The sequence below is a fragment of the Nocardia sp. bgisy134 genome, from assembly GCF_965341865.1.
GTDB lineage: Bacteria > Actinomycetota > Actinomycetes > Mycobacteriales > Mycobacteriaceae > Nocardia.
On the sequence record NZ_CBDQZP010000023.1, the window covers coordinates 56,054 to 113,724 of the forward strand.

General features: G+C 69.1%; 37 protein-coding genes (2 of these 37 running past the window's edge). 14 read left to right on the forward strand and 23 right to left on the reverse strand.

The features are described from left to right. The 7 genes in view from ACRWNM_RS31475 to ACRWNM_RS31505 are tightly spaced (at most 5 nt apart) and all read left to right on the forward strand, a layout consistent with a single transcriptional unit that may run on beyond the window. On the forward strand, nucleotides 1–990 hold the 3' portion of the coding sequence (locus tag ACRWNM_RS31475; RefSeq protein ID WP_431971773.1) for an acyl-CoA dehydrogenase family protein. Its footprint begins 141 nt before the window's first position; 990 of the gene's 1,131 nt are visible here — the last part of the coding sequence; the start codon falls outside the window, past its left edge; it ends in the stop codon at nucleotides 988–990. A gap of 5 nt (nucleotides 991–995) precedes the next feature. After that, nucleotides 996–2,012 carry a 3-oxoacyl-ACP synthase gene (locus tag ACRWNM_RS31480; RefSeq protein ID WP_431971774.1) on the forward strand — a complete coding sequence of 339 codons (1,017 nt, stop codon included), beginning with the start codon at nucleotides 996–998 and terminating at the stop codon, nucleotides 2,010–2,012. Further along, a complete protein-coding gene (locus ACRWNM_RS31485) occupies nucleotides 2,000–4,870 on the forward strand; it encodes an HAD-IIIC family phosphatase (RefSeq protein WP_431971775.1) in 2,871 nt (956 codons plus the stop codon). The genes ACRWNM_RS31480 and ACRWNM_RS31485 overlap by 13 nt, the downstream gene beginning before the upstream one ends. Further along, nucleotides 4,867–9,231, forward strand: a complete 4,365-nt coding sequence (locus tag ACRWNM_RS31490; RefSeq protein WP_431971776.1) for a condensation domain-containing protein — start codon at nucleotides 4,867–4,869, stop codon at nucleotides 9,229–9,231. The genes ACRWNM_RS31485 and ACRWNM_RS31490 overlap by 4 nt, the downstream gene beginning before the upstream one ends. Continuing rightward, entirely contained in the window at nucleotides 9,228–10,082 is an 855-nt protein-coding gene (locus tag ACRWNM_RS31495; RefSeq protein WP_431971777.1) for a 3-hydroxyacyl-CoA dehydrogenase family protein, read from the forward strand. Before ACRWNM_RS31490 ends, ACRWNM_RS31495 begins: the two co-directional genes overlap by 4 nt. Further along, entirely contained in the window at nucleotides 10,069–15,054 is a 4,986-nt protein-coding gene (locus tag ACRWNM_RS31500) for an amino acid adenylation domain-containing protein (RefSeq protein ID WP_431971778.1), read from the forward strand. The genes ACRWNM_RS31495 and ACRWNM_RS31500 overlap by 14 nt, the downstream gene beginning before the upstream one ends. Beyond that, entirely contained in the window at nucleotides 15,051–19,505 is a 4,455-nt protein-coding gene (locus ACRWNM_RS31505) for a non-ribosomal peptide synthetase (protein WP_431971779.1), read from the forward strand. The genes ACRWNM_RS31500 and ACRWNM_RS31505 overlap by 4 nt, the downstream gene beginning before the upstream one ends. On the opposite strand, the gene ACRWNM_RS31510 is transcribed toward ACRWNM_RS31505, so the two are convergent. Then, on the reverse strand, nucleotides 19,459–19,905 hold the full coding sequence (locus tag ACRWNM_RS31510) for an SRPBCC family protein (protein ID WP_431971780.1): 447 nt from the start codon (nucleotides 19,903–19,905) through the stop codon (nucleotides 19,459–19,461). The genes ACRWNM_RS31505 and ACRWNM_RS31510 overlap by 47 nt on opposite strands. A gap of 252 nt (nucleotides 19,906–20,157) precedes the next feature. Between ACRWNM_RS31510 and ACRWNM_RS31515 the strand changes: the two genes are divergently transcribed. From ACRWNM_RS31515 to ACRWNM_RS31525, 3 genes are all read left to right on the forward strand, one after another. Further along, entirely contained in the window at nucleotides 20,158–21,102 is a 945-nt protein-coding gene (locus ACRWNM_RS31515; protein WP_431971781.1) for an RNA polymerase sigma-70 factor, read from the forward strand. 81 nt (nucleotides 21,103–21,183) lie between these two features. After that, complete coding sequence (locus tag ACRWNM_RS31520) at nucleotides 21,184–22,374, forward strand: NAD(P)/FAD-dependent oxidoreductase (RefSeq protein WP_431971782.1); 1,191 nt, start codon at nucleotides 21,184–21,186, stop codon at nucleotides 22,372–22,374. 447 nt (nucleotides 22,375–22,821) lie between these two features. After that, nucleotides 22,822–23,022: an ATP-grasp domain-containing protein gene (locus tag ACRWNM_RS31525; RefSeq protein WP_431971783.1), complete on the forward strand. Its 201-nt coding sequence runs from the start codon at nucleotides 22,822–22,824 to the stop codon at nucleotides 23,020–23,022. A 51-nt stretch (nucleotides 23,023–23,073) separates the two neighbouring features. On the opposite strand, the gene ACRWNM_RS31530 is transcribed toward ACRWNM_RS31525, so the two are convergent. From ACRWNM_RS31530 to ACRWNM_RS31615, 18 genes are all read right to left on the reverse strand, one after another. Next, nucleotides 23,074–24,681 carry an AMP-binding protein gene (locus ACRWNM_RS31530; RefSeq protein WP_431971784.1) on the reverse strand — a complete coding sequence of 536 codons (1,608 nt, stop codon included), beginning with the start codon at nucleotides 24,679–24,681 and terminating at the stop codon, nucleotides 23,074–23,076. Nucleotides 24,682–24,896: 215 nt separating this feature from the next. After that, on the reverse strand, nucleotides 24,897–27,248 hold the full coding sequence (locus ACRWNM_RS31535) for an arylsulfatase (RefSeq protein ID WP_431971785.1): 2,352 nt from the start codon (nucleotides 27,246–27,248) through the stop codon (nucleotides 24,897–24,899). 222 nt (nucleotides 27,249–27,470) lie between these two features. Continuing rightward, entirely contained in the window at nucleotides 27,471–29,888 is a 2,418-nt protein-coding gene (locus ACRWNM_RS31540) for an ATP-binding cassette domain-containing protein (RefSeq protein ID WP_431971786.1), read from the reverse strand. Between the two features lie 226 nt (nucleotides 29,889–30,114). Then, a complete protein-coding gene (locus ACRWNM_RS31545; RefSeq protein ID WP_431971787.1) occupies nucleotides 30,115–30,525 on the reverse strand; it encodes a VOC family protein in 411 nt (136 codons plus the stop codon). 5 nt (nucleotides 30,526–30,530) lie between these two features. Then, entirely contained in the window at nucleotides 30,531–30,974 is a 444-nt protein-coding gene (locus ACRWNM_RS31550) for a helix-turn-helix transcriptional regulator (RefSeq protein ID WP_431971788.1), read from the reverse strand. Nucleotides 30,975–31,062: 88 nt separating this feature from the next. Beyond that, the gene (locus tag ACRWNM_RS31555; protein WP_431971789.1) at nucleotides 31,063–31,842 is read right to left on the reverse strand and encodes an SDR family NAD(P)-dependent oxidoreductase; all 780 of its coding nucleotides are present in this window, start codon (nucleotides 31,840–31,842) and stop codon (nucleotides 31,063–31,065) included. Continuing rightward, a complete protein-coding gene (locus ACRWNM_RS31560; protein ID WP_431971790.1) occupies nucleotides 31,839–32,792 on the reverse strand; it encodes a diacylglycerol/lipid kinase family protein in 954 nt (317 codons plus the stop codon). Before ACRWNM_RS31560 ends, ACRWNM_RS31555 begins: the two co-directional genes overlap by 4 nt. Then, nucleotides 32,777–33,514, reverse strand: a complete 738-nt coding sequence (locus tag ACRWNM_RS31565) for an HAD family hydrolase (RefSeq protein WP_431971791.1) — start codon at nucleotides 33,512–33,514, stop codon at nucleotides 32,777–32,779. The genes ACRWNM_RS31560 and ACRWNM_RS31565 overlap by 16 nt, the downstream gene beginning before the upstream one ends. Next, entirely contained in the window at nucleotides 33,511–34,911 is a 1,401-nt protein-coding gene (locus tag ACRWNM_RS31570) for a nucleotidyltransferase domain-containing protein (protein ID WP_431971792.1), read from the reverse strand. Before ACRWNM_RS31570 ends, ACRWNM_RS31565 begins: the two co-directional genes overlap by 4 nt. Continuing rightward, on the reverse strand, nucleotides 34,908–36,200 hold the full coding sequence (locus ACRWNM_RS31575) for an aminotransferase class I/II-fold pyridoxal phosphate-dependent enzyme (protein ID WP_431971793.1): 1,293 nt from the start codon (nucleotides 36,198–36,200) through the stop codon (nucleotides 34,908–34,910). The genes ACRWNM_RS31570 and ACRWNM_RS31575 overlap by 4 nt, the downstream gene beginning before the upstream one ends. Nucleotides 36,201–36,304: 104 nt before the next feature. Next, nucleotides 36,305–39,046 (reverse strand): PEP/pyruvate-binding domain-containing protein, encoded by a 2,742-nt coding sequence (locus ACRWNM_RS31580; RefSeq protein WP_431971794.1) that lies wholly within the window; start codon nucleotides 39,044–39,046, stop codon nucleotides 36,305–36,307. A gap of 61 nt (nucleotides 39,047–39,107) precedes the next feature. Then, complete coding sequence (locus ACRWNM_RS31585; protein WP_431971795.1) at nucleotides 39,108–40,493, reverse strand: cytochrome P450; 1,386 nt, start codon at nucleotides 40,491–40,493, stop codon at nucleotides 39,108–39,110. Continuing rightward, nucleotides 40,490–42,211 carry a fatty acyl-AMP ligase gene (locus tag ACRWNM_RS31590; protein ID WP_431971796.1) on the reverse strand — a complete coding sequence of 574 codons (1,722 nt, stop codon included), beginning with the start codon at nucleotides 42,209–42,211 and terminating at the stop codon, nucleotides 40,490–40,492. The genes ACRWNM_RS31585 and ACRWNM_RS31590 overlap by 4 nt, the downstream gene beginning before the upstream one ends. Next, nucleotides 42,208–42,459 carry an acyl carrier protein gene (locus tag ACRWNM_RS31595; RefSeq protein WP_431971797.1) on the reverse strand — a complete coding sequence of 84 codons (252 nt, stop codon included), beginning with the start codon at nucleotides 42,457–42,459 and terminating at the stop codon, nucleotides 42,208–42,210. The genes ACRWNM_RS31590 and ACRWNM_RS31595 overlap by 4 nt, the downstream gene beginning before the upstream one ends. Then, complete coding sequence (locus tag ACRWNM_RS31600; RefSeq protein WP_431971798.1) at nucleotides 42,456–43,301, reverse strand: hypothetical protein; 846 nt, start codon at nucleotides 43,299–43,301, stop codon at nucleotides 42,456–42,458. Before ACRWNM_RS31600 ends, ACRWNM_RS31595 begins: the two co-directional genes overlap by 4 nt. Further along, on the reverse strand, nucleotides 43,298–49,294 hold the full coding sequence (locus tag ACRWNM_RS31605; protein WP_431971799.1) for an aminotransferase class III-fold pyridoxal phosphate-dependent enzyme: 5,997 nt from the start codon (nucleotides 49,292–49,294) through the stop codon (nucleotides 43,298–43,300). Before ACRWNM_RS31605 ends, ACRWNM_RS31600 begins: the two co-directional genes overlap by 4 nt. Nucleotides 49,295–49,298: 4 nt before the next feature. Continuing rightward, entirely contained in the window at nucleotides 49,299–49,556 is a 258-nt protein-coding gene (locus ACRWNM_RS31610) for an acyl carrier protein (RefSeq protein ID WP_431971800.1), read from the reverse strand. Between the two features lie 968 nt (nucleotides 49,557–50,524). After that, nucleotides 50,525–51,082, reverse strand: coding sequence for a hypothetical protein (locus tag ACRWNM_RS31615; RefSeq protein WP_431971801.1), 558 nt, complete (start codon nucleotides 51,080–51,082; stop codon nucleotides 50,525–50,527). A gap of 100 nt (nucleotides 51,083–51,182) precedes the next feature. Here ACRWNM_RS31615 and ACRWNM_RS31620 point away from each other — a divergent pair, with 100 nt between their 5' ends. Beyond that, a complete protein-coding gene (locus ACRWNM_RS31620; RefSeq protein WP_431971802.1) occupies nucleotides 51,183–52,004 on the forward strand; it encodes a helix-turn-helix transcriptional regulator in 822 nt (273 codons plus the stop codon). Between the two features lie 108 nt (nucleotides 52,005–52,112). Here the strand turns inward: ACRWNM_RS31620 and ACRWNM_RS31625 are convergent, their stop codons facing one another. Further along, nucleotides 52,113–53,261 carry an NAD(P)/FAD-dependent oxidoreductase gene (locus tag ACRWNM_RS31625; protein WP_431971803.1) on the reverse strand — a complete coding sequence of 383 codons (1,149 nt, stop codon included), beginning with the start codon at nucleotides 53,259–53,261 and terminating at the stop codon, nucleotides 52,113–52,115. 212 nt (nucleotides 53,262–53,473) lie between these two features. Further along, nucleotides 53,474–54,079, reverse strand: a complete 606-nt coding sequence (locus tag ACRWNM_RS31630; protein ID WP_431971804.1) for a TetR/AcrR family transcriptional regulator — start codon at nucleotides 54,077–54,079, stop codon at nucleotides 53,474–53,476. Between the two features lie 176 nt (nucleotides 54,080–54,255). On the opposite strand from ACRWNM_RS31630, the gene ACRWNM_RS31635 reads away from it, so the two are divergent. Further along, nucleotides 54,256–54,927 carry a hypothetical protein gene (locus ACRWNM_RS31635; RefSeq protein ID WP_431971805.1) on the forward strand — a complete coding sequence of 224 codons (672 nt, stop codon included), beginning with the start codon at nucleotides 54,256–54,258 and terminating at the stop codon, nucleotides 54,925–54,927. Nucleotides 54,928–55,153: 226 nt separating this feature from the next. On the opposite strand, the gene ACRWNM_RS31640 is transcribed toward ACRWNM_RS31635, so the two are convergent. After that, nucleotides 55,154–55,783: an HAD family acid phosphatase gene (locus ACRWNM_RS31640; RefSeq protein WP_431971806.1), complete on the reverse strand. Its 630-nt coding sequence runs from the start codon at nucleotides 55,781–55,783 to the stop codon at nucleotides 55,154–55,156. A gap of 82 nt (nucleotides 55,784–55,865) precedes the next feature. Here ACRWNM_RS31640 and ACRWNM_RS31645 point away from each other — a divergent pair, with 82 nt between their 5' ends. Further along, a complete protein-coding gene (locus tag ACRWNM_RS31645) occupies nucleotides 55,866–56,726 on the forward strand; it encodes a hypothetical protein (protein WP_431971807.1) in 861 nt (286 codons plus the stop codon). Between the two features lie 14 nt (nucleotides 56,727–56,740). Continuing rightward, nucleotides 56,741–56,947: a hypothetical protein gene (locus tag ACRWNM_RS31650; RefSeq protein ID WP_431971808.1), complete on the forward strand. Its 207-nt coding sequence runs from the start codon at nucleotides 56,741–56,743 to the stop codon at nucleotides 56,945–56,947. A gap of 53 nt (nucleotides 56,948–57,000) precedes the next feature. On the opposite strand, the gene ACRWNM_RS31655 is transcribed toward ACRWNM_RS31650, so the two are convergent. Then, nucleotides 57,001–57,671, reverse strand: partial view of a helix-turn-helix domain-containing protein gene (locus ACRWNM_RS31655; RefSeq protein WP_431971809.1) — the 3' portion only. The gene runs 52 nt beyond the window's last position; the window shows 671 of its 723 coding nt (coding positions 53–723); its start codon lies beyond the right edge, outside the window; the stop codon is at nucleotides 57,001–57,003.

The window sequence follows — 57,671 nt, forward strand, 5'->3', positions numbered from 1 at the left end:
CGCGGCGCGGATGCGCTGGCAATCGGCCGGGCGGCCGCCGCGTTGGGCGCGGTGTGCACGTCGCTGCGCTCGCTGTTCACGGTGCAGGGCATGGTCGCCGCGACGGTCGATCGCTGGGGCGCCGCCGAGCAGCGCACGCGCTGGCTGCCCGCGTTGACGGGTGGTGAGTTGGTCGCTGGACTCGCGGCAACGGAAGCTGTTGCAGGCAGCAATCTTTCGGGAATTGCAACTCGGTTCACCGGTGCGGGGCCCGAGCGCTGCGTGTCGGGCCGCAAGATGTGGGTCACCTTCGGGGCGCTGGCGGATGTGGTGCTGGTGGCGGGACGATCCGACGACGGCCCGGTCGCCGCGCTAGTGGAGACGGACCAGCCCGGCGTGCACGTCGAACCGGTCACCGATCAGCTGGGCATGCGAGGCGCGCGCATCGCGCATCTGACCTTCGACGCGGCGCGGGTGCCCGCCGAGAACGTCCTCGCCCGACCGGGTTTCGGCCTGTCTCACGTGCTGGGAACCGCACTCGACCACGGCAGGTACACGATCGCGTGGGGCTGCACGGGAATGGCGCGGGCATGCCTCACCGATGCCGCGGCGCACGCGCGCGACCGGATCCAGAGCGATGTCCGGCTTGCCGACCACCAGTCGGTGCGCGCCATGCTCGGGCGCAGCTGGGTGGACGTGGAGGGCGCGGAGGCGCTGTGCACCCGTGCGGCGCGCGACCGTGACGACCGCGAGCCGACCGCGCAGCTCGCCACCATCGCCGCGAAATACGCCGCAGCGGCGGCAGCGGCGGCGGCGAGTGACCGCGCGGTGCAGATACTGGGCGCCGCGGGCTGTGCCCCCGGCAGCCGGGCGGGGCGCTTCTATCGCGACGCCAAGATCATGCAGATCATCGAAGGCGCCCGCGAGGTCGCCGAACAGGATCTGGGTGAGTTCGTGCTGCGGTCCGTCGGGGAATCCCGCGCCGCGTCGGCTGTAGTGGCCGGGAGGTGACGGTGATGCCCGCGATCACAATCGGTCCGGTGTCGACCGCTTTTCCCGAATCCACCGTCGCGGTAGCCGATCTCGGCGAGCTGTCGGAACTGCCGCCCGCTCGGCGCGCGCACGCGCTGTCCCTCGGCATCGACACCGTGCGCTGCGCCGAGGGCGACGCGGAACACGACCTCGCCGCCGAGGCGGCCCGCGACGCCCTCGAACGCGCGGGAGTGACGGCAAGCGAACTCGACGCATTGCTGGTCGTCGGCGGCCGCGCACCGCGCTACCTGCTCGCCTCCGAGGCCACGCGTCTGCAACATCGGCTGGGCGCGGATCGCGCCTTCGTCACCGGGGTCGGCGAGCTCGGATGCGTGTCGATCTCGGCCGCCTTCACCCTTGCCGCGGCGCTGCTCCGTGGTGACGAACGCTGCCGCACGGTACTCGTCGTGGCCGCCGCGACCGCGCCGACACGATTCCGCTACCGCGCGCCGATGACGATCCTCGGCGACGGAGCCGCGGCCGTGGTGCTCGGCACCGGGCGCGGCGGCCGTTATCAGCTGGTCGACCACGAGGTGCGCAGCGACGGCCGCTACGCGGACCTGTTCCGCATCGACTACCGCGATGTGCGTTGGCAACAGTGGCGCGAGACCTGTACCGACGAGACCGCCTACAGCTTCCGGCTCGCTGTCGAGAGCCGCAAACGTCTCACGGCGATGAATGCCGACGTGCTGTCCCGCAATGGATTACGGCTCGCCGATATGGGTTCGGTGGTGATGCAGAATCTGTCGGCAGGCGCGTTCGCCTTCTGGGAGGAGGCGCTCGGCATCGGCATCGATCCGGCCTGTCGGCGCAATCTCGCCGGATTCGGCCACCTCGGCTCGATGGACATGCTCGTCAACCTCGACCTCGCGGCGCGGACGCGCGCACCGGGGGACCACGTGCTGCTGCTGAACAGCAGTCCGGTCGCCGCCTGGAGCACCAGCCTGCTGCGCCGTCTGCCCGACCACGATCTCGAAGGGGCGTCGTCGTGCACGCGATAGTGAAATGCCTGGTCTGGGATCTGGACGACACGCTGTGGGACGGTGTGGTGCTGGAGGGCGACGCCCACGCGCCGCGTCCGGAAGCCCGCAGGGCTCTTCGACTGCTCGACGAACGCGGCATCGTGCACGCGATCGCGAGCCGCGGCGAGCCCGCTCCGGCTTTGGCGCATCTCTCGGCGCACGGGCTGGAGGAGATGTTCTGCGCGACGCAGATCGGCTGGGACGCCAAATCCGAAGCGGTGCGCCGGATCTCCGAGACGCTCAACATCGGGCTGGACGCCATCGCCTTCGTCGACAACGATCCGGTCGAACGCGCCGAGGTGGCGTCCGCGCTGCCGCAGGTCCGCTGCTACGCCGCCGAGGATCTGTCGATGCTGCCCGGGCTCGCGGAGTTCCGCCCGGCGGTCGTCACCCGGGACGCGCGCGAACGCAGGCAGCGCTACCGCGCCGAAGCGCGTCGACGCACCAGCGAGCAGTCCTTCGCCGGTTCGAATGCCGAATTCCTGCTCGGCCTCGGGCTGGTGATGACCGTGCGCCGGGCCCGCGAGGCGGATCTCGAACGCGCACACGAACTCACGGTGCGCACCCACCAGCTGAACACGACCGGCCGTACTTTCGACATCGAGCAGCTGCGCGAGCTGAGCGCCTCCGCCACGCACGAAGTGCTGATCGCGACGTTGCGAGATCGGTTCGGCGAGTACGGCGCGATCGGGCTCGTCGTCACCGAATTCCGTGGCCAGGACTCGGTGCTGGTGCTGATGCTCATGTCCTGCCGGGTGATGTCGCGCGGGGTCGGCGGCGCGCTGCTGGCGCACCTGATCGACCGGGCGAGCGCACGCGGACAGCGTTGCGTCGCGGAATTCGTGCCGACCAAGGTCAATCGGGTCATGCTCGTGACGCTGCGCTTCGCTGGATTCGTTGTGCTGGAACAAGACCCGGAACGCGTGCTGCTCGGCCACGACCGACGAACCGCGGTGCCGAACACCGCCCACGTGCTCGTGCGCTCGGCGGATGCGCCGACGCCGCCGGGCGATCTGATCAGCGGTCTGCTGCGCCGGGTCGCCGAGTTCCCGGATCGGATCGCGCTGATCTCCGGCGGCGAGACCCTCACCTATCGCGAACTCGACCGCCGCACAGCCGATCTCGCCGGACGCCTGGTCGGGGCGGGGGTACGTCCCGGCGACGTGGTGCTGTGTCTGCTGCGGCAGGACGCGTGGACGGTGGTGGCGATGCTGGCCGCGCTGCGCGCCGGAGCGGCCTGGTGTCTCGTCGAGCCGGGGCGGGCGAGCGCACAACTGTGCGCGCTTGTCGACGACTTGCGTTGCAACACGGTAATTTTCGACGAACGCGCGCCACACACCTCGTGCGACGAGGTGGAGGCGTTGCTCGCGCCCGCGTCGAACCGGCCCGTTCTGGTTCCGCTGGGCGCGACCTCGCCGACCGGCCCGCTGCCCGCACCCCCGCCCGCGACGGCGCCCGCCTACGTCATCACCACCTCGGGATCGACCGGCGCTCCCAAGGCCGTCGTGGTCAGCCGCGGCAACCTCGCCGCGATGATCTCCGGACGCGACTATCCATGCACCGAAGGCGAATTGGTCACCCTGTCGACCTGTCCGCTCACCGCGGACGCCGCCTTGCTGTTCGGTCCGTGGGCGCTCACCCGGGGTGGCACCGTGGTGGTGCCGACCCACCGGGAACTGCTGGACGCCGCAGCGATCGGTGCGCTCGCGGCCCGGTATCGGGTCAGCCATCTCGTCGCGACGCCGTCCTACTACCGGCTGCTGCTGCCCCGGCTGGCCGAAGCGCCCGCCGCGCCGACGGTGGTCGCCCTCGCGGGGGAGACGCTGTCCCCGTCGCTGGCCGCCCGGCATCGCGAACTGCTTCCCTGCACCGTGCTGATGAACGAGTACGGCCCCACCGAGGCGACCGTGACCTGCGTGTGGCACGTCGTCACTGATGCCGCGACCGTGCCCATCGGAAAACCGCTGCCCGGCAATACCGCGCGGGTGCTCGGACCGGAGCTGACGGCCCTGACCGACGGCGACGTCGGCGAACTGTATGTCGGCGGTGATCAGATCACCCTCGGCTACGCCGCGCGTCCCGGGCTGACCGCCACCCGTTTCGTCGCCGACCCATACGCCGCCGAGCCCGGCGCGAGGATGTATCGCACCGGCGATCTCGGGCGGCTCACCGCCGTCGGGAACATCGACTACCTCGGCCGCGCCGACGGTCAGGTGCAGATCCGCGGCGCGCGGGTGGAGCGCCATGCGGTGGAGGCGGTGCTGGAGACCCACCCTGGGGTCGCGCACGCGGTGACGGTGGTCCGCACCGGCCGCGACGAGATCGCCGAACTCGTCGCGTTCGTCGTGCCCGGCGCCGACACCACACCGCCTGGTCGCCGAGAGCTGGCTCGGCACTGCGCCGAACGGCTGTCGCCGTTGGAGGTGCCGAGCCGTTTCGTACCAATCGACACGATTCCGATCGCCGTGGCGGGCAAGCTCGACGAAGCCGCCCTGCTGGCTCGGGCCGACGATCCGCCGCTGCCTGGGCCGTCGCGCCACGACTGGACGCCAGGGCAACGCGAGGTGGCCGAATTGTGGTCCACCGCCCTCGAACACGGCGACTTCGATCTCGACGACTCGTTCTTCGAGGTCGGCGGCAACTCGCACCGGGTGGTCATGCTGCATCTGCTGCTGGAGCAGCACCGTCCGGGTCTGGTCCGGGTCGGGCAGCTGTTCGATCTGCGCACGATCCGCGACCAGGCCGACGCGCTCGCGGCGAGCGTCACCGTGGCCGCCGCACTCGCGGAGTCCGCCGCATCTTCCGTACCCGTCTCCACTCGAGCCTTCGAGCTGTGACCCCTCAGGAGCACGCCTTGCCGGACCCCGGCACCCATGACATCGCCTTCGCGCGTGACACCGACATCGCGATCGTCGGCATCGGCGCGCGTTTCCCGGACGCCGCCGACCTCGCGGAATTCCGGGCCAACCTGGCCGCGGGCCGCGATTCGGTGGGGCCGATGTCGCCCGAACGGATCGCCGCCACCGGCCTGGACGACACTGTCACGTACCTGCCGATGGGGCACCTCGCCGAGATCGACGGCTTCGACTATCGCTTCTTCGGTCTCTCACGCCGGGAGGCGTGCGTCACCGATCCGCAGCAGCGGCTCGCCCTGGTGCTGGCCCAGCGCGCGATCGAGGACGCCGGATACACCACGGACCGCCTGTCCCGGGCGGTCACCGCCGTCGCGCTCAGCGCCGCGCAGTCGAGCTATCACTCCGCCGCGGTCGATCCGGGTCCGTTGAGCCTGCTTGGCAACGCCACCTTCGCGGGCCCGGCGCGGATCGCGCACCGGTTCGGATTCACCGGCGCCTGCTTCGGCGTCGACAGCGGCTGCAACAGCGCGCTCGTCGCGGTGCACCAGGCCTGCCGCGAATTGCGCTGCGGTGACGCGGATTACGCACTGGCGGGCGGTGTCACCGTGCGGGTGCACGGCTCCCCGTCCTGGGGTGGGGTGACCTTCTCCGAGATCATGTCGCCCAGCGGCGTCTGCCGCGCTTTCGATGCCGACGCCGACGGCACCGTGAACGGCGAGGGCGGCGCGATACTACTGCTCACCACGGTGGGCAGGGCCCTGGCCGACCGCGCCCCGATCCACGCCGTGATCCGCGGCAGCGCGACCCGGCACAACGGAGCGGCCGCCGCCACCATCAGCACCCCGAGCGCCACCGCCCAGAGCGCCGTGATCGCCAAGGCGTGGGAGGCCGCCGGACTCGACCCGCGCGACGCCGGCTACCTCGAAACCCACGGCTCGGGCACGCGGCTCGGTGACGCGGTGGAGCTGGAATCGATCGGCACCGTCTTCGGCGGCGGTCCCGGCCTGCCCATCGGCTCGGTGAAGACGAACATCGGTCATCTCGATCACGCCTCGGGCATCGCTGGTCTGGTCAAGGCGGTGCTGAGCGTGTCGGAGGCGCAGCTGTTCCCTTCGCTGCACTTCACCCGTCCGACCGGCGGATTCGACCTGGCGGCCGCGGGCATCGAAGTGCTGACCGAGAGCCGTCCGTGGACCGGTGACGCGGTGCGCGCCGCCGGAGTCAGCTCGTTCAGCCTGGGTGGCAGCATCGCGCACTGCGTGGTGTCTCAGGCTCCGCCCGCTCCCACCGAGCCCCCGTCGCGCCGCGCCCGGCTGATCGGCGTCTCCGCGCGCACACCCGAGGCGCTGAGCGAGCTGTGCGTCCGGCTCGCCGAGGCGGTGCGCATCACCGACGCCTCGCTGCACCAAGTGGCCGCGACACTCACACTCGGTCGCGACCATTACGAGCACCGAGTCGCCGTGATCGCCTCGGACACAGCGCAACTCGCCGAGGCGCTGGACAAGGCCGCGGTGCGCGTGCACCGCGCGCCGACCGCGCCGCGTGTGGTGCTGTTGCTGTCTCCCGACGCCGTCCCGGTCGCACCGGCACAGGCCGATACCGCCGCGGGGCAGCCCACCGGTTTGCCCGCCGAGTTGCCCGCCACGGGCGCGACCGCGACGGTGCTCGCCGGGCAGCTCGCGGTGCACGAGCGGCTCAGCGCCTGCGGAATCCCGCTGGCGGCACTGCTGAGCGCGGGATCGTCACGATTCGCCGCCCGGTATCTGCTCGGCTCCCGCGAACGGATCGACCCGGCCGAACTCGCCGCCGCGCCGCCCACCATCGACGGCGATCGGCTGCTCGGCGCGGTACGGACCCTCATGGCCGAGGGGCCGGTGGTGTTCGTGGAACCGAGCCCGGACGGCAAGCTGGCCGCGCTCATCGCCGATGCCGTGCCGGAAGCCGAGATCGTCTCCGCCGCAACCGATACCGCCGATCTGGACGAACTGCTCGGCCGGTTGTACGAATACGGTGTCGATCTCGACTGGTCGGCCGTCGCGCCCGTCCGTGCCCGGCGGGTGCGGTTGCCGGGGCATCCGATGCGCGAATCCCGCTGCTGGGTCGATCTGCCCCGTACCCAGGCACCCGCCCCCGCGCTTGCCGCGCCCACCACGTCGCACGACCACTCCGATCCGGTGCGCTGGTTGCGCCGAACCCTCGCCGAACTGCTGTACACCGATGACGAGATCGACGAGGACGCCGACTATTTCGCCCTCGGCGGCAATTCGCTGATCGCGGTACAGCTGGTGGACCGGATCGAGGAGACCTACGGTTTCCGGCCGAAACTGCTCGACGTCTACGAGCGCCCGCGGCTGGCCGACTTCGCCGAACTCCTCACCACCGGGCGCGCGGGCGACGGCGAGCGCGCGCCGATTCCGGCGCTGGTCGCCCACGACGAACCCGTCATGTCCTCGGGGCAGGAACGGATGTGGTTCCACCACCAGTTCGATCCGCGCACGACCCTGTACAACTACCCGGTCGTCCAGCTGCTGCGCGGACCGATCGACCTGGACGCGCTGCACGGCACCTTCGACGACCTGGTCGAGCGCCACGAGACCCTGCGGTACAACTTCGCCGAAGTGGACGGCGCCGCGGTGCTGCGCATCCGCGATCGGCTGGACGACTACTTCCGGCGCGTCGACGTCTCCGCCGAACCCGATCCGCTCGCCGCTGCCCGCGCCCTCGTGCACGCCGCCGCCACCGAACCGTTCGACCTCGCCGAAGACGCCCTGCTGCGGGTAGTGCTCATCACCGTGGGGCCGGATACCCATGTGCTGCAACTGACCTGCCATCACGCCGTCACCGACGGTGCGACGCCGACGATCCTCGGCCGCGAACTGCCGGAGCTGTACGCCGCACGGCGCGAGGGCCGTCCGCACCGCCTGCCTCCGCTGCCCATCCGCTACCGCGACTACGCGGCCTGGCATCGCGCGCTGCTGGCGAGTTCGGCGCTCGACCACGAACTCGACTACTGGCGCAGCACACTCGCCGACGCGCCAGTGCTGCGGCTGCCCACAGATTTCCCACGACCTGCCCGCAAAACCTATGTCGGCGACCTGTATCCGTTCACCATTCCGGCAGCGCTGCTCACCGATCTGCGTGCGCTGGCGGGCCGCGAATCGGTGTCGCTGTTCGTCGTCCTGCTCAGCGCGTTCTATCTGACCCTCGCGCGGTACAGCGGGCAACGCGACATCGTCGTCGGCACACCGACCACCGGACGCGGCCGACGCGAATTCCAGGATCTGATCGGCTATTTCAACAGCACGGTCGCCTTGCGCGCCGACTTCACCGCCGATGCGGCGCTACCGGATCTGCTGACCCGGGTGCGCTCGGTGGTCTTCGGTGCGCTCGAACACCAGGAGATCCCCTTCGACCGCGTGGTGAACGCCTTGGCGCCGCAGCGTGACCTGTCGCGGACCCCGCTGTTCGATGTGCTCTACATCCACCAGGTGACGCCACGGATGGAGCGGATCGACGAGGCGGGCGCGGAACTGTTCGATCTCGATCACGCCGCGGGCAACGAATTCGGCGGATTGCCCACCGGCACGGCGAAATTCGACCTCACGCTGGTGACTTTCGAATACACCGACGACGTCCCGCGCGATATCGGCGCGTGCCTCGAATTCAGCACCGAGCTGTTCACCACACAGACGGCGGCCGCGCTCGGCGACGCCTTCCTGGAGATCCTGACGGCGATGACGGCGAACACCGCCGCGCCGCCGATCGAGGCGCTGGTCACCGGACCGCAGCGGGACTCGGACGCGACGACGTCGATTCCCACCGATCGTCCACGCACTGAGGACGCCGCATACCACCACGAAACCATTACGTGCGCAATCGATCTAGCGAGGGATGAGGCGGAGCGCTACGACGCCGCGCTGTTCGACGCCTACGCCGTGCTGCTCGGCTGGTACAGCGGTGGTGACCGGCTGCGCATCGGCCTGCCTGATGCACCAGAGGGTTCGCGGGACGTCGTCGTGACCGTCCGCCCGGACACCACATGGCGAAACCTGCGTGACAATCCGCCAGCATCGGTCACCGGCACAGCGCCACTGCGGTACCTCGGCAGCGCGCCGGTCACCCTGGGAGACAACGGGATCGAACTCGCTGTCTCGTGGACGCGCCACCCCGCCGAGCTGCATCTACACTACGCGGCCGAGCTGTTCGACCGGTCCTCGGCCGAGGCCATCGCCGACGACCTCGTCGCGCTCGCGAGGGCGGCGCTCGACAGACCGGACGAGCCGGTGCACGACACCGTGCTCGGCATCGAAGCATTCATGGACGAACAGGAGATCCACCCGTGACCGCACAGCATCGGGTCGGCGTGGTCGGCGCGGGCACAATGGGCGCGGGCATCGCTCAGTGCGTGGCCGAGGCGGGTATGCCCGTCACCGTGGTCGATCCCGACCCCGCGGCCGCCGAACGCGCGCGACGCAGTATCCGCGCGGCGCTGCGTTCGAGCGTGCTGCTCGGCCGGGGTCCGCGCCCGGGCGAGATCTCCGAGATCATCGACCGTATCCGGTGGTCGCAGCGCGTCGAGGATCTGCGCGATGCCACTTTGGTCATCGAATCCGTCACGGAGCGAGTCGAACTCAAGTACCGAGTGTTCGCCGAACTGGACCGGACGTGCCCACCCTCGGCCGTGTTCGCCTCGGGCACCTCGGCCATCTCGATCGCGGACCTGGCCGCCCGCACCGGCCGGCCGGAGCGGATGCTCGGACTGCATTTCATGAATCCCGCGCCGCTGACCGAGGCGGTGGAGGTGATCACCACCGCGCGCACCGCGCCCGGCACCCTGGCCACCGCGCTCGACTTCCTCGGCGCACTCGGCAAGCGCGGCATCGTGGTGGGCGACGGTCCCGGATTCGTCATCAACCGGGTGCTCATGCTCGCCATCGCCGAGGCCGCCGCGATCACCGAATCCGGTACCGACGCCGCCACGGTCGACGCCTTGTTCGAAGGCTGCCTCGGGCATCGAATGGGACCCTTGCGCACCGCGGATCTGATCGGCCTCGACAACGTGGCCGACACCCTCGCCGTGCTGCGAGATGCCACCGGCGACGGTCGCTATCGCGTGCCGGACGCGCTGGCCGGGCTCGTCAGAGACGGACATCTGGGCCGCAAGTCGGGAAGGGGATTCCATGCCTACCCGTGAGATGAGCGCACTCGACTACCCGCTGGAGCAGCCGCCGGGACTCGGTCCGCTCGCTCGGCGCAGCGGGGGCGGAACAGCGGCGGTCGTGCTGGCCGCGCTGGCGGTGTACACCCATCGCCGCACGGGCGCGGCCGAGGTGACCGTCGGTTACCGGTCCGGTACGACCGCGGTCGAGATCCGCGTGACGGTGATGGCGCGGCACGACTTCCGCGCCATCACCGCACAGGTCGGTGCGCTGCTGCGGCAGCGTATGTCCGGCGCAGCCGAAAGGGATTGTCCGACCGCCGTTCACGACGACGACGGCTGGCGGATCGGTATGCCCGACGCCGAGTTGCCGGTGTTCACACGGCTTTTCGCCCGACTCGGCGCCGCACCCGCGACCCCGATCGCCCGCGTCGATCTCACCACCGACGAGGAACGCGCGCGCATCATGCGCCGCGGCGGCCCGGCACGCGTCGGGGACCCGCACGCCACCACATTGACCGGTTTCGAGTCGGTCGCACGCCGGTCGCCCGATGCGATCGCGCTGGTGTGCGGCGCGGAATCGGTCACCTACGGTGAGCTGGACGCGCGCTCGAATCGTCTGGCGCGCAGCCTGATCCGGCAGGGAGTCGCCCCCGACACCGTGGTGGGTGTGGCGATGGCGCGGTCGGTCGAGGCGATCGTCGCGGTGTACGCGGTGCTGAAAGCAGGGGGCGTCTATCTGCCGCTGGAACCGGATCATCCGGCCGAGCGGCTGGACCGCATCCTGACGGTGGCCCGGCCGGTGCTGGTGCTGAGCACACGGCACGACGGATTCATCACCGACGCCGCGCCAGTCCACTACCTCGGCGAACCGGATGACACGGCCGACGACGGCACACCACTGCGTTACACCGAGCGACACGCTCCACTGCGCCCAGGCAATCTCGCGTATCTGATGTTCACTTCCGGCTCGACCGGTGTGCCCAAGGGCGTCGCGGTGCCACACTCCGCGGTGGTGGATCACCTGCGGTGGATGAGCGAGCACATCGGCCTCGACGAGACCGACACAGTGCTACAGAAGACACCGGTCACCTTCGACGTCTCGATCTGGGAGCTGTTCTGGCCCTTGGGTATCGGAGCGACGCTGGCCATCGCGCCGCCGTCGGCGCACACCGACCCGGCCGAACTGACCCGGGTGATCGCCGCGCACACGGTGACCACCCTCCAGTTCGTGCCCTCCACACTGAGCAATCACCTCAACGTGGTGTCCGGCTTCCCTGCCTGCGTTCGCCGCGTGCTGACCATCGGGGAAACCCTCACACTTGCCCTGGCGCAGCGCTTCGGCGCGGCCACCCCCGCGCGCCTGCACAACCTTTACGGGCCGACCGAGGCCACCGGCGCGGTCACGGGATATCCGGTGAGCGTGCGGGATTCGGTGTCGATCTCGATCGGATCGGTCGCGTCGAACACGCGGGCGTATGTGCTCGACGCCCGGCTACGCCTCGTCCCCGACGGGCTGCCCGGCGAACTGTATCTGGCGGGCACGCAACTGGCGCGGTGCTATCACGGCGATCCCGCCCGCACGGCAGACCGCTTCGTCGCCGATCCCTTCGCGCCCGGCGCGCGGCTGTACCGCACCGGCGACATCGTGCGCTGGAACGCGGCGACCGAACTGCTGGAATATCAGGGACGAGCCGATTTCCAGGTCAAACGCCACGGCGTGCGCATCGAACTCGGCGAGGTGGAGGCCGCGCTCTCGGCGTGCGCCACGGTCGCCCAGGCGGTGGCGACGCTGCGTTCCGACGGCAGGCTGCTCGGTTACGTCGTCCCGGTGGCCGGTGCCGTCTGCGCCGCGGACACACTGCGCACGGAGCTGTCCCGCACCCTGCCCGCGGCCATGATCCCCGACGACATCGTCGTGCTCGACGCGTTCCCCGCCACGGCGGCGGGCAAGGTGGACCGGGCGGCGCTGCCCGAACCGGCGCCGTGGCACACGCCGTACCGTGCGCCGTCGACACCGGTGGAGCGGACCGTGACCGAGGTGTTCGCGCAGGTGCTCGGCCGGGAGCGGGTGGGCGTCGACGAATCGTTCTTCGCCATGGGTGGCGACAGCGTCATGTCCATTCTCCTTGTCTCCCGGGCGAAGTCGCGGGGCGTGTACTTCACCCCCGCACAAGTCTTCGAACAGCGCACGGTCGCCGGACTGGCCGCGGTCGCCACCACCGGTGCGCCCGAGCGGCGTGTGCTCGCCGAACTTCCAGGTGGCGGTGTGGGGGAGATGCCGCCGACTCCGGCCGTGCTCGCGCTGATCGAGCGCGCCGAATCCGGCGGTGTGTCGTTCGATCGGTACGCCCAGCACATGGTGCTGGATCTGCCCGCGGGCATCACCGCGACCACGCTGCGGCGCGTGCTCAGAGCAGTGGTCGACCAGCACGACATGCTCCGCGCGCGGCTGTACCGCGACGCAGGCGGCGAGTGGCGGCTGTTCGCCGACGCCCCCGAATCCTTCGAACCGGCTACGGTACTGAGCCGCGTCGACATCTCGGACGCCGACGACGCCGAAGTGGCGGCGACCTTCACCCGCGAGACAGAAACCGCGATCGACCGCCTCGATCCGGCGAACGGAGCCGTGCTGCACTGTGTCTGGCTCGATCGCGGTGCGGGAGAACACGGTGGTCTCCTCGTTGTGGTGATCCACCACATCGCGGTGGACGGCGTCTCCTGGCGCATCCTGATCCCGGACTTCGTCGCGGCGTGGGCGCAAGTGGAGTCGGGCCGGTCGCCGCGCCTGCCCGCTCGGGGCACCTCCGTGCGACGGTGGGCGCACGCGCTGCGCGAAAAGGCCGACGACGCACAGCATCTCGCCGAGGTCGATCAGTGGCGAGCGTTGCTGCGCGGGCCCGATCCGCTGTTCACCGATCGTCCACTCGACCCGCGTATCGATGTGTCGTCCACGATGCGTCGCATTGTCCTCGAATTCGACGAGGCGACGACCTCCGCCGTCGTGACGGCATTGCCGCCGCGCTACGGCACGGACACCAACACCATCCTGCTGACCGCGGTGACCGTCGCGATGGTCGCGTGGCGCGGCGATCACTGCCCGGTGGTCCCCATCCGGATGGAATCCCACGGCAGGCATACCGATTTCGTACCCGGCGCCGATCTCTCACGCACGGTCGGCTGGTTCACCGCCGCCTACCCGTGCCGCTTCGATCTGGAAGGAATCGACACCGCAGACGCGATCGAGGGCGGATCCGCCCTCGCCGATGCGGTGAAAACCGTGAAGGAACAGATGCTTTCGGTGCCCGGAGGCGGCATCGGCTATGGACCGCTGCGCTACTTCGGCACGGGCGCCGACCTGCCCGCCGAGACCACGCAACTGTCCTTCACCTATCTGGGCGCGGTCTCCGCGGCGAACGGCCCGTGGCTGCCCGCCGCGCTCACGAACGCGCCGCATCCGGTCGACTCCGGACTGCCTGCCGACGCGTCCCTCGCGATCGACACCGCCGTGCTCGGCGATCGGCTCACGGCGGGCTTCTCCTTCCCCGACAGCCTGATCGGACCCGACCGCGTTCGCGCCTTCGCCGACCTGTTCGGGACGGTAATGCGCACCCTCGCGCGGCACGCGGCCGATCCCGCCGCGGGCGGGTGGACACCCTCGGATTTCGCGCCCGCCGGTCTGCGTCAGTCCGAGATCGACCGCTGGGAGCGCCGCTACGGCCGGTTGTCCGATATCCGAGCCCTCACACCGATCCAGGAGAAATTCGCCGCACTCGCACCCTCGGACCCCGCCGCGCCGGAGATCCACACTCTCCAGGTGGTGCTGACCTGCACGGGAATCCCCGATCTCGCACGGTTGCGCGCCGCAGCCCAGCACGTCGTCGACCGGCACTCGTCGCTGCGGGCCGCTTTCGTCCGCGACGGTGGCGGCCGGTGGCGTCAGCTCGTCACCGCGGCAGCGCCGATCGAGGTCAGGGAAGTCGACCTACGCGAGCACGGTACAGACCCGGACGACATCCTGGCCGAGGAACAGGTGCGCCCGTTCGACCTGGAGACGCCGCCGCTCATCCGGTTCCTGCTGATCCGGACAGCAGAGCGACGATGGGTGCTGTCGGTGACCAACCATCGGCTCCTGCTCGACGGCTGGTCCGCGCCGATCCTGATGCGAAACCTGTTGAGCGCCTTCGCGCTCGACGCGGACGCGCCCGGCGACGTGGACGACGGATTCGCCACGTTCCTGCGCTGGCGGGCCGCGCAAGACCGCGAACCCGCCGCCGCGGCGTGGCGGGCTGCCCTGGACGATCTCGCCGCGCCGACCCTCGTCGCCGCGCCGGGCGCCGCACCGCGCGATCCGGCGCGGTCCCACGCCGAACACGTCGTGGCGCTGACGGCCGAGCGGACCGCCGCGCTGTCCCGCTTCGCCGCCGCCTGCGGCGTCACGCTGAACACCGTCCTGCAGTACGCGTGGGCGTCGGTGCTGGGGGATCTCACCGGCAACGACGACGTCGTGTTCGGCACGGTGGTCTCCGGGCGGCCCGCGAGCATCCCCGGCATCGACGCCATGGTCGGCTCGTTCATCAACACCGTCCCGGTGCGGGTGCGCCGCCGCCACGACCAGCCGATCGGCGCGCGATTGCGCGCGGTGCAAGCCGAACAGGCGGCGCTGCTCGACCATCACCATCTCGGCCTGGCCGAGATCGAAGACGCGGCAGGCGTTCCCGTGCGCGGCTGGTTCGACACCCTGCTGGTCTTCGAGTCGTATCCGGTCGATATCGCGCCGACCCCCATCACGGTGGGTGACCTGGTGCTGACCGACCTGCGGTCGCGGGAGATCACCCTGTTCCCGCTCACCGCGACCGTGTGGCCGCGCGAACAGCTGACGGTGGCACTGAACTGGCACCGCGATCTGCTCGCCGACGATATGCCGCGCCGGGTGATCACCCGGCTGGAAGCCGAACTCGAACGGCTCGCGACCCTGCCCGCCGACGGCGCGAACGGAGTGAAATGACACAGACGCCGGATCGCCGGACCGACTACCCACTGACCGTCGCGCAGCAGGAGATCTGGGCCTACACCACCCTGTACGGAGCCGATCATCGCTATCTCGTCGACGGTTACGTCCACCTGCGCGGCCGCATCGATCCCAGCCTGTTCGAGCGCGCGCTGCGGAGTGTGGTGGCCGCCGCCGAGACCATGCGCGTCCGGCTCGACACCGAGGGCCCGGAACCACGGCAAGTGGTCGAGGAGTGTGCCGAATGGCCTTTGCGCCGAGGCGATTTCGGTGACGAATCCGATCCCGTCGCGGCGGCGCTCGGGTACCTGCGCGCCGCGCCGCCCTCCTTCGACCTGAACGTCGCACCGCTCTTCGAACACCATTTGCTGGATCTCGGTGCGGCGGGCCAGCTCTGGGGCATCCGCGCCCACCACATCGTCTTCGACGGCGGCGCGTCGCTGGCTTTCATCCGGGCGGTGGCCCGCGCGTACACCGCGTTGCTCGCCGGCGAACCCGCGCCGAACGTCGCGGATACCGTCGCCGCGTACGTCGAGCAGGATCAGCGGTATCGCGCCTCGCGCCGATTCGCCGACGACCGCGCGTTCTGGTCCGGACGGCTGGCCGGGTTGCCCGACGCTCCGATGTTCGCCCACCCGCCCGTCGCCACCGGTGCGCCCGGCCCCCTCCGGCATTCCGGTTGTCCAGCCGACGACGAGTGGCGGGAATTCATCGGCGCCGCAGAACGATTCGGCGTCGAATGGCCCGCGCTGCTGGCCGCCACCACCGCGCTTCTGCTGCACGCCGACTCGGGTGCGCGGACCGTGGTCCTCGGCCTGCCGGTACCGGCCAAACGATCCTGGCGCGCGCTCGGCATGACCTCGAACGTCGTCGGGCTACGACTCGAGGTCGACCCCGGCGCGTCCATCGGCGCGCTCGCCAGGGCGGCGCAGACGGAGCTGCGAACGGTGCTGCGCCACCAGCACTATCGGCGATTCGACCTGCTCGCCGACGGTGCCTCACCGGGCGGCGACCATCGGATCACCGGCCCTACGCTCAACATCCTGCCGATTCCCCCGGACATCCACTTCGGTGACGTGCTCGCCACTCTGATCCCGGTATCCACCGGATCCACCGAGGCATTCGGCATCGGCGTCTACCTCGGCGAGGGTCCGCCGCGCATCGATATGGACACCACCGCTGATCGGTGCGATGCGGCGGCACTGGCGAGCCTGCACAGCCGCTTCCTGACCGCCATGAAGGAGGTCGCCGCAGCCGCGGCGGACACACCCGCCGGGCGGCTCACAAGGACACCTCCCGTTGTCTCGCGCAGCCCGCACGAGGATCCGATGGGCGCCACCGAGCGCGGTATCGCGGAGGTCTTCCATTCGGTCGCGCGCAGGTTCCCCGAACGCAACGCACTCTGGTACGAGGGGAAGCACATCACCTACCGCGAATTGGCGCTTCACGCGGAACGATTCGCCTACCATCTCGCGTCTCGGCACGGCGTCCGCCTCGGCACGCCGGTCGGTGTGCGACTGCCGCGCACTCCGGAGATGGTCGTCGCGACGCTGGCGCTCATGCGGCTCGGCGCGATCTGCGTCCCGCTGCACGAGCAGGATCCGCCCGACCGTGTCGCGTGGACGCTGGCACACACCGGCGCCGAACTCGTCCTCGACGACAATGCGCTGGTGCGCGCCGTGGCGCGGTCCGACGGGCCGGTCCTGACCACACCGGTCGACTCGGTGCCCGCCGACGCGGCGGCCTGGCTGATGTTCACCTCGGGGTCGACCGGCGCGCCGAAAGGCGTGCTCGCCACGCACCGCGCGATGGTGACGCGCGCGATCGACCGAATCGCCGCAGGCCCGGAATACGCACGGATGCTGATGCATTCGCCGTACGCCTGGGACATGGTCGTCTGGGAACTCTGGATGCCGCTGTTGCAGGGGCACACCGCGGTCATCGCGACACCGGACCGGCTCGGGGCCGAGGACTTCCGTCACGTCCTGCGGGCGGGGGAGGTGACCGCGATGCTGTTGGCGGCCGGGCTTTTTCAGGTACTGGTCGACGACATCCCGGAAAGCCTCGCGCGGCTGCGCACGTTGTCGAGCGCCGGTGACATCCTGGCTCTCGATACCGTGCGGGCGATGCGCGCGGCGGCTCCCGGCATCTCCATCGTCAACATCTTCGGGCCGGTGGAGGCGACCGCGTACGCCACCGCCTATTCGATTCCGAGCGGACCGCTGCCCGACGAGGCGATTCCGGTGGGCCGAGCGGTGGACCACACCGAGGTACTCGTTCTCGACGCGTTGCTGCGGCCGGTGCCGCCGGGCATGGTCGGTGAGATCTATTTGACCGGCGCGGGCCTGGCGCGGGGATATCACCGGATGCCCGGCCGCACCGCGAAGGCTTTCACCGCCAATCCTTTCGGCGCACCGGGATCACGGATGTATCGCACCGGCGATCAGGGCAGCTGGGGCGCCGACGGCGCGGTGCGGTTCCTCGGCCGGGGTGACCGGCAGGTCAAGGTCAACGGCATCCGCGTGGAGCCAGGCGAGATCGAACACGCGATCCGCGCCGTGCCCGGGGTCACCGCGGCGGTTGTCACGGCGCATCGGATGGCGGCGGGCAAGACCTTGGTCGCCCACGTCGTCGCCGCCGAGCCGATCGACACCGCAGTCCTGCGGACCCGGCTCGCACGAGTCCTGCCGGCCTACCTGCTGCCCGCCGTGATCGTGCAGATTCCCGCGCTGCCGCTCACCGTCAACGGCAAGATCGACCGCCAAGCGCTGACCATGCCCGCCTCGGCGGCCGCGGATCCGCCGCGGACACCCCGCCAGCAGATCCTGGCCGGGCTCTTCGCCGATGCCATCGGACAGCAGCGGATCGGCGTGACAGACGACTTCTTCCGTATCGGCGGAAACTCGTTGGCGGCGATCCGGCTCGCTGCGTCGGCGAGCCGGGCCTTCGGCGTCGTCGTGAGCCTGCGCGATCTGCTCGAGGCACCCACCGTCGCCGCGCTGGAACGGCGCATCGCCGAGCGCGACGGTGATCCCACCGCCATCGACCGAGAACCGGCGGGCATCGCGTATCGGGAGAGCGACGGTAGCGCCTCCGCGCCGGACGCCGCGCTTCCGCTCGCGCCGAGCCAGCAGCGGCTGTGGACGGTCAACTATCTCAGCGAGGGCGCGGCCGACTATTTGATGCCCGCCGCCGTGGATCTCATCGGGCAACTAGACCACGCGGCCGTGCGGGCGGCCGTCGGCGATGTGGTGCGCAGGCACGAGATACTGCGGACCACACTGCCTTTCACCGCTGCCGGGCCGGTCCAGCGGGTCGCGGCCTTCGACCCGGACCACGTCGACTACCGCGAGGTCACCGACGTCGAGGACCTGAACCGGTCGCTGGAACGGGAGATCGCCCGCGGTTTCACGCTGCTCACCGAGGCGCCGATCCGGGTGCGGCTGTACCGGCTGACGCCCGGCCATCACGTCCTGCTCGTGGTGCTGCATCACTGCGCGGGCGACGCCGAGTCGCTGGCGCTGCTGCTGCGCGAACTCGAATTCGCCTACCTCGCACGCGCCGAGGGTGCGGCGCCCGGCTGGCCGACGCCCCCGGTCCAGTTCGCCGATTACGCCCGGTGGCTGCGCGACCACGCTGGCGATCCCGCCGACGACCGGTCCGCCCAAGCTCGGTACTGGCGTGACACGCTCGCCGGATTGGAATACAGCCCGCCGTTGGCCGTCGACCACCCGAGGACGACCGCCGAGGGATATCCGGCCGCGGCACTGCCGTTCACCCTCGACGCGTCCGCCCACGCCGGTGTGCTGGACACCGCCCGCCGCTGCGGTGCGACCACCTACGCCGTCCTGCACGCCGCCCTGGTGTACGCGCTCACCGACCTGGGCGCCGGGCCCGATCTGGTCATCGGCACGGCGCTGAGCGGACGCGATCGCCCCGAACTCGACACGATGCTCGGCTGCGCCGCCGACATCGTGCTGATCCGCGCCGACCGCACCACCGCACCCACCGCAAGGCAACTGATCGACCAGATCCGCGATCGAGTCCTGGACGCCCACGAGAACAAGCGATACCCGTTCGAGCGATCCGTCGCCGCACACACCGGCCCCGACCGGCCGCTGCCCCAGATCGTCACCACCTTCTTCCGCGACATCCCGGTGGCGGGCCGCGCCGGGGACATCGAGGTCCAACTGCGCGAATTACCGCCCCAGCGAGCCGAATTCGAGATCCTGATCCAACTCAGAGAGACCGTCGGCGCCCGCGGTGAACCGGACGGCATCCACGGCGAGATCCGCTACGCCGCACCACTGTGGAATCCCGCGACCATCACCGCGCTCGCCCACGGCCTGCACTCCGCGCTCACCGCACTGTGCACCGACCTCGACAACGACCCCGGCGACCCTATGCTCCGACCTGGTCGAGCACCTCGTGGAGTTGTGACAGGGTGATCGTCCAGCCCCGCTCCATGACGTTGCGGGCCATCTGCTGTCGGCGGTCGGAGATATCGAAGCCTGTCTGCGTCAGCAGAAGTCGCGTGCCACGGCCCTGCGGCCGGATCACCCAGTCGACCACCCACCGCGCGGGATACCGAGCCCGCAGATCGACCCAGCTGAGGGTCAGTTGCTCACTCTGCCGTACCGCCAGGACCTCGCATGCGATCTTGCCGGTCGGTTGCGTAGGTACCACGAAAATGAAATGCGTTCCGACCGAGGCGCCGAACCCGATCGAACGCATCAACCATCGCTCGAGCAGATCCGGCTCGGTCAGTGCCCGCCACACGGCGCCCGGCGGCTGCGGGAAGAAGCGCCCGATCTCGACCGCGGCGGGATTCAACTCCGAATCGGACATCACCGGCGCGCTGTCTCGGCGAGGTTCCCGTGCGGGGCGAAAAGGTCGTACATGGTTGCTCCCGTCACTGGGCATCTTCGGCGAACTTCGCCTTCGGCTCCGCTGCGAGCCGCAGTTCCGGCTTCTCACGATTCACGATCCCAGGCCTGAGTAACGTTTGCCTCACCGATCGAGGACGCTGCAGCACGATTGCGCGCCGGGCGATCGGGGGCAGGGTGGACGGGGGCTGGGCGCATGGCCGAGTATGGAGCGATGCCGCTCAGTACGCGGGAAGCCGATCTGTTCGAGGGCTGCCGGGGTCGCCTGGAGGCGATCGCCTACCGGTTGCTGGGGTCGGCCGGCGATGCCGAGGACGCGGTGCAGGACACGTATCTGCGGTGGCATGCGGCCGACCGGGAACGGATCGAGACGCCCGAGGCGTGGCTGACGAAGGTGCTCACCAATGTGTGCCTCAATCAGCTCACCTCGGCGCGTGCCAAGCGAGAAACCTATGTGGGGCAATGGCTTCCGGAGCCGGTCCTGACCGGCGACTCGATGCTCGGTCCGGCCGACACCGTCGAGCAGCGCGAGTCGGTCTCGCTCGCGATGCTCACCCTCATGGAGCGGCTGTCGCCCAACGAGCGCGTGGTGTACGTGCTGCGTGAGGCGTTCGGTCACTCGCATCGTGAGATCGCGGAGATCCTCGATCTGACCGAGTCGAACTGTCAGCAGGTCTACCGGCGTGCCAAGCAGCATGTCACCACCGGCCGGTCCCGCACCGAGGTCGACGCGGCCGCCGCGCGGAAGCTCGTCGAGGAATTCCTCGCCGCGGCGCTCAGCGGCGACACCGAGCCGCTGATCCGGATGCTCACCGACGACGCGGTCGGCATCGCCGACGGCGGTGGCCGGGTCGCGGCCCGCAAGACCCCGGTCATCGGTGCGCTCGGTGTCGCGCGATACCTGCGCGGCCTGTTCCGGCCGACCGAGGCCAAGCGAGCCATCGTCGGCGGCCGCCCAGTCGCCTACGCCGCCGTCGTCAACGGCGGTCCCGCCGTGTTGTTCGAGGTCGATGGTCGGGTCGTCGGCGTCGTCTGCCTCGATGCGACCGCCGACGGTGTCGAGGCGATCCACCTCCAGGTCAACCCCGACAAACTGGGACGCATCACCCGCCAGTGGGCGGCGGAGGCTTCGCGCCGCCCCCTCGCGCAGGTCTGGTGACTCACATCACACCCTTTCCCTGTCAGGGATCGCGCGGCTGTCCGGTTCAGGAGGTGAGCGCAACCCAGATAGGAGCAAGCCATGAAGCACCGCATTGTCGTCCTCGGAGCCGGATACGGCGGCGGGACCGCCGCCGGTCGCCTCGCCAGGCGATTGCACCGCGACGACGTCGAGATCACCCTCGTCAACGGCGACGCCGAATTCGTCGAACGGGTGCGTATGCACCAGCTCGCGAGCGGGCAGGATCTGCCGCGTCGCTCGCTGCGTGACGTCTACGCGGGCACCGGCGTGCAGGTCAAGACGGCGTGGGTCGCCGCGGTCGACGTGGACCGCAAGACCGTCGATCTCACCGGCGAGAGCGGCGCCGAGACCCTCGGCTACGACACCCTCGTGTACGCCCTCGGGAGCACCGTCGCCGACCACGGCGTCCCCGGTGTGGCCGAGTACGCCCACAACGTCGCGGGGAAGCAGGCCGCGCTGCGACTGCGGGCGCGCCTGACCGAGCTGGCGCCGGGCGGGACCGTGCTGGTCGTCGGCGGCGGCCTGACCGGTATCGAAGCGGCCACCGAGATCGCCGAGGCCCATCCCGACCTCGAGGTGGCGATCGCGGCCCGCGGCGGGGTCGGCGACTGGCTCAGCGAGAAGGCCCAGCGCCACCTGCGCGGCACCTTCGACCGACTGGGGATCACGGTCCACGAGCATGCCGACATCACGCGGGTGGAAGCGAACAGTGTGGTCACCGCGGCAGCGGGGGAGATCCCGGCGCAGGTGACCGTGTGGACCGCGGGTTTCACCGTGCACCCGATTGCGGCAGCCACCACCCTGGAGGTGTCCGATACCGGGCGGATCGTCGTCGACGGCACCATGCGCTCGATCTCGCATCCGGATGTGTATGCCGTCGGCGACGCCGCATTCGCCGAAGGAGTGGGCGGTAAGCCACTGCGGATGGCCTGCGCCACCGCCAGCCCTATGGCGTGGCAGGCCGCCGACGCTCTCGCCGCGCGCTTGACCGGTCGCAAGATTCCCGAGACCCCGATCGGCTATACCCTGCAGTGCGTCAGCCTCGGACGCCGCGACGGCATCGTGCAGCGCGTGACCCCCGATGATCAGGTCACACCCACCGTCATCACGGGCCGGATCGCCGCTCGCATCAAGGAATTCATCTGCGCGGGCGCGGCTTGGAGCGTCTCCCACCCGACCGTGCTGATGCCGAGCCGCCGTCGACACCTCGCGGCAACCGGCGCGGCGGAGACTCGGTTCGTCACGGCGTGACGCGGACCGATGGCCTGGTGCGCCGAACTCCCTGCATTCGGCGCACCGGGCAAGACGAAGCGTCGCCGACGACGTCGCGGAAATCCGCAGGGCGCGCGATCGTCTCGTGACAACGACGGCGAATTGTGGCTTTGTGGACCATATCTCGCCTGCTTGCGTTACTTTTCGGTGATGACACGCACCCGGGTGCGTTCGGAGCGATGACCGATGACGCGCGCCCCGAATTTCCCAGCCCCCACCGCAATCACGCCACGTATCGGCTCATGGGCGCTGGGGCCAGCACCGTGCTTCTCGTTCTCGCGGTCCTCGCCGACGCGCTTGATGATGGTGCATGATCGAGGAGGTGATGATCACCACCGCGTTCTTGCAGCACGCCGGATCGGGTCCGATGCGGCACGAGGAGCCGCTGCTGGCCGAAGGTCTGGGGCGGCGCGGTATTCCCGTCCAGTGTCCGCAATCACCGCATACCACGGTTCCGGAAATGCGCCGAGGGCGTACGGCATCGACTTCGGCGTGCTGGCTACTGGCGAAACGGCACTGATCGAGGCCAATGACGGCTACGCACTCGGCGCGTACGACATAGCCGCCGACCTGTACACCGAGTTGGTGGTGCAGCGGTGGAGTGAGTTGCTGAGCCACGCAGGCTGATGAGATGCGACCACCGGTGCTGTCTCGAGCGGCACGCGGCTGCGGATCGTCCTATCCGGCCGCGACCTCAGCTGCCCACCGATAGTCGGCCTTGCCTGCGGGGGTGCGTTCGACCTCGTCCACCACGACGATCGAGCGCGGTATTTTGTATCCGGCCAGCGACTTTCGGCAGTGCTGCTGAACTTCGTCCAGTTCCAGCGGGGGCGCGTCCGGGTAGGTCGCGATGACGGCGGCGACCTTCTGGCCCATGCGCTCGTCGGGCACGGGGACCACGAGGGCGTCGGCGATCGACGGGTGGGCGTGCAGGGCGGCCTCGACCTCTTCGGCGAAGACCTTCTCGCCGCCGGTGTTGATGCACTGCGAACCGCGTCCGAGAAACACGATGGTGCCGTCGGCCTCGACGCGACCCATATCGCCGAGTACGGACATGCGCGTGCCGTCGGCGCGGGTGCGGAAGGTGCGGGCGGACTTCTCCTCGTCCTTGTAGTAGCCGAGCGGGACGTTGCCGACGCGGGCGATGTAGCCGATCTGGTCGCTGCCCGGCGGGATGTCGGCGAGGTCCTCGTCGACGAGCAGCATTGTCGGCGAGGGCGGCATGCGCAGATTGCCTTGTTCGTCGACGGTGAAGGCGCCGTCGTTGCCGGATTCCGAGGCCCCGAAGTTGTCCCGCAGCAGCAGATCCGGCTTGACCGCGAGCATGCGTTCGCGCACCCCGACCGACCAGATCGCGCCGCCCGAGGTGATCGAGAACAGCGAGCCGAAGTCGATCTCGCCCTTGCGGCGCTCCATCTCGTCGACCAGCGGCAGCCCCATGCCGTCGCCGACGATGAGGATAACCTGGAGTTTCTCCTGCTCGATCGCTTCGACGACGCGCCGCGAATCGAAGTCGCGCATCAGGACGACACGGGCGCCGAGGGTGAAGAAGGTGAACAGCGAGTACAGCGCGGCACCGTGCATCAGCGGCGCGGCGATCAGGAAGGACAGCTCCGGGAATTCTTTTGCAGCGCTGGCGATCTCGGCGAGGTCCTGGCGGGGACTGGCACCGTAGGGGTTGCCGCCGGAGAGGGGCTTGCGGAAGAAGTCGTCGTGCCGCCACATCACGCCCTTCGGATAGCCGGTGGTGCCACCCGTGTAGAGCACGTACAGCTCGTCTCCGGTGCGAGGCGCGAACTCCGCTGCGGGGGATAAGGTTTCGGCATCGGCGAACGGCACCACGGCGATCGAGCGCTCGGCCGCGGCGGAGCGCAATTCGCCGTCGATCTCGCCGACCACGATCACGGTCCGCAGCAACGGGCACGCCGCGAGGAGCCCTGCCAGCGTCCGCTGGTGCTCGGGCAGTTCGACGATCACGGCGACGGAGTCCGAATTGGTGAAGATGTACTCGAGCTCGGCGGGTGTGTACCGGTAGTTGACGTTGATCGGCACGGCGCGAATCTCGAGCAGGCCGAGCAGGGAGGTGACGTGCTCGACGCTGTTCTTCAGGAACAGCGACACGTGGTCCCCCGCGCCGATGCCCGCCCGCGACAGCAGCGCAGCCACCTTGTCGGCTTCGGTGCCGAGCTGAGCGTAGGTGATGTGCTCGCCCTCGTAGGTCAGCGCGATCCGGTCGGGGACGGCGGCCGCGACCGTCTCGAAGACATCGGCCAGATTGAACTGCAAATCCACTCCTCGTAGACCGTCGGCATGGCCCACGCGCACCCTATGAACGCGTTCTACTCCCACGTCGGCTGTGTCCTCGACCAGGCATGATCAACCGAGCTTCGGCGACACGAGTCGACGTGGGCAACTGTAGAACATGTTCTAAAAGTTGGGAAGCTTTCGAGCCGCTCGACAGGACGGCCGCCCCCGGGGCCGGGGGCGGCCGGGAACGCGGGTCAGTCTCTGGAGAACGCCGCCGCGAGCTCCCGCTCGACATCGATGTACGGGGTGCCCGAGGTATCGACGACGACCTTGGCGACGGCGCCGCCGGTGAACGGGTACGGCGCCGTGTACGCGCTCGATACCGACTGCCCGCCGTTGCGCCCCACGGCGATTCCGCCGCCCGCCAGTCCGAAGGTGCCCGGGTGGGTGCGCATTTCGGGCCGGGACGCGACGACGGCGTCATCGATGAACAGCGAGAGCTCCCCGAGCGGCGTGTGGCTGCCGTCGACGGTGCCGTTGCGCTCGTAACGGACGCCGAAGACGTGGCTGCCCAGCGGCACCGGATCAGGCGCGGACACCCGCTGCTCGTCTTCGCCCATGAAGTTGTAGATGTAGTGCAACCGGCCGTCCTGGACGAACAGGACGTGACCGCCGTGGCCCGCACCCTGCTTGAACAGCACGCCCTCGGCCGAAGGGGAGTGGATGGCGACTTCGGCCAGCACCGAATAGGACTGGCCGCGCATCTCGACACCCGCCCCGATGCCGACCTCGGCGGTGTCCGGGTAGTACGTGAAATTCGTCCGGTCCACCACCAGGTAGGGACGCCATCGCCCCAACATCTCCATGATGTTGAGATCGGCCAGCGGCAGCCCGTTGTACTTCGCGGCCTCGGAGAACCAGAGCGCCTTCAGTTCTTCCAGCTTCTCCGGGTTCTCTGCGGCCAGATCGCGGTTCTGGCTGCGGTCCCGCTCGATGTGGTAGAGCTCCCAGCGGTCCTGGTCGAAGTGGCTCCAGCCGGACGGGGTCGCGGCGTGCACGGTGTTGGCGAACCAGCCCTGATGCCAGATGCCCCTGGTGCCGAGCATTGTGTAGAACTGCGTGTCCTTGCCCGTCTCGGCCTTCGGATCGGTCAGTGCCGCCGCAAAACTCATGCCTTCCAGCGGCTGCTGTGGGATGCCCTTGACGGTGTCGGGCGGGGTAATGCCGAGCAGTTCGTAGACGGTCGGTGTCACGTCGCAGACGTTGATGTAGGTGTCGCACACCGTGCCATGGGCGCGAATTCCCTTGGGCCAGGAGACGATCGCGGGATCGGCGATGCCGCCCTCGTGCGAGGCGTAACGCTTGTAGAGCTTGTAGGGCGTGTTGAACGCCATCGCCCAGCCGATCGGATAGTGGTTGTAGGTCTGCGGGCCGCCGAGCTGGTCGTAGAACCGCATGCTCTCTTCGACGGTGTCGATGTAGCCGTTGAAGAACTTCACCTCGTTGACCGAGCCGTTGGGTCCGCCTTCGCCGCTCGCGCCGTTGTCGGAGATCACCACGACGATGGTGTTGTCCAACTGTCCCGACTCTTCGAGATAGTCGAGGATCCGTCCGATCTGATCGTCGGTGTAGCTCTGGAAACCGGCGAACACCTCGGCCATTCGGGCGAACAGCCGCCTCTCCTCCGTGTTCAGCGAGTCCCACGGGCGCACGGTGTCCAGCAGCGGCCACGGTTCGCCGCTGGGGCCTTTGGCGCTGAGATACGGGTTCACCGGAGACATTTCGGTGTCGGCCGGGACGATGCCCATCCGCTTCTGGTTCTCCAGCACGATGTCGCGGTACGCCTCGTAGCCCATGTCGAAGCGACCGGCGTAGCGGTCGGCCCACTCCGCGAACACGTGATGGGGTGCGTGGCCCGCTCCCGGGCAGACGTAGGAGAACCACGGCTTGTCGGGTGCGATGACCTTGGCGTCGCGGATGAACTCGATGGTCTTGTCCGCGATGTCCTTCGACAGGTGGTAGCCGTCCTCGGGGGTCGCGGGCGGCGCGGTGCTGTGGTTGTCGTAGACCAGCTCCGGGTACCACTGGTCGGTCTCGCCGCCCATGAATCCGTAGAAGCGTTCGAAGCCCCGGCTCAGCGGCCAATGTCGTTTGGTGGACGCCAGATTCGACTCCTCGAGCGGCGTCAGGTGCCACTTGCCGACGCAGTAGGTGTTCCAGCCCCGTTCGGCCAGCACCTCCGAGAGCAGTGCGGTCTCGAACGGAATCCGGCCGCTGCAATTCGGGAAGCCGTCGGTGAATTCCTCGATCGTCGCCATGCCGACGGAGGTGGCGTTGCGTCCGGTGAGCAATGACGCGCGCGTCGGCGAACAGAGCGCGGTCGTGTGGAACTGCGACAGCCGCACGCCGCGCTCGGCGATCCGCGTCATGTTCGGCATGTCGACCAGGCCGCCGAAGCAGTCCCAGGTGGCGATGCCGACGTCGTCCCAGACGATGTAGAGCACATTGGGCGCCCCCTCCGGCGCGGTCGGTGCCGCGAACGGGCCCCAATCCGGGGTGGAGTCGCGAATGTCCAGCTCGATCTTGCCCTTGAAATCGGTCGCCATCGCGCACCCCGATCGTGGTTGGGAGATTGCTGTCGACATGCTGGGTTGGAGAATAACTCGCGTGGCGCCGCGCCAGAGGCGGAAAAGCACCGACTCGATGAGGTATCGGCAACTATTCAGTTACGGACCTGTCGGCGGGGCGGCGCTCATTCGATCGGCGGCTGTGCCGCCCAGTCCTGACCCGGGTGCGCACGGTGCCTCCACCGCGCGCACCCGCGAGGGTCAGGCGCCGACGTAGTCCGCGAGGTGTTCGCCGGTGAGGGTGGAGCGGGTGGCGACGAGGTCGGCGGGCGTGCCCTCGAAGACGATCTTGCCGCCGTCGTGGCCTGCGCCGGGGCCGAGGTCGATGATCCAGTCGGCGTGCGCCATGACCGCCTGGTGGTGCTCGATGACGATGACCGACTTGCCGGAGTCGACGAGACGGTCGAGCAGGCCGAGCAGGTTCTCGACGTCGGCGAGATGCAGGCCGGTGGTCGGCTCGTCGAGAACGTAGACGCCGCCCTTGTCGGCCATGTGGGTGGCCAGCTTCAGCCGCTGCCGTTCGCCGCCCGAGAGGGTGGTGAGCGGCTGACCCAGGCTGAGGTAGCCGAGCCCGACGTCGGCGAGCCGGTCGAGGATGGCGTGTGCGGCCGGGATCCGCGCCTCGCCCGAGCCGAAGAACTCCTCGGCCTCGGTCACCGACATCGCGAGCACCTCGCTGATGTCGCGGCCGCCGAGGCGGTATTCCAGCACCGCGGGCTGGAACCGCTTGCCCTCGCAGTCCTCGCAGGGAGTCTCGACTCCCGCCATCATGCCCAGATCGGTGTAGATGACGCCCGCGCCGTTGCAGGTGGGACACGCCCCTTCGGAATTGGCGCTGAACAGCGCGGGCTTCACCCCGTTGGCCTTGGCGAACGCCTTGCGGATCGGTTCGAGCAGCCCGGTGTAGGTCGCCGGATTGCTGCGCCGCGAGCCGCGGATCGGCGCCTGATCGACCGACATCACGCCCTCGGACGCGGGGATGGATCCGTGGATCAGCGAGCTCTTGCCGGAACCGGCGACGCCGGTGACGACGACCAGCACGCCGAGCGGGATGTCGACGTCGACGTCCCGCAGATTGTTCGCGGTGGCGCCGCGGATGGCCAGCGTGCCGGTGTGCTCGCGCACCTCCTGCTTGAGCGACGCCCGGTCGTCGAGATGGCGGCCGGTGACGGTGTCGCTGGACCGCAGTCCCTCGAGGGTGCCCTCGTAGCAGATGGTGCCGCCCGCCGAACCGGCGCCGGGGCCGAGATCGACCACGTGGTCGGCGATCGCGATCGCCTCCGGCTTGTGCTCGACGACGAGCACGGTGTTGCCCTTGTCCCGCAGCCGCAGCAGCAGGTTGTTCATCCGCTGGATGTCGTGCGGATGCAGGCCGATGGTCGGCTCGTCGAAGACGTAGGTGACGTCGGTGAGCGACGAGCCGAGGTGCCGAATCATCTTGACGCGCTGCGCTTCTCCGCCCGACAGCGTGCCCGCGGGACGGTTCAGCGAGAGGTAGCCGAGCCCGATCTCCACGAACGAGTCGAGGGTGTGCCCGAGCGCTTCGAGCAGCGGCGCGACCGACGGCTCGTCCAGGCCGCGAACCCACTCGGCGAGATCGCGGATCTCCATCGCGCACGCGTCGGCGATATTGATGCCCGCGATCTTCGAGGCGCGTGCTCCCTCGGCGAGCCGGGTGCCGTCGCATTCGGGGCAGACGGCGAAGGTGACCGCTCGCTCCACGAACGCCCGGATGTGCGGCTGCATCGATTCGGGGTCCTTGGACAGGAAGGACTTCTGCACTTTGGGGATCAGCCCCTCGTAGGTGAGGTTGACGCCGTCGACCTTCACCTTGACCGGTTCCTTGTAGAGGAAGTCGCGCATCTCCTTCTTGGTGTACTTGCGGATCGGCTTGTCGGGGTCGACGAAGCCCGACTCGGCGTAGACCCGCACCGTCCAGAAGCTGTCGGACTTCCAGCCCGGGATGGTGAACGCGCCCTCCGCGAGCGACTTGGAGTCGTCGTAGAGCTGGGTGAGGTCGATGTCGGAGACCGTGCCCCGGCCTTCGCAGCGCGTGCACATGCCGCCGGTGCGGGTGAAGGTGACCTTCTCGGTCTTGGTCTTGCCCTCGCCGCGGTCGACCGTGAGGCCACCGCTGGCCCGGACCGAGGGGACATTGAAGGCGAACGCGCTGGGCGGGCCGATGTGCGGATCCCCGAGCCTGCTGAACAGGATGCGCAGCATCGCGTTGGCGTCGGTGGCGGTGCCGACGGTAGAGCGTGGGTCGCCGCCCATCCGCTGCTGGTCGACGGAGATCGCGGTGGTCAGCCCCTCGAGGACGTCGACCTCGGGCCGCGCCAACGTCGGCATGAAGCCCTGCACGAAGGCGCTGTAGGTCTCGTTGATCAGCCGCTGCGACTCCGCGGCGATCGTGCCGAACACCAGCGAGCTCTTGCCGGAGCCGGAGATGCCGGTGAACACCGTGAGCCTGCGCTTCGGGAGCTCGATGCTGACGTCCCTGAGGTTGTTCACGCGCGCGCCGTGCACGCGGATCAGATCGTGGCTGTCGGCGGCGGGCAGCGCGGGCGATGCGCCCTTCGCCGTGGCCTTTCTGGCGTTCTTCCTCGTGGCCGTGGTCATCGTTTCTCCCTCTGATGCGCGGGGCTGTGTCGCTGTCTGCGTCGACCGGGCTGTGCTCGATCCAAGCAGTTCCGGCGTCGGTTCGGTTTCGTTCAGTGCGCCCGGTCGCGTCGGAAGCGCGGCGCGGCACTCGCCGATGGTCGCCGCGGGCGGTGGCGACCATCGGCGGGCGCGGACTACTTCACGTTGCCGTTCGGGCAGCTCAGGGCCTGGATCTCCGGAAGGATCAGCCCACCTGCTGGATGCGGACCATGTTGCCCGCGGGGTCGCGGAAGGCGCAGTCGCGAACACCGTACGGCTGGTCGGTGGGCTCCTGGACGACCTCGGCGTCGGTGGCCTGCAGCCGCTCGAAAGTGCCGTCGACGTCTTTGGAGGCCAGAAGGATGCTGGCGTAGGTGCCCTTGGCCATCATCTCTTCGATGGCGCGGCGCTCGTCCTCGGTGATGCCGGGGGAGGCGGCGGGCGGGTACAGGACGACGGACGTGCCGGGCTGGTCGACGGGGCCGACCGTGATCCAGCGCATCCCGTTGTATCCGACGTCCTTGCGGACCTCGAAACCGAGGGCGTCGCGGTAGAACGCCAGGGCGGCGTCGGGGTCGTTCTGCGGAAGGAAGCTCGAGTGAATGGTGATGTCCATGCTGATCAGGCTAATTGCGTCCCGGTGGCCGGTGCTTCTCGATTCCTGACCGGTCTGGTGACCTGTTTCGCCACGCACGACGGGATCCCCTCCGTCGACTGTGCCGCCTCGCGCCGATAGACGCTGGGCGGCACACCGACCAACTCGGTGAAGCGCGTGCTGAAGGTGCCGAGCGACGAGCAGCCGACCGCGAAACAGACCTCGGTGACGCTGAGGTCGCCGCGCCGAAGCAGCGCCATGGCGCGCTCGATGCGTCGTGTCATCAGATAGGAGTACGGCGATTCGCCGTAGGCGAGCCGGAACTGGCGACTGAGGTGGCCCGCCGACATGTGCGCGTCGCGGGCGAGCGCCTCGACGTCCAGCGGCTGCGCGTACTCGCGGTCGATCCGGTCGCGGACGCGTCGCAATCGCGCGAGGTCGCGCAGGTCCGTGGCGGGTTTGCTGGTCACCTACGCGATGTTCCCATGTGGCACCGGCGCTGCCTAGAGCGGGCCGCGTCCCAGCGGCCCGCTCGGCGCGGTGATCGAGAAGGCGGCGTCACAGTCCGTAGTAGTCGCGGACCAGCCGCTCGTACACCCGGGCCGGGACCAGCCGCCGGGTCCAGAAGGACAGCCGGACGTCGTTGCCGCAGAGATAGGTCTGGCGCGGCCGCGATGCCTCGAGAATGGTCTGCACCTTCCTGGCGACCGCGGCGGCCGGTTGGCCGTCGGCCAGGTATCCGCTGACGCGCTCGAGCACCGCCCGCCGATCGGCGTCGTATTCCGGCAGCGGGTCCGCGACGCGCACGGCCGATTCGATGATCGGCGTCACCGTCCATCCCGGCGCCAGTACGGACACCGTGATGCCGAATCCGGCCGCCTCCATCCGCATGGCCTCGCCGATCCGTTCCACCGCGGCCTTGGTCGCGGAGTACCAGCCGCCGTACGGTTCGGCGATCGCGCCCGCGCCGGAGCTGACCACGATCGCCCGGCCGCCGCCCTGCGCGCGCATGATCGGCAGGACCGCGCGCAGCACGCGGTGGGTGCCGAGGACGTTGGCGTCGAACAGCGCGGCGGCTTCGTCCGGGTCGGTCTCCTCGACCGAGCCGACGACGCCGTACGCGGCGAAGGTGACCACGGCGTCGATGCGACCGTGCCGCGCGGCCATCTCCTTCACCCAGGCCCGCACTGCCTCGGTGTCGCGAACGTCCACCGTCGCGTGCGCCGGTCCCGGGACGAGGTCGCAGCCCTCGACGGTGTAGCCCGCCCGCGTCAGATGCTCCGTGGTCGCCGCGCCCATACCGTTGGCCGCGCCGGTGATCAGGACGACTCCGGTCACGCCGCACACACCTTCAGCACCCGGGGCAGCACCTCGAGGCGCGCGGATTCGACCAGCATGATCTCGCCGTCCAACTCCAGCGGGGCGGGCCGTTCGGGGCGCAGTTCGACGGTGGTGTCGCGGTGGCAGACCGCCAGCGGCGAGCCCGCGAACGCGCCGCGGTACAGCCCGGCGATCAGGCCGAGGATGCGCAGCCGTCCGGACGCGGCCCAGATGTTCACATCGAACCTGCCGTCGGTGCGAGTCACCGGAGTGTCGTAGTACATCCCGCCCGCGAAGTGCACGCTCTTGAGCACCCCGATATTGGTGATCGGCGCCGTGTGCACCCAGTCGGTGCCGCGCACCTCGAGCCGCAGGGGCCGGTGGGTGGCGATATTGCGCAGCGCGGTGGCGACGATGGCGGCCTCCACGTTCCGTGACTTGAGCCAGGCCAGCGCGCCGGTCGCGTGATTGAACGAATCATTGCCCGCCGCAACGAGTCCCATGCTCGCGTTGAGCAAGAAGTAGCGCACCACGCGAGTGCCGTCGGGCAGGAGCATCGTCGCCTTGCCGACGTCGACGGTCTCCGCGCCCGCCGCGTCGACCCGGACCGCGACGCCCGCGCTCGTCGACTCCGGGCGCAGCGGCTTGTGGAAGTCGTTGGAGCTGCCCAGCCCGATGGCGCCGAGCGCGATGTGCTCCGCGCCGCGGCGCGGCCGATCGGTCTCCGGATCCATGATCGCGTTGAGCACCAGATTGACCATGCCGTCGCCGCCCGCCGCCACGATCACCTCGGGCGCGCCCGCGTCCGGTGTTTCGATCTGGGCGCGCACCAGTTTCACGGCCTGGTCGGCATCGGCGGGCAGTTCGACCGTCATGCCGGGATGCCGCTCCCGTAGCGCGCGCTCCACCGGCTGCCAGCGTTGCAGGGCGGTCCCCGCGTTCGACTGCGGATTCAAGATGACGAGCATGACTTCTCCTCGATGCCCAGCCACTCGCGCAGCCGGGTCCACTCTCCCGTGGTGACCAGACCGGTCCGCGCACACTCCGGCGGCACAGCGGATTCCGTGGCGCCGAGCAGGAAGACCGGGATGCCCGCGCGGGCGGCGGGCGCGTCGTTGGCGGCGTCGTTGCCGATCATCACGCAGTCCGCCGCCGCGAGACCGAGCCGATCGAGCAGTTCGTGATAGAACTCGACCCGCGGCTTCGACCGTCGCATGGTCTCGCCGCTGGTGATGAACGTGAAGACGCCGGGATCGTGCCCGCCCCACCGCAATCGGCTGATTGCGGTGCTCGACGGCCACAGCGGGTTGGTCGCGACGACCTGCGTCACGCCCGCCGCGCGCAACTCGCGCACGGTCGACACCGCCTCCGGTAATGCCGGGAAGCAGCGGCGCAGCCGGACGAAATCGCGATCGGCCAGCCGCTGCAACCGCTTACCCACCAGCTCCGGTGCGATATCCAAGCGATCGGCGAGCAAGCCGACCATGAATTCGGTGTTGGTGCGGTCGGTTTCGTTGCGGCGCACCTCCGGCAGGACGCCGGAGAGCACGCGCAGGAACCGGTGCGGCGGCGTCAGGTCGCGGAAGGCCAACGCCGCCGTCAACGGCATCAGCGTCCGGAAACTGCGCTTGCGCAGACCGACCAGCGTGCCGTCCAGATCCCACAACACGGTGCGATGCGCCGCCGTCATTCCTGACTGTCCAGCACGGCTTGCAGGTCGTCGCGGGTCAACCCCAGCCCCGCGGCGAACTCGTCGATCCCGGGCCTGGCGGCGATCGCCCGCACGCCCGCGCGCTGCACCAGGTCCACGCCGTAGGCCGCACCCAGGTCGAAGACCGTCTTGGCCAGCGCCGCGGGGAACAGCCAGCGGCCGAGATCGCGCTGGAAGACCCGGGTCAACCGATAGGGCGCGGCGACGCGGGCGCCGAGCGCCGAGAGCGCCGTCGGTTCCCGCAGCGAGCTCATCCGCGCCGCCTCCGCGGCGGGCACCAGCAGCAGGTCCGACCACAACCGGCCGAAGCTGGCGCGCTTCTCGTCGGCCAGCGCGGTCATGTTGAACTCGGTGTAGGCCTTCTCGATCCGCGAGGTGTGCGTGGACCGGCTGCGCAGCAGCGCGTGGATGTCGGCGGTCTTGCGGGCGGTGTCGTAGCGGGTGAAGCGATTGATCCTCGGCCGCACCCGGTCGATCAGGGCGGCGAACGACGGGTTCGGCACCAGGCGGTCGGCCAGCGAAAGGGCGTGGTACATCAGGTTTTCGGTACCCGCCTTCGCGATCTCACCCGCGAGCAGGTCGTAGTCGAGATCGGTGGCGTGGCGGGCGAGGTTCCAGATGTCGCCGAGTTCGCGCACCCCGGTCTTGTAGTACGGCAGGTGCACGCCCAGGTGGTGCAGATTGTCCTCGTGCGCCATGGCCCACGCGGGCACGCCGTAGAAGTCGATGCGGCGCACCCGATCCCAGATCGCGCCGTAGTCGATGGTGTACGGGGTCAGCGGGGTGATCAGTCCCCAGTGGGTGCCGACGACCAGCGCGCCGTCGCGCGAGACGAACGAGGGCAGGTGGTGCGACCGCTCGGCCCGCACCTTCGGCGCTTTGCCGAGCAATTCCGAGGTGGCGAAAAGGCCCAGCTCCCGGTAGATCTCGATGGCTGTTTCGACCTGATCGAGCTCGATGAGGATGTCCAGATCGTTCATCCGCTTGTAGCGCGGGTCGTGGTAGATCTCGGTCGAGAAGAGCATCCCCTTGAGCACCACGCACCGCACGCCGCGTTCGTCGAAGCGGCGCAACAACTCCAGCGCCCCGGCCAAGCGCCGGTCGTTGACGGCGCCGATGCGGTCGGTGACGGCGGCGAAGTCCGTACGGACGGAGTCGGGCACGAGATCGTAGAGTTCCTCGGCCTCCAGCCTGCGCTGCACCAGCGGCACCGTCGCGTTGAGCTCGGCCAGCGCGAAGAATTCGGCCCAGTCGGTGACGTCGTGGGCCAGCTTCGCCGTCTCGGCGCGTTCGTCCACGGTGGGCGCCGCCAGCGACGCGTGCACCAGCAGCCGTTCGACCGCGGAACCGCCCGCGGCGATCTGGGTTCCGGTCATACCGCACCCTCCTGTTCTGGATGGAATCCGAAGCTCCTGGCGACGGTCGAGATCTGTTCGAGCGCGAAGTCGAGCTGGTCGCGGGTCAGCGTGGCCATCATCGACACCCGCAAGCGCTGCTGTTCCCGTGGCACCGCGGGGAATTCGACGCCGTTGACGAAGACGCCCGCGCGATGCAGCGCGGCCACCACCTCCGCGACGGCCAGCCGTTGCGGCACCAGGATCGGGATGATGGCGGTCTGCGGATCCACCGCGAAACCCATCCGGCGCAGTTCCCGCGCGAAATAGGCCGTGTTGTCGTGCAACTGGCGAACTCGCGCGGGGTGGGCGTCGATGAAGTCGATCGACGCGAGCACCGCCGCGACCACCGCGGGCGACAGCGAAGCGGAGAACATGTAGGAGCGAGCGAAGAAACGCAGCGTGTCGACGAGGTCTTTGGATCCGGCCACGAAGCCGCCGGTGGTCGCGAACACCTTCGAGAAGGTGCCCATGTACAGCTCCACCGAGCCGTCGCCCAGACCGAAATGCTCGGCGGTGCCGTGGCCGCGCGCGCCGAGCACGCCGGTGCCGTGCGCGTCGTCGATGGCCAGCCAGGCGCCGAACGAATCGCACAGCGCGCGGATCTCCGGCAGCGGTGCGATATCGCCGTCCATCGAGTAGACGCCCTCGACCGCGACCACGATGTTCGCGCCGGGATTCCGCCACCGAATCTGCATCAGGCGATGCCGCAGGTGCCGCAGATCGTTGTGCTGGAACGCCATCGACCTGACCCGGCCGAGCTGGATGCCGTCGTAGAGGCTGGCGTGGCTTTGCTCGTCGTAGAGCAGGGTGTCGCCGTTGCGCAGCAGGCCGGTCACCCAGCCGACGTTCGCCGCGTAGCCGGAGGAGAACACCATCGCCGACTCACAGCCTTTGGTCTCGGCGAGGCGCTCCTCGAGTCGCCGGTGCAGCGAGGTGGTGCCGTTGAGCAACGGCGGCCCGCCATGTCCGACGCCGAACTCCCTGGTCGCCGCGATCGCGGCCTCGATGATCTCCGGTTCGCTGCCGAGCCCGAGATAGTTGTTGGAGCCGAGCATGATCAGCTCGCGGGTCTCGCCGCCGTCGGGATCGCGCACCTGGACGACCGGACCGGCCGGACCGGTGATCTCGCGCAGCACGAAGCCGCTGCCCCTGGCATTCGTGACGTACGGCCGGAATTCCTCGAAGCGCTGTTCGAAGGTGTGCGCCGCGGGATCGAGATAGTGTTCGAGACTGAAATTCTCGCCGTGACCGGCGGATTCGCTCCGCACTCGACCCGTCGCGTGGTCGTCGGTCCTGACGGAATCCGTATGCGATGCCGGCCCACCCGTCGCCCGGCCGCCACCCCTCACGGAATCACTACGTGATGCTGTCGTCATTCTTTGTCCTCGTGCACGATGGTTGCGGTGCCCGCGCGCCCGTCGAGCACCACGCGATCGCCGGTGGCGACCAAGCGGGTGACGCCGGGAACGCCGACGACGGTGGGGATGCCGAGTTCGCGGCCGATGATGGCGGTGTGCGAGAGCACGCTGCCCTTCTCGCTCACCAGTCCGCCCGCGGCGACCATGAGGAAGACCCAGCCCGGGTCGGTCGTCGAGGCGACCAGGATCTGCCCGTCGATCTCCACCTCGGGATCCGGCGTGCCGAGCACCAGCGCCGGCGCCTCGACACGCCCTGGCGCGCAACCGATGCCGCGCAGCACGGTCTGCGCCGTTGCGTCCACTGCCGGATTCGGGGTGTCGAACGCCGGGTCGTCGATGGTCGCCGCGGCGATGCCGGTGGTGACGATCCGGGTGGGCAGTTCGACGGCGCGCCAGCGCTCGTGATCGGCCTTACGGGTGGCGACGATGCGGGCCGCGTCGGTGTCGACGGCGGTGCCGCGGGTCAACGCCGCGATCTCCTCGTAGGTGAGCCAGAAGATGTCGCGCGGGTCGTTCAGCAGGCCCGCGCCGTGCATCTGCTTGCCGAACTCCCGGAACACCCGCTTGACCAGGCCGAACGAACGGCTGCGGCCCAAGCGCATGTTCTCGCGCTGCTTCACGTGCTCGCGGGCGCGGCTCAGCGCGAGACGGAAGGCGACGCGTCGCGGGAAGCTGTCGCGGAACAGCGTGGCCGCGGTGGCCTCGGCCTCGCGACGAATGGCCTTTTCCCGCGCTGCCATTTCGTCGATGTTCTGCCCGCCGCGCAGGTAGTTGCGCAGCATGGGCACCAGGCGCTCGGGATGTTCGCCGAGCGGGTCGGTTTCGAGCTTGAGCTCGTCGACCGTGCGATCGCCGAACAGGGCGATATGGCGCAGGTATGCCGCACGGAACGCGGCGAACTCGCGCTGCTCCAACGTCTTCCACACCGCGTGCGCGTCCAACGGACCCTCGAACAGCGCGCGCAGTGCCGCGTCGTCGCGAATCGTCGCCGTCAGCGCCAATGCCGAGCGCACCGGGTCGACGCTGTCGACACCTTCCTCACCACAGAACAATTCGTTGCGCAGGGTGATCGCCTCGGTCGGCTCCAGCCCCTGGCCCTCGAGCAGCAGCCCCACGACGTGGAACAGCTGCTGGGCCAGGAAGTCGTTGAAGATCTGCACCGAGTACGCGGGCACGAGTTCGTGCAGGCAGCGCTCCATCCACTGCAGCAGCGCCTCCGGATCGCGTTCCCGCTCAGGCGTGTCGGGGGACAGACGCCGGTCGAGGTCGGCGGTGAAGGCGGCCAGCTCGGTGAAGAAGGCTCGCAACCGCTGCGGCAACCGCACCCAGCCCGAGGCGATAATCGCGAAGACCCGCACCCGCAGCGCGTACATCCGCAGCCGCGCCACCCCGCGTTTCGGCGCGGCCGGACGCTGGTAGCGGTTCTCGATGTTGAGGGCGGCCTCCCAGCCCTCGATCGCGAACTCCATGCCGGGAATCTGGAGGAACAGCCGGTACCAATTGCTGATGTTGTAGTAGATCCGTCCGTGCGCGGTGCCGACCAGGTACGGGTACAAGCTCGCCGCATTGCGGTCCACGATCGCGCCCGTCGCGCCGAAATCCCGGTGGCAGGCACGGAAGACCTGCTCGTAAGCGGCGCGCAGGATCGAAAAGGTCAGCGGGCTGGACAATCCCGGATAGGACTCCGCGACATTGACGTTGTCGAAGATCGTTTCGCGCGCCCCCGTCGCGGTGACCGGGCGGGCCTGCAACAAGAACAGCGTGCCGTCCGCGTCGTAGGCCCATTCGACGTCCTGGGGTCCGCCGAAGGCTTCGGCGAGCGCGCCTGCGGTGCGCGCGAGTTCGACGATCCGTTCATCGGTGAGCGCGGGCTCCGCACTGCCGCCCGCGATCTCCGCTACCGCGGTGCCGGAACCCGAGTCGGCGACGACGCGGCTCCGCTTGTCGACGACGGTGCGGGAAACGACCGCGCCCGAGGCGTTGTCGACGAAATACGTATCGCATTCCACCGTGCCCGCCACGACGCCCTCACCGAGACCGAGCGCCGCCGACACCACCGATTCGGCCGGATCGCCGGTCTGCGGATTGCAGCTGAAGACCACGCCGGAGACGGCGCTGTCGACGAGCACCTGCACCAGCACCGCGCAGTCGACGCCGCCGTTGTCCAGGCCGCGATGCGCTCGGTAGAACAGCGAACGCTCCGAATAGGCCGACGCGAGCACCTCCAGAATGGCGCGCGGCACGTCGGACGGCGCCACATTGAGGACCGTATCCAACTGACCCGCGAACGAATCCGTCGCGGAGTCTTCCCCGCTCACGGACGAGCGGACCGCCAGCCGCACCGGGCCGTCGGACCATTCGGCGATCGCCGCGTCGAGTTCGGCCGCGACCTGGTCGGGCAGGGAAACGCCGAGGATCAGGCCGCGGACGGCCGCCGACACCGACCGCAACGACGCGGGGTCGGTGTGGTCGAGGGTGCCGAGCAGGTCGGCGATGCCGTCGGCGGTGGGCGCGAGGATCTCCGCGCACGCCTCGGTGGTGACCACCGCGAACGGCGGCACCCGATAACCGGCCGCCAGCAAGCGACCGAGATTCGCGGCCTTGGCCCCGAATCGCGCGATGTGCTCCGGCGCCGCGTCCGGCCGCGCGGCCAGTGTCGCGGCGGGCACCACCGCGCCGGTGTTCGTTGGGTTCATAGCTCTGTGCCTCTGCGTATCGAAAGACGATGGGGGCGTGCGCCACTCGGGCCGATGACGCTCATCGGGCCGACTCCGCCAGTGCGCCGGCGGCCGAGGCCGCGGTCTCGCGCCGGGTGAGGCGCACCAGCACCGGGTCGGGCGTGTTGGAGATCTCCGGGTTCTCCCGCACCCGAAGGCCGTTGACCAGTTCGATGTCGTAGCGCGCCAGCAGCATCGCCAGACCGACGCGCAGTTCGGTCAGCGCCATGTGCTGGCCGACGCACAGGTGCGCGCCCCAGCCGAACGGGAAGTACCGGAACGGGGGACGAGACCTGGTGCGCTCCTTGGTGAATCGCTCCGGGTCGAAGGTCAGCGGCGAGTCCCAGAATTCGGGGAAGCGGTGGTTGACGAACGGGCTGATCACCACAATCGCCCCCGGCTCCAGGTCGAAACGGTCGAAACTGTCGGCCTCCAGCGCGGTGCGGCTGAATGCCCAGGCGGGCGGGTGCAGTCGCATCGCCTCGTCGATGGACCGGCCGGTCAGCTCCAGCGCGGGCAGCGCCCGCGCGATGCCGGTCTCGCCGAGCGCACCGTCGATCTCGGCCCGCACCCGATCCAGTACCGCCGGATTGCGGCACAGTTCGTAGACGGTCCAGGCCAGCGCGCCGCCGGTGGTCTCGTGCCCGGCCAGCAGGAAGGTGAGCACCTCGTGGCGCAGCTGTTCGTCGTCCATGGCGTGGCCCGCGTCGTCGCGCGCCGCGAGCAGCCGGCTGAGCAGCGAATCGGCCGCACCCGTCGCGGCGGCACGGTGCCCCTGGATGACGTCGTCGACCACCCGGTGCAGCCGGGTCAGCACGCCGTGGAAGCGCCGATTGGCGGGGGTGGGCACACTCGGCGGCAGCTGGATCGGCGCCGACATGTGGTTCATCACCCAGGAGACGCCCTCGCGCACGTCGTCCTCGATCTGCGGCAGCACACCGTCGATGTCGGCGCCCATGACCGCGCGGCACACCACGTCGGCCGCGAACCCCATTACCTCGGGCACCAGATCGAAGGCCGCGCCCTCGGCGGCCCGCGCGTCCAGCCGGTCCAGCATCCGCTGCGCGCAGGCGATCATCAGCGGGATCTCGGTGTCCACGTGCCTGCGCGCGAACGCCGGTTTGATCAACGCGCGCTGGCGTTTCCAGAGTTCGCCGCCGCTGGTCAGGAGACCGGGCCCGAGCAGGTAGTTCAGGCTCTGATAGCTGATGCCCTTGGCGTATTTCGCCGCATTCGTCACCAGCACCTGGTTGATGTGGTCCGGCTCGACCAGCAGGTGCAGCTGCTGGTGCACGAGGCGCAGCCGCACGCTGCCGCCGTGCGCGACGGCCTGCTCGTAGAACAGCGTGAGCGGGTCGGCGCGGTAGTCGAGGTAGGCGCCGAGCGGATGCCGCAGCGCCGGACCGGCGAGCGCGCGAGCCGTCATGCGCCGCCTCCCACGTCGACCAGTTCCGGTTCCCTTCGCTCGAGGAACAGGCGACGGGCTTCCGCGCGCTGCACCTTCCCGCTGGTGGTCTTGGGGATGCTGCGCGGCGGCACCACTCGGACGTCAGCGGCCAGCACCCCGGTCCGCTTGCTCACCGCGACGCGCACCGCGCGCCGCAGCGCGTCGTGTTCGTCAGGGGCGAGCGCGGTTTCGACGATGAGGTGCAGTTCCTCCGACAGACCCGCGGCATCGGCGTGCCCGACCGCCGCGACCCCGCCGAGCCGCACGCCGTCCACCTGTTCGGCGGCGATCTCGAAATCGGTGGGCAGGTAGTTCGCGCCGCGGATGATGATCAGGTCCTTCTGCCTGCCGGTGATGCGCAATTTGCCTGCACGCAGATACCCGATGTCGCCGGTGTCCCACCAGCCGTCGGCGCTCGCCGCCGCGGTGGCGTCGGGGAGCCGGAAGTAGCCGACGGTGGTCGACGGGCCGCGGAACTGGATGCGTCCGACCGTGTCCGGGCCGCACGGTACGCCGTCGCCGTCGACGACGCGCACCTCGGTGCCGAGCACCGGCTCGCCGCAGTCCACGATCTGCATCGCGTCCGGGTCGTCGTTCGGAACATCCAGCACCACACCGCTTCCGGTGAGCGCGCGACGGGAGACCGAGTCGTAGGCGATCGGAGCGTGCGGGCGCGCGACCGTCACGGCCAGCGAAGCCTCCGCCATACCGAAGCAGGGCACCAGCGCGTCCGGTGGAAGGCCCCACGCGCCGAAACGATCCACGAAGCGCTGCACGGTCGGCGGGTGGATCGGCTCCGCGCCGCAGAACAGGAACCGCCAGCTCGACAGATCCACCCCGGCCAATTCCTCGTCGGTCACCCGCGCCGCCGCGTAGCCGTAGGCGAAATTCGGTGCGGCGGTGAAAGTTCCGCCGTACTTGCTGACCGCGCGCAGCCAGTCGCCCGGGCTGCGCAGGAAGCGGCTCGGCGGCATCAGCACGGCATCGATGCCGCGGAACATGGGCGTGAGGAAGCCGCCGATCAGTCCCATGTCGTGGTGCAGCGGCAGCCAGCCCACCCAGGTGTCGCCCGGACCCATCGCCGCGGCGAGCGCGATCTGCTCACAGTTCGCGGCCAGATTGGCGTGGGTGATCTGCACCCCCTTCGGCGTGCCGGTAGAGCCCGAGGTGGCCTGAATGAAGGCGAGGTCACCGGGTTCGGGCAGGCGCGGCGTCAGCGCGGGCCCGTCCGGCGATCCGGCCACCGCGTGCAACGCCGCTCCGTCGATGCCGGTCGCCCCGGCCGGAAGCTGTGCCGCCGCCAGCACCGTCGCGCCCGCGACGACCGCCTTGGGCTCCAGGTAGGCGAGCAGCCGGTGGAACTTGTCGTAGAACAGCTCCGCCGAGCCGAACCCGCCCGGCGTCGCCACCGCCGTCGGCACCGCGCCGAGCGCCAAGGCGCCGAAGAACGCGGTGACGAACTCCGGGGAGGTGGGCAGCGACAGCACCACTCGATCCCCAGCCCGCACCCCGGCATCGGCCAGAGCGGCCGCGGCGCGTCCCGCGGCGAGCGCGAGATCATCGTGCCGCCAGGCGAATTCGTCATCCGTGCCGCGCTCCGGCACGAAAATGGTCGACGGGCCGTCGGCGCCGCGTTCGGCGTTCGCCAGCAGCGCGTGCACGATGCTCGGAAACCGTGGCGCCAGCGGGCCGGTCACGACTCTCCCCGCACGTAGGCGACGATCTCGGCGACCGTATTCAACTGTGCCGCAGCGTCTTCGGGAATCTCGACGTCGAAGGCCCGTTCCAGCTGAATGGTCAGCTCGATGGCGGTCGGCGAGTCCAGTCCGTAGTCGATCAACTGGGCGGCGGCGTCGATGTCGTCGGCCGCCACCCACAGCACCTCGCCGACGATGGCGCGCACCCGCGCCTCGATCTCGGCGGCGGTCTGGGTTCGTGCACTCATCCGAAGAGTTTTCCTTCCGTGACGCAGGCGCGGACGGACTCGTCCAGGTCGACGCCGTCGGCGGTATCGATGCGATGGAAGCTGACCTCCGGGTAGGCGGCGGCCAGGGTGTCGCGCACCCGGAGGTAGCCCTCACGCAGGGCGGTGAGGCGTTCCGCGGTCTCGTGCGCCTCCTTGACGCCGCCTGCGGAGCGCTCCGCGCAGCGGGCGGCCGCCTGCTCGGGCGGGACGTCGAGCCACAGCACGGCATCGGGCAAGGTGGTGCGGAACCGTGCCGCGAATCCCGCGACCGAGGCGGTGATCTCGCGGCCGACCAGGTCGGCGATCTCCGAGAGCAGCTGCCAGATATCGGGGGAGCTGCCGAGTCTGCTGGACTCGGAGTGCTGCCAGGCCAGGATGTCGTCGAAGGTGCCGGGGCGGTGTCGCTCGAGCACCGCGGCGATCTCGGCTTCGCGATCGTGGCCGTTCCACTCGGGGCGAGCGAGTGCCACGTACAGCGGGCCGTAGACCAGCAGCTCGATGAGCGGATGCCGCTCGAAGACGAGGACATCCGGCGCCCAAGTGTCCAGGAAGTGCCGCTCCACCGGACCGAACAGCGTCATCTGCAAGTACATGGCCGTGGCCTTCATCTCCAGGCTGGAGATCTCGTCGCATCCGACGCTGAATGCCTTGAGCTGCTTGGACAGATCGGTGAGCGGGACGTCACGGGTGTTGTGGAAGTCCGGGCAGGTCATCGAAGCGAACGCGGCGTGATCACCGGCCGGGGCCAGCTCGCGCAGCCGCGCCATGACCGAGGACTTGCCGGCGCCGTCGATGCCGACGATGGCGACGCGTCGGGTCATCGGTCGTCCTCCTGCAGCTGGGCCAGCACGGCCTTGGTGATCGCGGCGGGCGCGTCGGTGCCGTCGAGACGGACCCAAGCCAGCTCCTCGGCCAGCTCCTCCAGCGCGTCGTGGCTGCGCTGCTGGAAGTCGAGGAACGCCTTCTCGTCCCCGTAGCCGCTCTCGTAGTCGCTGCGCAACTGCTTGCGCCCCAACGCGTCCTGCGGGCTGACGGTCAGATAGAAGGTGCGGTCCGGCTCCGGGAAGCCCGCCGTGAGCTTGCGCAGCACCGCGGGGTCACCGCCGTGCGCGACCTCGGTGGCGTAGTACTTGTACCAGTACGCGTTCGCGAGGACGATGTCGACGCCGCGCGCGGCGGCCAGGTCGAACGAGAGCTGCATGGCGTGGAACAGGAAGTGCGCGCGGCTCAGCGGCGTGAGCAACTTCAGGTAGCCGTAGATCTCCGAGGGGCTGTTCCACGGCAGTTTCGAGGAGACCTTCGGATCCAGGAAGGCATCCCAGATCGTGACCGCGGCGACGCTGTGTCCTTGAGTTTCGAACTCCGCGGCGATCCGCGCCACCTGGGTGGTCTTGCCCGAGCCGTCGCCCCCCGCGATACAGATCAGGCGTTTGCGTGCGGTCAGTGGTTCATCCCTTCTCGGCGCCGGGCGCGGAGACGCCGGGCGGGTTGGTTCTTCGCGGGGTGCGACGACTTCGGCGGGAGCTTGCGCCTCGGCCGCTGTCGCCGACTCGGATTCGGTTACGCTGTCGTCTTTTTCGGATCCGGCGGGCGCGGAGTCACCCGTCTCGGCCTTGGGCGACGCGCCGGTCTCGGCTGCTGGGGTGGCTACCGCCGCATCGACCTGCGCCGTCGCCGTGTCGAGCACGCTGATCACGCCGGCGCTGCCGTCGACCCGGATCCGCTGGCCCGAGCGCACGGCGGTCGTCGCGCCGGCGACGTTCAGCACCGCGGGAATCCCGTACTCGCGCCCGATGACAGCGGCGTGCGACAGCATTCCGCCCACCTCGGTGACGACTGCGGCCACCAGGCCGAGGGCCGGGGTCCAGCCCGGGTCGGTGAAACGGGTGACCAGAATGTCGCCTTCGCGCAGCTGATCGATATCGGCCAGCGAGGTGATCACTCGTGCGGTGCCCTCGGCGATGCCCGGGCTGCAGCCGAGTCCGGTGAGATCGCCTTCGCCGATCTCGCGCACCGCCCCCACCGTGACTCCGCCGCCGAGTTCGTGCGGCGGCGTCAGATCCCGGTATCCGGCGTATACCGCACGGCGATAAGCGATTCGGGGGGCCAGCTCGGCGATCTCGACGCGACCCGCGACCAGATCGCTCAGCTCGTGGATGCTGAGCTGGAACGCGTCGTCGGCGTACTCGAGGGTGCCCGCCGCGGCCAGCCGGGCGCCCGCCTCCACGACGTAGGCTCGCACGATCGCGTAGCACTGCGAGGAGAATTCCCGCATCCGTTCGCGGGCGACGAGGTAGCGCCGCATCCGCTCGACGTGCTTGTCGACGGACTTAGCGAACTTGACGCGAGTCCTGGTCTTGGCCCGAACCCGGCCGCGCAGCGCGGCCAGCTCGGCCTCGTAGCGCTTGCGCTGCTCCACCAGGGTCACGTCCGGATCGGCGGGCGCGGTGCGGTGTTCGAGCATGACCGCGATCATCGAGCGCACCCGCTCGGGCTCCTCGGACCAGCGGGGGCAGGTCAGATCCAGCTCGGCGTCGGCGTGGAAGCCCTGCTCGGTGACGAATTCCGCCAGCGCCCTTTCCCATTCGACGCTGTCGAGCCCGTGTTCGCTCGCCACCCGGTGCAATGCGACGATGCCGCGCTGCATCTGCATGTGGCTGATCTCGGCGAGACCGCCCATCAGGTCGATGGCCGAGGTCGAACCCTCCGTCGCGGCGTCGACCTTGTCCAGCAGCTGCTTGAAGTCGGTCTGCACGCTCGAGTTGTTGTAGATGGTGGTGAAGTAGGTGCGTTCGGTGAACGCGTGAAAGGTGAGCAGGCAGTCGGTCAGATCGGTGGCGAAGGTGGCGTCATCGGTCTGCGACAGGACACCTACCCGGTCGCGCCAGAGCGCGTGCTTCGCGGGCCATTCCACCGCGAAGGCGTCCACCGCGGCCAGCTGGTCGCGATAGCTTCGCTGGACCGCCAGTGCCGCGGGCAGCGCCTTGGCGATGGTCTTGGCGGAGGTCGGGGTGCGGTGCGGCCCCTCGGGGCCGTAGTCGTTGAGCACGCCGAGGTCGTCGTCGAAGTGCTGCTCGTCGAAGCCGGGAATCTTGAAGAAGCAGTTCTTCACCGCGCTGACATTCCAGTAGGCGCGGCCGTAGTACATGGCCATCCAGTCCGGTTCCACGCCGGGATCGGCGAGCTTCAACCGTTCGAAGAACTGCTGCATCGAATGCTGAAAAGCGTTGTCGTACAGCGAGAACATCATCGGCGTGCAGACGCGCGCCGAGACGCCCCCGTCGCGCAGGTCCGCATCGGAGAACTGATCGATATCGGTCCGCCAGGTGATCGCGGTGATGGCGCGCGCCTGCAGCAGCCACAGCTTGCCCTCGGCGTCGATCGCCCACTCGATGTCCTGCGGGCGGTGCCGGTGCGCCTGCACGGCCAGCATCAATGCGGCCAGCTCGGCGGTGGCGGCCGGCTCCAGCTCGATATCCTCGCCGCCCGCGTCCCGCTCGAGTACCGCGCCGTCGAACAGGCGCAGGGTGTACCGCGTCGGGGTCACTTGACCCGAGACCAGTCGTTCGCCCAGACCGGCGCAGCATTCGACGACCGCGTTTTCCTCGATGCCGGTGAGCGCGTCGATGCTGAAACCCACACCGGCATACCGGGCGTCGACCATCCGCTGCACCAGCACCGCCACCGTGGCCTTCGCCTCGGTGTAGCCGTGCTTGGCCAGGTAGGTGCGGACCCGGTCGTTGTGCACAGAGGCGCGGCACTGTCCGATGTAGTCGCGCAGCGCCGAGACGTCGGTGATGTCCAGATAGGACTCGTACTGTCCGGCGAAGCTGGCGTCGTCGAGATCCTCCAGCACACCGCTGGAGCGAGCGGCGACCGGGAATCCGCCCAGCGTCCGCACCCAGCGGGCCAGGTCGTCGTCGCCGACCGTGTCGAGATCGAGGTCGGCGGGCACCACGAAGCCGGGCGGCACCTCGAAGCCCGCGGCGATCAGTTCGTGCAGGGTGCCGGCCTTGCCGCCGGCTCGCTCGGGAGCGAAATCCGCCGCGCCGAGGAACATCGGCGCGGGTGTCGGGCTGTCGGACACGGTAGTGGCTCCTGTCGGAAGCAGAACCGGGCGCACCTCGTGACGAGCCGCGAGTTCGCGGGCGGCGTGCACGCCCGCGACGGTCAGTCCGCCGTACGACGGACTCGCGGTGCCGGGCTCGAAGCCGAGCAGCACGGTCTCGGCCATACAGGCGTAGACCACGCCGGGAGGCAATCCGGTTTCGGGGAAGGGGGGTGTCTGGCCGAGCGGCAGCGTCATGCGCCCACCGGAGACCAGGGTGATGTTCGGGCGCTCGGCGACGGCGGGATCCACGTCGCCGGGGACCGCCAGATCGCATACCAGCACCGGATGATCCGCGGCCAGCAGATCCGCGGTGACGAGCGGGAGCGCGGAATTGGTCGCGGTGAGCACGACGTGGCAGTCCCGCAGCGCGGCCAGGTCCTCGCTGACCTCGATCACGGCAGGCGCGGCCGAGGTGAGCCGGTCCGCGACCCGGCGCAGGCGTCCGGCCGAGCCCGGCCGTCCCACCAGCGTGATCGCCTCGGCGTGCGGCGCGATCATCTCCGCCATGACCGCGCCGATGTTGCCGAGCGCGCCGAGGATGCCGACGCGCCGTCGCCCCGGTTCGAGCCGGGCGAGCTCACCGACCACCACGTCGTAGGCGCAGGCGGCGGTGAGGGAATTGCCCGAGGTCACCGTGACCGCGTCCTCCACCACATCGCGGGAGGCGTTGGTGACGATAGAGGTGTACCCGCCGAGCCCGATCACGGTGGCGCCCAGCGCGATCGCCTGTTCGACGGCCTCCAGCACCAAGTCGCGCGGCCAGGCGCGGTGGCCGGACCGCTGGCATTCGACGATCTGTTCGGCGGAGATCGGCACCGCGATCAGGCAGACCTCGACCGTGGCGCCGGTGGGGGAGCTGATCAGCTGCCTGGTCAGCTCGAAGGGTTCGGCCACTCCGCGCAGGCGCTCGAACAGCGCGGCGAACTGCGCGTCCGACCACTCGGCCAGTTCCGGCGCGAACCGGCGCAGATCGGCAGGTTCCGGCAGATTCGCGAGGAAGACCACCCGGTTCGGCGCGTCGTAATCCCGCGCCACCTTGGCGGAGCGCCGCTCGGGCAGCGGCTTGCGCTCCGGCACTTGCCAATTCGTGGTCACGGGTGTCGTCAGGTGAGCCAGCAGCGTGGCCATGTCGCCGCGGTGCAGCAGCTCGGCCAGCTCGTCCAAGGCGGATTCCAGGCGGGCCAGCTCGGACTCCGCAAGGAATGCCGACGGCTGCAACCGCAAGGTGGTGGGCGCGGACAGCGTGGGCAGCATCCGGATCCGGTGGGTGTGCAGCAGGTAGCCCGCCACCACGTAGCCGAACATGTCCGGGTCACAGATCTCGCGCAGCAGCGCCGATTCGGGCGCGGGCGGGATCAGTTCGATGCCCTGCAGCAGTCCCCGGCCGCGCACGCCCGCCAGCACTCGCGGCCAGCGCCGCGTGACCGCCTCCAGCCGCGACCGCAGTCGTGCGCCGGTATCGCTGATCCGGATCTGGTTGTCGCGCAACAGATCCAGCGCGGCTTCCGCGACCGCGCAGGACAACTCGTCGTCGGCGAAGGTGGAGGTGTGGTATCGGCCGAAATCCGACACCGACGTGGCGCGGTCGACCAACAGCGCCGAGATCTTCACCAGGCCGCCGCCGAGCGATTTGGACAGCAGGTAGTAGTCCGCGGCCACACCCGACGGCGCCGACGCCAGGAAGGTGCCGGTGCGGCCCATGCCGGATTGGATCTCGTCGAAAACCAATGCGGCCGTGTGCCGGTCGGCCAGTTCACGCAGGGCGCGCAGCGTCTCGGCAGGCACCTCGCGGACCCCGCCCTCGCCCTGGATGGGTTCGGCGAAGATCGCCGCGATCGGCGAGACCGACGTCTGCGACAACACCGGCCGTCCGGCGGCGTTCACGCTGATCCGGCCCACCGGCCGCAGCTCCTGCGCGAAGGCGGCGGATACCTCCTCGGGCGTCCAGGTGTCGAGTTTGCGCCGCTCGGGGCCGGGCACGATCAGGTCCGCGGGCGTATCGGCCTGCTCGGTGAGCGCGAAGGCGCCCGCCGTCTTGCCGTGGAAGGCGTTCGCCAGCGAAACGAAGACGGGGCCCCGCCGTTCGATCTCCTCGACGACGCGCAGCGAGTCTTCGAGAATCGCTGCCGCCGAGCGTGTTTCGTCGTCTTTCTGATCGGCCGCGGTTCTGGTGACCGGACGCACCGCGTGCAGTCCGTCGCGGCGCAGCTGCCGAAGCGTGCGGCGCAGTTCGTCGCGCAACTCGGCCAGTCTGCGCGCGTGCGCGACGGCCGCGTGCCTGATGGCGGCCTCGACCGCGTCGGCGCCGGTGGACCCGAACGTCACCACGTACTCGCGTCCCGTGCTCGCCCCGACCAGGTCGGAAAGCCGATGTGCCAGAAGCGAAGCGCCCGGCCGGACACTGCCCTGTGAGACGAACGGAGTCTGCTGGTTCAACCGTGCGGTGGCCACGCGGACCAGCGCCGGATGGTTGTGCCCGAACAATGCCGCGCCGAAGCCGCCGACCATGTCGAGCACCCGTGTACCGTCCGCGCGGATCAGATGGTCGCCCTCGGCGCCGACGTACACCACGTCCAGGTGACAGGCGCGCAGCAGCCGCGCCAGTCCGGGTCGGTTGTGCCGCGCGAAGTCGTCGAACAACTGCGACGCCTCGACATCCATTCCGGTCGAGGAGATTTCGTGGTCTTGTGCTCTGGGAGCCATGCGGTTATGCCCCGATCCCGGCGCGGTGGCTCGTCTTGTTCGTCACGCACTCGATCACGTCACGCGCGGTGTGCAGCTCGGAGGCCTCCTCGTCGGAGATCTGCACGTCGAACGCGCGCTCCAGTTCGATGATGATCTCGGCCGACCGGACCGAATCCAAGCCATAATCCAGCAACGGCGTATCGAGGTCGATTTCGTCGACACGCAAACCGCTGCGAAACAGCTCTCGGACGCGTTCGGACACCGTGTTCGGGGCGGTCATTCCAGACCTCCGACCGGGCTCGCGCCCGTTGCGCCCGGGAGCTCCTCGATCTCGACCGCGGTGTTTGCCGACACCGTCGAGTACCTGCCTTTTCCCTGGTCAGTGCCGGATGCGGCGACAGCCGAGCCGGTGATCACTTGCCTTCCGATATCGACAACCAAAACTGTTACGCCTCATATCTCGTCACCCTGCACGACTGTCACCGTGCACAGTCGTGCGTTCGACCAATCTCTACACCGCTGATGTGGGCGCTGCAATGCGAAAAGCACTGTCCTACAGTGCATCTCATGCATCGGCAATCTCATGGCTAATGGGCTTCGATTGTTGTGAGCGCAACGTGGCGTCGCCCCGGGAAAATGGGGCATGACGGCATGGTGTCTCGGACAATGAATTCTGCGATTTCTGGTTACAGGTACTCCGTCGGGTGGTGGTCGCGGAGCGGGTTGGAGGAGTTTTCGGAAAGTTCGCTGTTCACGATCGGTTTACCGAATAGATAAAACCGACCCATTGGTACTTTTCGATTGAATCGGGCCATACCAGATTTCGGTGACGAATTCCATACTTGCCAGAAAATTTTTCACTCCGTACAGATGGCGCCGGGTGCTATTGCGCAGCGTGGCAAACTTTTTCGAGTTCTCGAGAATGTGACCGCTCTCATTGCAAGCAGGTAGTGGAATCGGCTATGTGGGGCATCACATCGTTTCCGAGAGTCGATCTTCCGGAGCGCGAGGGATCCCACCGCAGCGCGAACCTCTCCGCTCGGTCGGCTTGCCGTCGCGTCGAGAATTTGGTTCAGTTGGGGGACTGATCATTTGGTACTCGTGCTGGGGGTGCGGCGGGGTGGAGTCGGTAGGCATGGTGGCCGGGGGCGTGGTGTGGCTTCGACCGATGTTGCTGTGGCACATGGTCGTTGTCGACGGCTCGTCGGGTAACCGAGGTGGGGTGGTGGCGGGTCCGGATTGCCCGCACTAATTGCTCGGCCTCACCCAACGGCGTATCGCGTCGATGGTGGTTTCCGGTGAAGTGTTGAAGCAGAACCGCACGCCAGGGGATATCTGGTTGACGGCGTTGACTATTCGTTCGAGCACGAGGGTGTGCTCGAGCGCGCCGCGGATCCCGGCGCCGATCATCACGACGCCGAACGATCTGTCGGTGGCGCACTCTCGCAGCACGGCTTCGGCGGCGTCGGGTTCCGCGGGGACGAGGCATGACACGAGGTCGAACCCGGCGTCGCGCAGCGCCTGCTCGCCCGCGGCGATCCGCGCTGTCAGCGTGGCCTCGTCCAAGCCGGGAATCCGGCTGTAGTCGAGAGCGCCGGGATGCAGGCCGATCGACAGCACGGTGCTGGAGATTCCGGACTCGTTCACTGGCTCGGTTCCTTTCGGTGTCACGGCGAAACCGATCACGCTCAGCGTCGCCAGCAGGGCCACGGCGGCTCCGATCAACGGCATTCGTCGGTTCGTTCGGCCGTCGGGTGCGGCCTCGGCTCGGTCGTGCGCCGTCCGGGCGGTTGTCGTGCCTGTCATGTTCGCAGCGTCGTGGACCGTGCGCCCGGCCACCAGGACCGCCCGGGCATGGGACGGGCGGTACCACCCCGGGCGGTGGATCGCGCGGCACGATAGGAGTATGGACAGAGCCGAATTGGCCGCCGTGCTGCGCACCGCACGCGCCAGGGTCGAACCGGTCGAAGTCGGCCTCCCCGCCGGATCACGTCGGCAGGTGCCGGGGTTGCGGCGGGAGGAGGTCGCGCAGCTGGCGGGCGTCAGCGTCGACTACGTGGTGCGGCTCGAGCAGGGGCGCGGACCGAAACCGTCCACGCAGGTCCTGGGTGCGCTGACCCGAGCGCTGCGACTCGGCGACGACGACCGCAACCTGGTCTTCCGGCTCGCGGGCTCCGAACCGCCGCACGCCGGGCGTGTCCCGATGCAGGTGCGCCCCAGCGTGCTTCGGATCCTCGACCGCATGTCCGACCTGCCCGCGCTGGTGCTGTCCGCCACCTCCGACGTGCTGGCCTGGAACCCGCTCGCCGACGCGCTCCTCGGCGATTTCTCCGCGCTGCCCCCGACGCGGCGCAACCTCATTCGTGAACGGTTCCTCGGCGACGGTGTCGGCCGGGTGCGGCTGTCCGACGAAGACGAGGAGCGGACCGCTGCCCATTGCGTCGGCTGTCTGCGCACCGCGCGAGCCCGCTACCCCGGCGACCCCGGCGTTGCCCGCCTCATCACCGAACTGCGTTCCGGCAGCGTGCGATTCGACGAGCTGTGGCGTGCCGGACAGGCGGGCACGATCAGCGCGACCACCCTCACCATCGAACACCCCGCGCTCGGCAGGCTCACTCTCGACTGCGACACGCTGCTGGTGCCGGAGGTCGACCAAACCGTCGTGGTCTACTCCGCCGCACCCGGCACGCCGGAGGCTGCCGCCCTGGACCTGTTGCGCGTCACATGAGGAAGGGGTGCTGACGACACGGCCGCGTCCTGCGAGCCCGAGTTCCGCCGGCGCCTGGCGCGAAACTCACCCTGTGACACCCGTCGTCGCGTGCGGCGCGCCTGTTCGCTAGGGCCGGTGGTTCGAGCCCGGGAACCAGCGGTCCAGCCGAGCGGCGGCCGAGGCGGCCTTCTCGCGCGCGAGTTCCTCGGAGGGCGCGGAGAACGGCGCGACCGGCGCGGGGCCCGACAGAAAATCCGCGTCGACCTTGCCGACCAGGCCGCCCCCGAACTCGATATGACACACGCCGCGACCTCGGTACCGTTCGGACCAGTCGGACCCGTGCACCGTCGCCGCGATCGCAGCGGCGACGGTATGGGCGGCGTCCTCGGCGAACACTCCCGCTCGCGGGACCGGGGCATCGGCGCAGTCGCCGAGCGCGTAGACGCCCGGGTACGGCGTCTCGAGGGTGTGCGGGTCGACGGCGATCCAGCCGTCCGTGCCGCCTTCGGTCAGCCCGGACGCCGCCACGACGGCGGGCACCCGGTGCTTCGGGATTCCGATGAACAGGTCGTAGGGGAGATCGCCAATGCGGGTCACCGCCACGTGGCGGCTCGGATCGAGAGCGTGGACCAGTCGGCCCGGCGAGTACTGGATGCCGCGGTTGTTCAGTGCCTCGACGAGCGCGGCGGAGGTGTCGGCCGAGACCGGGATCGGTGAGTCCATCGGGCTGATCATGTGAATGCGCGCGTCGACACCGCGCCCGGCAAGCTTCTCGTGCAGGAGCATCGCACCCTCGTAGGGCGCGGGCGGGCACTTGAACGGGACGCTGAGAATGGCGAGGAGCACGTCGCCGCCCTCGAAGTTCGCCAGCCGGTCGCGCAATCGGCACGCGCCCTCGATCGAGTAGTACTCGTATCCGTCTTCGACGAATCCGGGGGTCGCGGTGAGGTCGTATTCGGCCCCGAGCGCCACGACGAGAATGTCGGGTTCGTACTCGGACCGATCGGTGACGACGCGGCGGGTCCGCGGATCGATCGAGGTCACCTCCTCGCGGCGGAACTCGACCCCCGGATGGGCGAGGTCCGCGTACGGAACACGGACGCGCTCCGGCGGAACATCCCGGAAGAGGATCTCGAGTTTGGCGAAGCCGAAGGTGAAGGAGTCGTTCCGGTCGATCAGCACGATCCGGACCTGGTCGTCGGCCAGTGCATGCGACAGGCGGCTGGCCAACTCCAGCCCGCCGAATCCGGCACCGAGAATGAGCACGGTTCGCATGCGCTCATTGTGCTCCCGGTTGCCACGCGTTCGCTGACGAACCGGGGTTTGCGGTCGCATCCGGCCGCCGTGCGGATGCCCCACCAGGCGGTCGATTCGCCTGCCGAGGATGCTGTGTCGTAGCGGCAAGCGGTGCGAGTGCCGGCGCCGAGCCGCGCGGCGGCGGTGCCAAGGCCTTGATAAGCCCTCGGTCGAGAGATCAGGAGACGAGATCAGTCGCTCGAGTCGGAGCCGTAGAGCGCGGACATCCAGATGTTGTAGAGAACGTCCACAACTATTCGCGGGTCGGTGCGGGGTTCGCGTCCGAGGGCTTCCGACAGGTAGCGCTCGTCCATCCACACCAGAGCGCGGGCGGTCTCGTCCGCGTCGAGCGCTTCCGCGGTCCGTCCTCGAGCCTGTTCTTCTCGGATGTGGCGCGCGATGGCGTCGATGAGTCGCTGAACGAGTGCGCGGTAGGCGATTTCGACCTTTTCGTCGCTTCCGGAGGCGTCGGACAGCGCGCGTAGCACCGGGCCGTGGCGGACATAGACGTCGGCCAATCCCTCGAAGGCGGCTCGCGCATCGTTGCGCAGGTCGTTGCCTTGCATCCACCGGTTGGTCATCTCGAAGATCTCGCGGCCGACGTCCTGCACGACGCGCAGGGCGAGGTCGTGCCGGTCCCGGAAGTGCACGTAGAACGCCGGCCGTTTGAGGCCGGTGCGGCTCATGACCGTCTCGACGTTCATCTCGCGGAACGGCCGTTCGCGCAGAAGCTGTTCTGCGGCGTGCAAGATCTCCTGCTCGGACTCTCGCGGATCATGCTTCGGACGTCGGGCCATTGCTACATCGTACGCGACAAACCGAAAAGTTACTTTGTGTCATTGACATATAGTAAGTAAATCGGTGTGGTCCGTTTCATGGTTGATCGAAGTGTTTGCATTGATCGAAGTTCTGATATCGGCCGACGCCAGTGATGAGGTTCCGGCGGTGGGTGGCGGGGCCTAGGCTGACGATCGTGATTCGGGCGGTCTTTGTCATCCCGTTGCTGTGCTGGTTGCTCGCGGCGCGCACGCCGCGCAGCCGGAAGAGGGTGGGCGTGATCCTGGCGGTGATCGCCGCGGCGGAGTTCGCGGTCAGTCTCGGATGGGTGCTGCCTGCTGGGACGATCACGGTGATGGTGCTGTTGGTGACGCTGAATGTGGCTGTCGCGGTATGGGGATTCGTATCCGACCGTGCGGAGACCGCCGAATTGTCGGTGCTGAACCGTATCGGGCGAACGCTGGTGATCGGGTACTGCGTTCTGAGCGTGCTCTGCACGGCCCTCACGGTCGGCGTCATGAAGGGACAGCGGGCCTCGGTGCCGTCCAACGACGCGCTGCTGCCGCTGCCCGAGGGGTTGACCGTGTTGGCGAACACGGACCGGGGTTGCGGCGGGAACTCCTCGACAATCTGTATGCGCGCCTTCGAGATCGGGACCGCGGGCACGGTGCCCGCCGAGGAGGTCAGCGACCGCGTGCGTAGTCACCTCGGGTGGCGGCACGGGTGGTCGCTGTACCACGGGCGCGACGGCGGCTGGTCCGGTTGCCGCGACGAGGGCTGGGTCTTCGATCGAAACAACGTGTGCGTGAGCGTGTTCGACCGCCCTGGCCGGACCGTCGTCTGGTTCGAGAGCGTCGCCTACAACTGACCGCGCCACAGCGCCCGCGGCCCGAGGGGGCCGCGGGCGCGGACTGTGCGGCGCGGACTGTGCGGCGCGGACTGTGCGGCGCGGACTGTACGGCGCGGACTGTGCGGCGCGGACTGTACGATCTCGCACAGCGCGCGGGCTCGGCGATGGGCACGCACGCGGACCGTAGGGCTCCCGCCTCACCGATCTTGTTCGCGGCCACCACCTTTGCGGTCTCTCCTGTCCGTCAGGAGAGCTTGCCGTTGTAGTCGGGCAGTTTGAAGGTCTTCTCGGCATGTCCGCCCGCGAGATCCGAAGGGCTGTTTCCGATGTTCGCGACGATCGTGTACCCGTCGCCCTCGATGTCTATGCGGGCGTTGGTCTTGTATTCCTCGAGCCCCACCGAGCCCGCGGACAGCGTGGTGAGCGGGCTTCCGTAGAGCCCATCCACCGGGTAATCGACGGCGGTCAGATTGGTTTGGGTGTACAGGTTCATCAGCGCGGGACGACCGGTGACGAAAATGATTGCCGCACCTTGCGATTTGGCCCATCGGACCAGCTGCAGAATGGGCGCGATGGCCGGAGTGATGGGGCCCGGGTTGTACTGGGTTTCCAGCGAGGTGTTGTCGATGTCGAGGACGATGGCCGGGCGGGTCGCCCCGGGCAGCCGTCCGGCCAGATAGTCCTTGGCCTGCGCGGCGACCGTCTGCACCTCGGTGATCCACTGCGAATACGGGGGAAGGCCGCCACCGGAGAGCGACGACGAGCCGGTGCCGCCGGAGAGCGACGACGAGCCGGTGTCGGCTTGGGCGACGGACAGCGGTGCGGCGACCGTGATGGTGATGCCGAGGGCGATACCTGCAACAGAGCGTCTCATGACCAGGGGACGTTATCGCGCACGAAACAGACGCGCATGTGTTTCACATCGTGCGGCGTGGAATATCCCGCTCAGTGGGACGGTGGTCGTCGAAGTCGTCGAACGCTACGCCGACGTGGTACGGCTTGTCGGTGATGCGCCGACGAGTGACGTGCCGGGGCACATCACAATCCGGCGCGATCCGGCGACCTCGACGTTGTACCCAGCCTCGATTACGTTGGCGACGTACTGGATTCGAACGCGCCTGTGGGGAGGGGCGCGGTGGACCGGATTTCCGAAGCGCTGGGTGAATGCGACGTGGACCGGCGGGCACACGGCCACTTACGAATACCGGCTGCGCGGGTTCGAAAGCTATGTCTTCCGGTTCGATAGCGGCGCGCTGACAGTGGATCCGGCCGAACCCGGCCCGATCGATGTCTACCTGAGCATCGAACCGGTTACCGCGCTGCTGTTGAACTACGGACGGATCGGCCAAGTCCGGCCTGCGCTGAATGGCCGCGTGCTGGCTTGGGGTCGCAAAACCCTGTCTGGCTCCGGGCTTTTCGCGTCGCTTCCTATCGGCTTGATCGGCATTCCACGGCGAGCGTGCCTAGCCCCTGCGCGAATTGACAGCCACAGTGTGGTTTCCCGATGTCTGTCCTTCGTTCTGGTCTCGTATCCGACGCAGAGCTTGGAGGTCGTTCGCTGCTTCCGGCACATCCATTTCTGCGCGCAGCATCAGAGCCTGGATGCGTGTAGGTGGACCGCGTCGGAAACGTCCGACCGAACGATTCGAAAACAACTGTCGGCGCGATCTGAAGATGACCCCGGCGAGTCGCCTGGCTACGTGAATCGCACGCACCGCAGCTCTTCCCACCACCCGTTCCGTCAATCGGACCAATCCCTTGTGAAAGCCCCTCCGAAAGCGGCTGATGGTTCTGTCCGGGTCGGGCAGGCAGCATGAGAGCGAGGTCCCCAATGAGCATGAAGTTGTGCGGGATAGCGGCCGCCTTCGCTGTCGCACCCGCCATCGCCCTCGGCGCGGGCGTCGCCACCGCCGAGTCACCCACCGTTCCTATGGCGGAGCAGCGGCACGAAGTCATGAACAACTTCTTCGCGCCGGTGTGCCTGCCGACGCTATTGCCCAGCATCAACGCCACGGGATTCTTGATCTGTCTGGCGTAATGCCGGGAGCGTGCCGGCCCGCGTCCAAGTCGCGCCGCGCGCTCGCCGCAATCTCACCGCAGGCGCTGCGCGATCCGATCGGCCGTGTGCAAGACGAGATCCGAGAGCCCCGGCGGCGGGCAGGGCGTCAGGGTCAGGACGGCGACGACCGCCGGTCGATGCATGCCGTCGCTCAGCAGCGGCGCCGCCACGCAACTCATTTCGGGAACGCCCTCGTGGTGGACCGAGATGGCGAATCCGCGGTCGCGCAGGGAGATCGGCAGCCGATGCGACCGCCTCGCCGTGAGCGTCGCCGGGGTGACGGGCTTGTGGTCGGCGACGAGCAGGACGTGCCAGGCCGCGGCGAGCGGCGCGAAGGTCTCCGTCAGGTCCGGCGGCAGTATCCAGCAGTGGGCGCCGCGGGCGGCGGCGGTCACCAATCGACCTTTGCCCCCGTACAGCGCGTAGACGGCGGCCGCGTCCGCCGGACCGACCAGCGCGCGCACGGGATCGGCGGCGGCCTGGCTCAGCAGCGGATCCGGCTGCCAGCAGCGTCCGAGCTGGGCGGCGAGAGGGCCGATGAAGTAGCGCTGATCGATCTGCTGAATGGCCCCGACCGAGACGAGCTGCTCGGCGATGCGGTGGGTGGTGGTCTTGGCGAGTCCGGCGTTCCGGGCCAGCTCGCTCAGCCCGAGTCCGTCGTCGGCCCGGCTCAAGACATCGAGCACAGCGAACGCCCGATCCA

Coding starts and splice junctions, on each gene's coding strand:
- ACRWNM_RS31480 (WP_431971774.1), top strand. CDS start 996: ATGCCCGCGATCACAATCGGTCCGGTGTCGACCGCTTTTCCCGAATCC.
- ACRWNM_RS31500 (WP_431971778.1), top strand. CDS start 10,069: ATGCCTACCCGTGAGATGAGCGCACTCGACTACCCGCTGGAGCAGCCG.
- ACRWNM_RS31505 (WP_431971779.1), top strand. CDS start 15,051: ATGACACAGACGCCGGATCGCCGGACCGACTACCCACTGACCGTCGCG.
- ACRWNM_RS31510 (WP_431971780.1), bottom strand. CDS start 19,905: ATGTCCGATTCGGAGTTGAATCCCGCCGCGGTCGAGATCGGGCGCTTC.
- ACRWNM_RS31515 (WP_431971781.1), top strand. CDS start 20,158: ATGCCGCTCAGTACGCGGGAAGCCGATCTGTTCGAGGGCTGCCGGGGT.
- ACRWNM_RS31520 (WP_431971782.1), top strand. CDS start 21,184: ATGAAGCACCGCATTGTCGTCCTCGGAGCCGGATACGGCGGCGGGACC.
- ACRWNM_RS31535 (WP_431971785.1), bottom strand. CDS start 27,248: ATGGCGACCGATTTCAAGGGCAAGATCGAGCTGGACATTCGCGACTCC.
- ACRWNM_RS31540 (WP_431971786.1), bottom strand. CDS start 29,888: ATGACCACGGCCACGAGGAAGAACGCCAGAAAGGCCACGGCGAAGGGC.
- ACRWNM_RS31545 (WP_431971787.1), bottom strand. CDS start 30,525: ATGGACATCACCATTCACTCGAGCTTCCTTCCGCAGAACGACCCCGAC.
- ACRWNM_RS31560 (WP_431971790.1), bottom strand. CDS start 32,792: ATGCTCGTCATCTTGAATCCGCAGTCGAACGCGGGGACCGCCCTGCAA.
- ACRWNM_RS31565 (WP_431971791.1), bottom strand. CDS start 33,514: ATGACGGCGGCGCATCGCACCGTGTTGTGGGATCTGGACGGCACGCTG.
- ACRWNM_RS31570 (WP_431971792.1), bottom strand. CDS start 34,911: ATGACCGGAACCCAGATCGCCGCGGGCGGTTCCGCGGTCGAACGGCTG.
- ACRWNM_RS31580 (WP_431971794.1), bottom strand. CDS start 39,046: ATGAACCCAACGAACACCGGCGCGGTGGTGCCCGCCGCGACACTGGCC.
- ACRWNM_RS31585 (WP_431971795.1), bottom strand. CDS start 40,493: ATGACGGCTCGCGCGCTCGCCGGTCCGGCGCTGCGGCATCCGCTCGGC.
- ACRWNM_RS31595 (WP_431971797.1), bottom strand. CDS start 42,459: ATGAGTGCACGAACCCAGACCGCCGCCGAGATCGAGGCGCGGGTGCGC.
- ACRWNM_RS31600 (WP_431971798.1), bottom strand. CDS start 43,301: ATGACCCGACGCGTCGCCATCGTCGGCATCGACGGCGCCGGCAAGTCC.
- ACRWNM_RS31605 (WP_431971799.1), bottom strand. CDS start 49,294: ATGGCTCCCAGAGCACAAGACCACGAAATCTCCTCGACCGGAATGGAT.
- ACRWNM_RS31610 (WP_431971800.1), bottom strand. CDS start 49,556: ATGACCGCCCCGAACACGGTGTCCGAACGCGTCCGAGAGCTGTTTCGC.
- ACRWNM_RS31615 (WP_431971801.1), bottom strand. CDS start 51,082: ATGACAGGCACGACAACCGCCCGGACGGCGCACGACCGAGCCGAGGCC.
- ACRWNM_RS31620 (WP_431971802.1), top strand. CDS start 51,183: ATGGACAGAGCCGAATTGGCCGCCGTGCTGCGCACCGCACGCGCCAGG.
- ACRWNM_RS31625 (WP_431971803.1), bottom strand. CDS start 53,261: ATGCGAACCGTGCTCATTCTCGGTGCCGGATTCGGCGGGCTGGAGTTG.
- ACRWNM_RS31630 (WP_431971804.1), bottom strand. CDS start 54,079: ATGGCCCGACGTCCGAAGCATGATCCGCGAGAGTCCGAGCAGGAGATC.
- ACRWNM_RS31640 (WP_431971806.1), bottom strand. CDS start 55,783: ATGAGACGCTCTGTTGCAGGTATCGCCCTCGGCATCACCATCACGGTC.
- ACRWNM_RS31650 (WP_431971808.1), top strand. CDS start 56,741: ATGAGCATGAAGTTGTGCGGGATAGCGGCCGCCTTCGCTGTCGCACCC.